A 54,020-nucleotide genomic window follows, 5' to 3' on the forward strand; every position below is an offset into this window, starting at 1 on the left:
CCACAATAGCAGGCGGCCGGCGGCGGTGTCGGCGAACGCGCCGGGGAACGGCCGGGTCAGCGCGCGCGCGAAATCGTGCAGCCGCTCGGCCGAGGCCAGCGAGTCGATGCGGCCGTCTTCCGGCTTGCGGCCGCCGAAGTAGCCGCCCAGGCTCAGGTCCTGTTGGACGTGCGGCGCGTCGCCGGCGATCAGGCCGGGCAGGCTGCGCCACAGCACCATTTCGGCGGCGACGGTCACCTTGGCGAACACCTCGTCGGCGGAGTCGTCCGGCAGGATGGGCACCGCCATTTGGTCGACGATCGGGCCGTTGTCCGGCTTGACGTTCATCTGGTGCAGCGTGGCGCCGGTTTCGGTCTCGCCGTGGATGACGGCCCAGTTGATCGGCACCCGGCCGCGGTACTTGGGCAGCAACGAGCCGTGCATATTGTACGCGCCGCGCCGCGCGGCTTCCAAGAGCGGAGCCTTCAGCATGTGGCGATAGTAGAAGGAGAACAGAAAATCGGCCTGGCACGACTGGACCTGCTCCACTACTTCCGGCGCGTTGGGATCGTCCGGCGTGATGACCGGGATGCCGTAGTCGCGCGCGACTTGGGACACGCTGGCGAACCAGATGTTTTCGTTCGGGTTGTCCTGGTGGGTGACCACCAGCGCGACCTCGACGCCGCGGCCGATCAGCGCCTTCAGGCAGCGCACGCCGACGTTGTGGTAGGCGAAGACGACGGCACGGCTCATGCCTGGCCTCCCTTTTGCTCCAGCACCGCCTGAATCACGTAGCGCGGGCGCGAGCGGACTTCCTGGTAGATGCGGCCGATGTATTCGCCCAAGAGTCCGATGCCGAACAGCGCGAGGCCGATCAGGAAGAAGGCGATGGCGAACAGCGTGAACACGCCGCCCACTTCCGGCCCCAGGATCAGCCGGCGCAGCAGCAGGTAGACCACCAACAGGCCGGAGCCGGCCGACACCGCCATGCCCATCAGCGAAAACCATTGCAGCGGGACGATGGAGAAGCCGGTCATCAGGTCGAAGTTCAGCCGGATCAGGCTGTACAGCGAGTACTTGGATTCGCCGGCGAAGCGCTCTTCATGGCCGACGACGACTTCGGTCGGATGCTGGGAGAACTGGTAGGCCAGCGCCGGAATGAAGGTGTGCAGCTCGTTGCACTGGTTGATGGTGTCGATGATGCGGCGGCTGTAGGCGCGCATCATGCAGCCCTGGTCGGTCATCTTGATCCGGGTGAGCTTCTCGCGCAGGCGGTTCATCGCCCGGCTGGCCAGGTGGCGCCACATGCTGTCGTTGCGCTGGCGGCGGATGGAGCCGACGTAGTCGTGGCCCTTGTCCATTTCGGCCAGCAGCAGTTGGATGTCTTCCGGAGGATTCTGCAGATCGGCGTCCAGCGTCACCACGCGCTCGCCGCGGCTGTGCTCGAAGCCAGCCAGGATCGCGCGGTGCTGGCCGAAGTTGCCGTTGAACAGCACCACGCGGGTGACGTCGGGCCGCAGGCCGAACTGGTCGGCCAGCATGGCCGCGCTCTTGTCGCGGCTGCCATCGTTGACGAACACGATCTCGTAACGCAGGTTCAGCGCGTCCAGTGCCGGGTACAGGCGGTCGAACAGCGCCTGCAGCACGTCCTGTTCGTTGTAGACCGGGATGACGACGGAAAGGTTGATGGCGGTATTCATGTCTCTCAGTGTAAAACGGCGCGCAGCGCGGCGCTGAAGGTTTGGCAGACGCGGAGCACGTCTTCGTCGCGCATCGCGGGGAACAGCGGCAGCGTGACGGTGCGCGCGCCGATGTCTTCGGCTACCGGATATTGCCCTGCGGCGTAGCCTTTGTAGCGGAACAGCGCGAACAGGTGCATCGCCGGATAGTGGACGCCGACGCCGATGTTCTCCGCCTTCATCCGGGCGATGAACTCGCCGCGGCCTATGCTCATCCGCTCCAGCGGCAGCAGCGGCTGGAACATGTGCCAGTTGCTGTTAACAAAGTCTTCCGGCGGCAGTTCGCAGCCGAGCGAGCGGTCGAAATGCTGGAAATACAGGCGCGCCAGTTCGCGGCGGCGGGCGTTGAAGCGGTCCAGCTGTTTCAGCTGGCCGAGGCCGATCGCCGCGGCGATGTCGGTCATATTGGCCTTGCCGCCCAGCACGTCCACGTCCATGGTGCCGTCCGGCAGCCGGGTGACACCCTGCAGCCGCAGCTTCTCGAACAACCGCGCTTCTTCCTCGTTGTTCAGCACCAGGCAGCCGCCTTCGCCGCTGGTCATGTTCTTGTTGGCGTGAAAGCTGAACGAGATCAGGTCGCCGCCGCGGCCGATGGCCTCGCCGTTCCAGCCGGCGCCCATCGACTGGGCAGCGTCTTCGACCACGCGCAGCTTGTGGCGGCCGGCGATGTCGTACAGCCGGTCGCGGTCCACCGGCAGGCCGGCCAGGTCCACCGGGATGATGGCGCGGGTGCGCGGCGTGATCGCGGCTTCGATTTTGGCCAGGTCGATGTTGCGGGTGGCGGGGTCGGCGTCGACGAACACCGGCGTCGCGCCCACCTTCATGATCACGTTGGCGGTGGCGATCCAGCTCAGCGGGCAGGTGATGACCTCGTCGCCGGGGCCGATGCCGGCGATTTGCAGCGCCATCTCGAGCGCGGCGGTGGCCGACGCCGCCAGCCGCACCGGGCGGCCGCCGCAGAAGGCCGACAGCTCGGCTTCCAGCTGCAGGCAGCGCGGGCCGGTGGTGATCCAGCCGGAGCGCAGCACGTCGCCGACGGCGGCGATGGTGTCCTCGTCTATCGAGGGACGGGTGAAGGGCAGGAATTCCATGTCGGACCTTTGCGAAAATCAGCTGCGGGCGACCAGCACCACGCCGACGATGATGACGGCGATGCCGACGAGCTTCTGCGCGGCCAGCGCCTCGCCGAACATCCAGTAAGCCAGGAGCGCGTTGACCACGTAGCCGATGGATAGCATCGGGTAGGCGACGCTGACTTCGACCCGCGACAGCGCCATGATCCATACCACCACGCTGATCGCGTAGCAGGACAGGCCGCCGATGATGGGCAGGTTGGTGGCCAGCGACCAGGCTGTCGGCCAGGCGTTGGCCAGCGAGAAGTCGAAGTGGCCGATCTGGCGCACGCCGGCTTTCAAGCACAGCTGCGCGGCGGCATTGAGCAGCACGCCGAACAGTATCAATCCGAATTCAATCAGTTTCATGCATTCATTTCCAAAAACAGACTCCCCCTATGGGAGGAATTAAGGCTTGGCCACCACCATCCGCCGCGGGTCCTGGTAGATCACCTTCATCGGCAGGCCCTGCTTTTGCAATTCCCGGTAAGTGTCGTCGCCCAGCATCGCCACCGCCTTGGGCGCGGCGCGCCAGCGTTCGGCGAATTGCTCGAGGCGCGGCAGCCAGTGTTGCGGCTCTTGCCCCTCGCCGAATTCGAACTCGTCGACGAAGTCCACCAGCGTCACCGGCCGGCCGACATAGTAGGGGAAGGTCTGATCGTAGTAGCGCACCGAGTAGATTTCGCTGTCCGGCGTCAGGTAGGGCTGGATCTGCACGACGATCTCCTTGCTGCCCTTCAGGCGGCCATAGCTGTCGTGGCCGCTGGCGGCCAGCGTCACCGCGATCAGGCTGCCGAAGGACAGCGCGGCGAGGGCGGCCAGCATCCGTTCCTTCCCCAGCGCGTGCCAGGAGAACACGGCCGCGATCAGGAACGCCGCCGCGCCGGCGGCGATGAAATGGGCGAAGGGCAGGATCACTTCCGGCGGCGAGTCGACGCTGGCGAAGCGGCCGGCGAACGGCCAGGCGGCCAGCAGCGCCAGCCACAGCAGCGCGGGCATGGCGATGTGCTTCTTCAGTTCGGCCGGCGCCATGCGCGACAGGCTGTGCGCCAGCATCAGCGCCAGCGCCGGGAACATCGGCAGGATGTAGGACGGCAGCTTGGAGCTGGACTTGCTGAAGAAGGCGAAAATGAACACGCACCAGATCAGCAGCAGGCGGCCGATGCGCAGACCGGCGGCGCGGTCAGCCCAGGCATCCCTGACCATGCGCGGCAGCAGCGTGGTCCACGGCAAGAGGCCCAGGATCAAATAGGGCACGAAGTACCACGGCGCGCCGGTGCGCTTGTGCTCGGTGGTGAGGAAGCGCTCGAAGTGCTCGCGGATGAAGAAGAAGTGGGCGAAGTCCGGATTGCGTTCAGAAACCAGCACAAACCACGGCGCGGTGAGCGCGAAAAACAGCGCCAGGCCGCTGAGCCAGTGCATCCGTTTCCAGAATGCCCATTGCCAGTTGACCAGGCTGTACAGCACCAGGGTGGCGCCGGGGATCAACAGGCCGATCAGGCCCTTGCTCAGCGTGGCGCCTGCCATCGCCGCCCAGGTCAGCCACATCGCCCAGCGGGTTTCCTCGCGGCTGGCCTCTTCGCGTTGCGCCAGCAGGAAGCCGCACAGCGCTACGGTCAGGAAGAAGCTGACGCCCATGTCCAGCGACAGGAAATGGCTGTTGGCGACGATCCAGGCCATGCCGCCGGCGGCCAGAGCCGCGTAGCGCTCGGCGTCGATGCCCCACATCCGCCGCGCGGTGAGCGACACCGCCGCCACGCTGAGGAAGCCGGTGAGTCCTGGCCAGAAGCGGGCGGCGAATTCATTGACGCCGAAGGCGGCGAAGCTCAGCGCCCCCATCCAGTATTGCAGGATGGGCTTCTCGAAATAGAGCAGGCCGTTGAGGCGGGGCGTGATCCAGTCGCCGCTGTGCAGCATGAACAGCGAGATCGTCGCGTAGCGGCCCTCGTCGGCATGGATCAGGCCGCGGTAGCCCAGGCTGCCGAACCAGATCAGCGCGAACAGCAGCCATAGCGCGATCTCCTGCGCGCGCGGCACGACGGTGGCCTTGGTGGTGTGCATCGGTATTCCGGAATCGTCGATCGAAATCGGTCAAAAAAGCGAACTGGCTAGGATAACCGATCCGCAAGTTTCTGTGCGTTGCCCGTTTGTAACCAGCGGCGGCTCACACCCAATCGCGCGGCGGCAGGAAATCGGTGTACAGCTCGGCTTCCGGGCTGCCCGGCTCTGGCTGGTAGCCGTATTCCCAGCGCACCAGCGGCGGCATCGACATCAGGATGGATTCGGTGCGGCCGCCCGACTGCAAGCCGAACAGCGTGCCGCGGTCCCAGACCAGGTTGAATTCGACGTAGCGTCCGCGGCGGTACAGCTGAAACTGGCGTTCGCGGTCTCCCCAGGCTTGTTCCTTGCGCCGGGTGACGATGGGCAGATAGGCGTCCAGATAGCCGTCGCCGACCGCGCGGGTGAAGGCGAAGCTCTTGTCGAAGCCCCATTCGTTGAGGTCGTCGAAGAACAGGCCGCCGATGCCGCGCGCCTCGTTGCGGTGCTTCAGGTGGAAGTATTCGTCGCACCATTTCTTGTAGCGCGGGTAGACCTCGCCGCCGAACGGCGCGCACAGGTCGCGCGCCACCGTATGCCAGTGCACGGCGTCTTCTTCTTGCGGGTAATACGGGGTTAGGTCGAAGCCGCCGCCGAACCACCACACCGGCGGCTCGCCGTCCTTTTCCGCGATGAAGAAGCGAACGTTGGCGTGGCTGGTGGGCACATGCGGATTGGACGGATGGATCACCAGCGACACGCCCATCGCTTCGAAGCAGCGGCCGGCCAGCTCCGGCCGGTGCGCGGTGGCGGAAGCGGGCAACGCATCGCCGTAGACGTGGGAAAAATTGACGCCGGCCTGCTCGAACACCCCGCCGCCGGCCAGCACCCGGCTGCGCCCGCCGCCGCCGGCCTCGCGGCTCCAGGCATCCTCGGCGAATTGGGCTTTGCCGTCGGCCTGTTCCAGCGCCGCGCAGATGCGGTCTTGCAGGTCCAGCAGGAAGGATTTGACGGCGTCGCTATGCGGGTGGCTCATGGTGGGATCTGTCTCGCAAGGAAGTTGGAGCAGATTGTAGCAGAGGCGACATCGCGAAGATGAGGCAGAGGGGCAATGAAAATTGCCCGCCGGGAGGCGGGCAATCGGCAAGGCTTTAGAACTGGTAGCTCAGGCCGGCTTTGAACAGATTGATGCCATTGGTTTTCAGGCCTGCATCGTCCCCTGCCTGGTAACGGGCGGCGATGTATTCGTATTCGCCGCGCACGGACAAGTTCTTGTTGACGGCGTAGCTGGCGCCGAAGCCTACGCCGGCTTTGACATTGCTTTTCTTCTCGGAGAAGGAGCCCGAAGGGCCCTGTAGCTTGGTGTTGGCATGAACATTGTTCAGACTGAGTTTGCCAAACACTTCCAGATTGTCCGCCACCGGCAAAATGCCGAGGACAGCCACGCGCTCGGCGCGCAGAGCAATCGACGGCGTGAGGGTGCCGCGAGGGGTGGCGATGTCGCCTTGCATCTTGCCGAAATCGGCGTAGGACAGTTCAGTCGCCAGGTAGGGGTTGATGCGGTAACCGGCGCCGATTTCCCAGCTGGCGCCGCCCGCTTTGTTGTTTTGCAGTTGCACGCCTCCGGTATCGCCGAACATTTTCATTTTGCTGGAGTTGTATCCCAGATTGCCGAACACGTAGGCGCCGTTGTCGGCGGCGTGGGCGGTCAGGGCGGACAGGCTCAACACGGATGCGATAATGATGTGTTTCATTTTAATCATTAGGTTTTATTAATAGAGTAAACATTCTCTAGGAAGAACGCGGCTGATTTGTCTGGCTTGTGATGGGGGTGAGAGTAGGTTCTGTAACTAAATGTAAAACAGGACTTACATGAACAATCTGTCATGAAGAGGTTGGCCGGGATTTGTCTCTAGTATCCGGGCGCAAACAAAACCGCCCGCGGACGGCGGGCGGTTTGATTGACGGGGAGGGGAGGCTTCAGGCCGCCGCGAATGCGGTCCAGCCGCAGGCCTGTTCGACCGGTTGCGTCGGCTTGGGCTGGCTGTTGAAGAACTTCAGGCTGCGCTGCAGCACTTCGGCGCGCTCGTTGTCCACCATCACCATATGATAGCTGTTGGACAGCGGCATGAAGTCCACCGGGCCGCCCAGGTATTGCATCAGGTGGTGGGCGGACCTCGGGCTGGTGATGTCGTCCTCGTCGGCGTGGACGATCAGCGTGGGACAGGTGATCTCGGCCAGGCGCGGCAGCAATTGGCGGCGCAGGCGGTCCACTTCGCGGATGCACATCAGCGGGATGTAGGCGTAGTGGAAACGGTCGCCGCGTTCGAAGCGCTGCTGGATCGCCTTGCGGATGCGGGCGTTCTTGATGCCGAATGGCGACACCTCGGGCACGCGCATTTTCTTGGCCAGCCGGGGAACGTGATACACGGCGTGGCGCAGCCAGGTCAGCTTGGGCAGGCTCCAGCCGTCCAGAAACACCGGAGGCGCGTACAGCGCCAGCTTGTCCTGATGCTTCTCGCGGCGCGCCACTTCCAGCGCTACCAGGCCGCCCAGGCAGACGCCGGCCAGGTGCACCACTTTGTGCTTGGCCTTCAGCGCGCGGTATTCGGCGCGAATGCTTTCCACCCAATCTTCCCAGCCTACGCCGAGCAGGTCTTCCGGCGAGCCGCCGTGACCGGGCAGCACCGGGGAGTGGGTAACGATGTCGGCGTCTTCCAAAGTGCGGCCCAGCGCGCCCAGATCATAGGCTGTGCCGCCGAGTCCATGCACCAGCAACGCCGCCGGTCGTGAGGAAACCATTCTGCATATTCCTGTCATTTCTAATGATGGGAATTATCGGCAAATGGCGGCAAGCGGTCTGTGGGCTTCCTGTCGATGCTTTGTGACAATGAGTGACTTATTGCCCGCTAGGGGCCGGCTGCGCAATGATCATGCGAAAACGCGCGCCGCCCAGCTCGCTGGAGCCGGCGCTGGCGTGGCCGTGGTGGTGTTCGGCGATCAGGCGCACGAAGGACAGGCCCAGACCGTGGCCGCCGGTGGCGCGGTCGCGGCTGCGGTCCAGCCGCAGAAAAGGCTCGAACACTTTGTCGCGGTCTTCCTCCGGGATGCCGCAGCCGTCGTCGTCCACTTCCATGATCAACTGAGAGCCCTGGTGGTAGACCCGCATCCTGACTTGAGATTGAGCGTACTTGAACGCGTTCAGCAGCAAATTGCGGGTGGCGATGTACATCAGCTTGCGGTCGAAGGCGCCGTCTTCGCGCGGGCATTCCAGCGACAGCGACAAGTGCGCCGGCTTCAGCGGCGTGACCAGATCGATCAGATCGTCGAACCAGTCGAACAGGTCCACGGTTTCCAGGTGCAGCGGCACCTCGCTGCGGCGCAGCTTGGCGAACTCCATGCTGGTGCTGATCAGCTCCTCCAACTCCAGCATGTCGCGTTCCATGCCGTCGCGGTAGCGCTTCCACTCCGTCGGGTCTTCTTCCTCTTCCAGCATGGTCAGGCCGAAACGCAGCCGGGCGATGGGCGTGCGGATTTCGTGGGCAATGGCGTGCGACAGCGCCTGACGGGTTTCCAGCTGGCGCTCCAGACGCGAGGCCATGCTGTTGAAGGCCAGCGGCAGCGGCGCGAACAGCCGGCTCTTGGCCGAGCGGGCGCGGGCGCTGAAATCGCCCTCGGCGAACACTTCGGCGGTGCGCCGCACTTCCAGCAAGTCGGTCCACAGCGGGCGCAGGATGAAGTAGAGCAGGGTGCCCAGCGTGGCGCCGGACAGCAGCATCCAGATCAGCAGCACCTCGATGTCCTCGCTGATCCAGTTGCTGTCGTTGGACTGCATGTCCAGCGGGCCCAGCGCCAGCAGCCCGGGGCGGGACGGCGCCGACGCGTACAGGATTTGACTGTCTGCGTCGAGGTAGGGCTGGCCGTGGCCCAGCACCGCCAGCGCCTTGTCGCCCAGCTCGGCAGGGGGCTGGTCCAGCAGTCGGATCGGGTAGCTGAAGCGGCTGGCGATGGAGGCCAGCTCCGCGTTCCAGCGCTGCGGCGGCTGGTCCCGCAGCCTGTCTTGGATCAGCGCCACCGTGCCGCGCATGAACAGGGTCTTGCCGGCCTGGTCGCTGTTCTCGTACAGCTTGGTCACCAGGAAGCCGAAGCCGATGATGATCAACAGCTGTATCAGCATGGTGATCAGGAAGTAGCGGGCGAACAGCGTACCCAGCGATGGGCGCAGCCAGCCGCGGAGGTTCTTGGACGGCATCGGCTATTCCCAGTCGCTGCGCGAGAACAGATAGCCCTTGCCGCGCACGGTCTTGATCCGCGCCGGCGCGTCCGGATTGTCGCCCAGCTTGCGGCGCAGCCGCGAGATGCGGGCGTCGATCGAGCGGTCGAGGCCGTCGAAGCCGATGCCGCGCAACTCGCTCATGATGTCGTCGCGCGACAGCACCTGGCCGGCATGGGTGGCCAGCAGCCACAACAGGTCGAACTCGGCGGTGGTCAGCTCGATCTGCTCGTCGCCCAGCAGCGCTTCGCGGGTGGCCTGGCTGATGCTGAACTGGCCGAAGGTGATGCCGTCGTTTTCGATGGCGACACCGCCGCTCTCCTGGCGGGCGCCGCCGCTGCGGCGCAGCAGCGCGCGGATGCGGGCCAGCAGCCGGCGCGGCTCCACCGGCTTGGCCAGATAGTCGTCGGCGCCCAGCTCCAGGCCCAGAATCTCGTCCACGTCCTCGTCGCGCGCGGTCATCATCAGGATGCGGCCGCCGTAGTGGGGGCGGACATCGCGGCAGACGTCGAAGCCTTCCTTGCCCGGCAGCATCACGTCCAGCACCACCAGGTCCGGACGGGTTTCCAGGATGAAGGCGGGCGCGGTGTCGCCGCGTCCGTGCAGGCTGACCTGGTAACCGTGCTTGGTCAGGTAGGCGGCGATCAGTTCGGCCAGTCTGGCGTCGTCTTCGACAATCAGAATGTGTTGTGGCATTGCGAGGTATCCCGATTTCCCAGCAAAAATAGTAACACGGGCGCATCGGGCTGGCAGGCTTGTGTTTCGGCTGCTATGCCGACAGAATCAAAGCAGCAGTACCCAAGCCGGACCGCGGCGGACAGATGGGCTGCCGCCGCAAGCGCCGGGAGAAATAGAGAGAACAGGGACATCCTTATGCAACAGGTCAAACAGTGCGTGGTCTGGCTGCTGGTGGCGCTGGCGGGGGCGACGGCCTTCGCCATGGTGGCGCTCAACCGCGGCGAGACGATCAACGCGGTGTGGCTGGTGGTGGCCGCCTTGTCGGTCTACGCGATCGCCTACCGCTTCTATGGCCGCTTCATCGCCGACAAGGTGCTGGAGCTCGACGCGCGCCGGCTGACGCCGGCTGAGAAATTCAACGACGGGCTCGATTACGTGCCCACCAACAAGTGGGTGGTGTTCGGCCACCACTTCGCCGCCATCGCCGGCGCCGGCCCGCTGGTGGGCCCGGTGCTGGCCGCGCAGATGGGCTACCTGCCGGGCACGCTGTGGATTCTGGTCGGGGTGATGCTGGCGGGGGCGGTGCAGGATTTTCTCACCCTGTTCCTGTCGATGCGCCGCGACGGCAAGTCGCTGGGCGAGATGATACGCCAGGAGATGGGCGACATCGCCGGCGTGATCGCCTCCATCGGCGTGCTGATGATCATGGTGATCCTGCTGGCGGTGCTGGCGCTGGTGGTGGTCAAGGCGCTGGCCGACAGCCCGTGGGGCACCTTCACCATCGCCTGCACCATTCCGATCGCGCTGTTCATGGGCGTGTACACCCGCTTCATCCGTCCGGGCAAGATCGGCGAGGTGTCGGTGATGGGCTTCATCCTGTTGATGCTGGCCATCGTCTACGGCGGCGACGTCGCCAAGAGCGCGACGCTGGCGCCGCTGTTCACGCTGAAGGGCACCACGCTGGCCTGGACACTGATCGGCTACGGCTTCATCGCCTCGGTGCTGCCGGTGTGGCTGCTGCTGGCGCCGCGGGACTACCTGTCCACCTTCCTCAAGATCGGCACCATCGTCGGTCTGGCCATCGGCATCCTGGTGGTGGCGCCGCCGCTGCACATGCCGTCGGTCACCAAGTTCATCGACGGCAGCGGCCCGGTGTTCGCCGGCAACCTGTTCCCCTTCCTGTTCATCACCATCGCCTGCGGCGCGGTGTCCGGCTTCCACTCGCTGGTGGCTTCCGGCACCACGCCTAAGCTGATCGAGAACGAATCCCACGCCCGCATGATCGGCTACGGCGCGATGCTGGTGGAAAGCTTCGTCGCCATCATGGCGCTGATCGCCGCCTGCGTGCTGGACCCGGGTGTCTATTTCGCGATGAACAGCCCGGCGGCCCTGATCGGCAAGACCGCGGCGGACGCCGCCCAGGTGATCTCCGGCTGGGGCTTCGTCATCACGCCGGACGCGCTTACCCAGTTGGCGGCCGACGTCGGCGAGCATACCGTGCTGTCGCGCGCCGGCGGCGCGCCGACGCTGGCGGTGGGCATGGCCCATATCCTGTCCGGCGTGATCGGCGGCAAGACCATGATGGCGTTCTGGTACCACTTCGCCATCCTGTTCGAAGCGCTGTTCATCCTCACCACCGTCGACGCCGGCACCCGCGTGCTGCGCTTCATGATCCAGGACCTGCTGGGCGTGTTCATCAAGCCGATGGCCAACACCGAGTCTTGGGCGGCCAACTTCGTCGCCACCGGCCTCGCCGTCGCCGCCTGGGGCTATTTCCTGTACCAGGGTGTGGTGGATCCGCTGGGCGGCATCAACACGCTGTGGCCGCTGTTCGGCATCGCCAACCAGATGCTGGCCGGCATCGCGCTGACGCTGGCCACTGTGGTGTTGGTGAAGATGCAGAAGACGCGCTACGTGTGGGTGACCGCGCTGCCCACTGTCTGGCTGCTGCTGGCCACGCTGACCGCCGGCTGGCAAAAGCTGTTCGCCACCAGCCCCAAGATCAGCTTCCTGGCCCACGCCGACAAGTTCTCCGCCGCCGCGGCCAAGGGCGAGCTGCTGGCGCCGGCCAAGAACATGGCGCAAATGCAGCAGATCATCTTCAATGATTATGTGGACGCCACGCTGACCGCGCTGTTCATGGCGGTGGTGCTGGCGATGCTGGTGTTCGGCATCCATGTGATCCGCAAGTCGCTGGCGGTGAAGTGGGTGACGGCCAAGGAAGTGCCGGCGGTATACCGGCAGGAGGGCGCCAATGGCTGAGTTATGGAGGGCGGTGGTGCGCACCGCCCGGCTGATGGTGGGCCAGCGCGACTACGATGTCTATGTCAGCCGTCGCCGTCGTTTCGATCCCGAGGCCCAGGTGATGAGCCGCGAAGCGTTCTTCCGCTATTGCCAGGAGCAGCGCTACGGCGGCAAGGGCGTGAGGAAGTGTCCGTGCTGAGCCCTCTCGGCTCGGCATAGAAAACGCCCGGCTTGGCCGGGCGTTTTTCATTCATCTTCCCTTGGCGTGGGGTCAATGCAGCAGCGTCGCGACGCCGGCGTTGATCAGGCCGCCGCCGACGATCAGCCAGCCGAACAGCGCGCTGGCCAACAGCAGCGGCTTGGCGCCGGCCTGGCGGATGGCCGAGATGTGGGTGGTCAGGCCCAGCGCGCCCATCGCGGCCGCCAGCAGCAGGTTGTCCAGCGAGATGATTTGTTGCAGCAGCGCGCGCGGCAGCAGGTCGAAGGAGTTGAAGCCGGCCACTATGAGGAAGGCGACGGCGAACCAGGGGATGGAGATCGGTTGCTTCTGCGTTTTGCTTCCGCTGTGCTTGGCCGCAAGCCAGGCGGACAGGGCGATCAGGAACGGCGCCAGCATCATCACGCGGATCATCTTGGTGATCACCGCGGTGTTCATCGCCGCGTCGCTGACCGATTTGCCGGCGGCGACGGCCTGCGCCACTTCGTGGATGGTGGAGCCGGCGAACAGGCCGTAGCTGAATTCCGAGATGCCCAGATGGCGCACCGCGTCGTACATCAGCGGCCACAGGAACATCGCCGCGGTGCCGAACACCACCACGGTGGCCACCGCGACGGCCACTTTCTCCGCATGGGCCTTGATCACCGGCTCTGTGGCCAGCACCGCGGCCGCGCCGCAGATCGAGCTGCCGGCGCCGATCAGGATCACGCTCTGCTCATCCAGGCCCAGTTTTTTGCGGCCCAGCCAGAAAGCCAGCAAGAAGGTGGAGGTCAGCACCAGCGCGTCGATCAGCACGCCGGAGAAACCGACGGCGGCGATGTCCTGGAACGTCAGCTTGAAGCCGAACAGAATGATGCCGGCGCGCAGCAGCTTCTGCTTGGAGAAGGTCACGCCGTGGTGGCTGGGCTCGGCAATGAAACGGTAGACGGTGTTGCCGACGATCATGCCGCCGACGATGGCGAGGGTGAGGGCCGACAGGCCCAGGCTTTTCATCGCCGGAAGCTCCGCGGCCCAGATGGCCGCGCCGGCCAGGCCCAGCGACAACGCCAGGCCGGGAATCAGGTTGCGATAATTGGTCATATGTTAATGCCTCTTTGGTATATGCCCAAGATACGCCACTGTTGATAAGTAAAAAAACGGATAAAATTAATAGATATCATTAATAAAACTGCTTAGGAGCCGGCATGAGCCTGCGCATCAGCCTGCGGGAGCTGGAGGTGTTCGTCGCGGTGGCGGAACTGGACACGGTGACGCGCGCGGCCGAGCGGGTGGCGCTGACGCAGTCTGCCGCCAGCCAGGCGCTGGATAAGCTGGAGCAAGGGCTGGGCGCCAAGCTGTTCGATCGCGTCGGGCGGCGGCTGCTGATCAACGAGCACGGCCGCCTGCTGTTGCCGCGCGCCCGCGCGCTGCTGGATGCCGCAGGCGATGTACAGGGCCTGTTCGACGGCGGCGGGCTGGCCTTGCGCATCGGCGCCAGCACCACCATCGCCAACTACCTGCTGCCGCCGTTGCTGGCCGCTTTCCGCCGGGATTGGCCGCAGGCGCGGCTGGAGCTGGAGGTGGCCAATACCCGCGACATCGTCGAGGCGGTGGCGGCGTTCCGCGTCGATTTCGGCCTGATCGAGGGTCCGTGCCACCATCCGGAACTGTTGGCCAGCCCCTGGCGGCAGGATGAGTTGCTGGTGTTCGCCGCCGTATCTCATCCGCTGGCCGGCCGCAAGGTGGCGGCGGCAGAGCTGGCCGAGGCGGAATGGATACTGCGCGAGGCCGGCTCCGGCACCCGCGAGGAAGTGGAGCGGGTGCTGCTGCCGCATCTGATGCGGCTATCGATCAGCATGGAACTGGGCCACTCGGAGGCGATCAAGCACGCGGTGGCGGCGGGGCTCGGCGTCAGTTGCCTGTCGCGGCACGTGGTGGCCGATCTGCTGGCGACCGGCAGCGTGGTGGAGGTGGATGCCGACCTGCCGTTGCTGACTCGGACGCTGTACCGCGTCCAGCACCGCGACAAGGCGATCGGCCGTGGGATGGCGGCTTTTGATCGCCACCTGAAATGAAAACGGGCAAGACCGTGAGGTCTTGCCCGTTTTGCAGCCCGCGAGGCAACGCGGCATCTGGGATTTTCTTGGTCTGTCCTAGTGCGCGCCGCTGTCGCCGCCGGATGCAGTGAACGGCGGCTTGGCGAACCATACCAGGCCGATCAGCAGGACGAACAGGATGCCGCAGAACCAGAAGATCTCGTTGGCCGCCATGATGTAGCCCTGCTTGGTGATCTGCAGCTGGGTCAGCGCCTGCTGTTGGCTGGGTCCCAGGCCGAGCTTGCCCATGGTATCGAACCACGACACCGAAGCCGGATCGTACTGCGTCACATGCTCGGTCAGCTTGGAGTGGTGCTGCGCCTCGCGGCGATCCCACATCGTCGTCGTGATCGAGGTGCCGATGCTGCCGGCCAGAATCCGCAGGAAGTTGGACAGGCTGGACGCGCTGGCGATCCGCGACGGATGCAGGCCGGACAGCGTGATCGTCGTCAGCGGCATGAAGAAGCAAGCCACGCCTATGCCTTGCACCACCTGTGGCCACACCACGTAGGAGAAGTCCATGTCGGTGTTGAAGGTGCTGCGCCAGAAGAAGCAGATGGCATACACGCTGAAGCTTACGGTGACGATCCAGCGCATGTCCCAACGGTGGGCGTTCTTGCCGATGATGGGCGACAGCACTACCGGGATCAGGCCGATCGGCGCGGCGGCGAGGCCGGCCCAGGTGGCGGTGTAGCCCAGCTGGGTTTGCAGCATCAGTGGCAGCAGCACCACGGCGCCGAAGTACAGCATGAAGCCCAGGCTGATGGCGACGGTGCCGACGGTGAAGTTGCGCTGGCTGAACAGCGACAGGTCGACGATGGGGTGTTCCTCGCCCAGTTCCCAGATCACTAGGTAGGTCAGCGCCAGGAAGGCGATCACGGCCAGGGTGAGAATTTCGGCGGAGTTGAACCAGTCCAGCTCCTTGCCGCGGTCCAGCACCATCTGCAGCGAACCGACTCCGATTACCAGCAAGGCCAGGCCGAGCTTGTCGATGGGCAGCTCGAAGGTGTCGGTTTCGCGGCTCTTCAGGATGCGCCAGGAGATGAAGGCGGCGGCGAGCCCCACCGGCACGTTGATGAAGAAAATCCAGCCCCAGTGCCAGTTGTCGCTGATCACGCCGCCCAGAATCGGGCCGAACACCGGCGCGACGATCACTGTCATCGCCCATAGCGCCAGCGCCATGCTCTTCTTGGCTGGTGGGTAGCATGACATCAGCAAGCTCTGCGACAGTGGAATCATCGGACCGGCCACCGCGCCTTGCAGCACGCGGAAGAAAATCAGCATTTCCAGGCTGCCTGACATGCCGCACAGCCAGGAGGTCAGCACGAACAGCAGCGTGGACGCGGTGAACAGCTTCACCTCGCCGAAGCGTTTTGCCAGCCAGCCGGTCAGCGGCACGGCGATGGCGTTGGCGACGCCGAACGAGGTGATCACCCAGGTGCCCTGGCTGGTCGCGGCGCCGAGGTTGCCCGAGATGGTGGGCAGCGCCACGTTGGCGATGGTGGTGTCCAGCACTTGCATGAACACAGACATCGACAGCGCCAGCGTGATCCAAACCAGTTTCGAGCCGCTCAGTGGCGGATGGTTCATGGGTGGGCGTCCTTACTTGCCGGCGTTGGCGGCCAGGATTTCGGCGACCAGCTTGTCGGCCTGTTTCAGGTCCGGCAGGGTGCCGTTGTGCTCGCTGACCACGGTCGCCGGGGCGGCTTCGGCCAGCGACTTGCCGTCCTGGTTGCTAGTGTCCACCACCGCGTCGATAGACAGGCCGACGCGCAGCGGGTGCTCCTGCAGATCCTTGGGGTCGAGCGCGATGCGAACCGGCACGCGTTGCACCACCTTGATCCAGTTGCCGGTGGCGTTTTGCGCCGGCAGCAACGAGAAGGCGCTGCCGGTGCCGGCGGACAGGCCCTGCACTTTGCCGTGGTAGACCACCTTGCCGCCGTACAGGTCTGACTTCAGTTCCACCGGCTGGCCGATGCGGATTTTGGCCAGCTGGCCTTCCTTGAAGTTGGCGTCCACCCACAGGTGCTCCAGCGGCACCACGGCCATCATCGGCGTGCCGGCGGCGACGCGCTGGCCCACCTGCACGTTGCGGCGGGCGACGGTGCCGTTCACCGGAGACTTGATCTCGGTGCGCTGCAGCGCGAGCCAGGCTTCCTTCAGGCGGCTGGCGGCGGCTTTGACCGCCGGCTGGTGCGCGAGCTCGTCCTTGCCTACCAGCGCCAGGCCGGCCTTGGCCTGCTCCTGGGCCGCGGCTAGCGCGGCCTGGGCGGCGGCGGCGGCGTCGCTTGCGTGCCCCAGTTCCTCCGCGGACATCGCCTCGCTGCCGGCCAGCTGCTTGCGGCGCTTCAGGTCGGATTCGGCGCGGGACAGCTCGGCTTGGCGCAGCGCCACCTGGGCGTCAAGCTGCTGGCTGTTGGCCATCAGTTGGCGGGTCTGGCGCACGGTTTGGGCGAATTCGTTGCGGGCGCGTTCGAAAGCCAGTTGGGCATCGCTGTTGTCGTAGCTGACCAGCACCTGGCCGGCCTTCACCGCCACGGTATCGTCAACCAGGATCTTGGCGACGGTGCCGCCCACTTCCGGGGTGACCTGCACCAGGTGGCCGCCGACATAGGCGTCGTCGGTGTCTTCCTGGTGGCTCAGCACCAACGACCAGTAAGCGCCGTAGCCGATGGCGATGGCGGCGAACAGGGTGGTGGCCACCAGCAGGTTGCGTTTGCGGCTCTTCGCGGTTTCCAGTTTCTGATCCATTTGATGTGTGTCCTTAGCGGGTGGCGGTCTGGTTGTCGAAACCGCCGCCCAATGCGGTGTTCAGGGTGGCCCAGGCCAGGCGGCTGGCGGCCTTGGCGTCGATGTTGGAGGATTGCTGGCTCAGCAGCGCATCCTGGGAGTCCAGCAGCGACAGTTTGTTGATCAGGCCGGCGCGCAGGCGGGAGGCCATCGATTCATTGGCTTTGCGGCTGCTTTGCAGCGCGCGTTCGGTCTGCCGCAGCTGGCGCTGGCTGTTCTGCCAGCCGGACACCGCGTCGGCGGCGTCGCGGAGCGCGTCGAACACCGCCTGGTTGTATTGCTGCACCGCCATGTCGTATCCCGCCTGTTGTTTGGACAGGTTGGACTGCAGCTGGCCGGAGTGGAAGATCGGCAGGCTGATGGCCGGCATGAAGCCCCACAGCGACGATTCGCTCTTCCACAGCTGGTCCATTTGCAGCGAGCTCTGGCCGGCGAACACGGTCAGCTTGACGTTGGGGTAGAACTCGGCGCGCGCTTCCTTGACCGAAGCGGACATCGATTCGACGCGGGCGCGCTGGGCGGCGATGTCGGGACGGCGGCCCAGCAGGTTGGCGTCCAGCTTGTCCAGCGCCGGTTCCGGCGCGGCGTCCAGCAGGCCGGGATTCAGGCCGTCCTGCTGTTGCGGCGCCTGGCCGGTCAGCGCGGCCAGCGCGTGGCGGCTGCGGGCGATGTCGTTGTCCAGCGCGCTCTGCTGCTGCTGCAGGCGCTCGATCGACACTTCGTTGCCGCGCTGGTTGTCGCCTGGCAGCAGGCCGGCGTTGATGCGGGCCTGGGTCAGCTTCTGGCGGCTCTGGGCGATGGCCAGGCGCTGGGACAGCAGCTTGGATTGGGCCAGGCCGCGTTGCAGCTGGGTGTATTGGGCGACGACGGCCTGGGTCAGCAGCAGTCGGGTCTGCTGGCCTTCGTAGGCGATGGCCTGCTGTTGGCCGAGCGCGGCGCTGACGGCGGAGTGGTTCTTGCCCCAGAAGTCGAATTCCCAGCTGCCCATCAGCGCCGCGGTGTAGGCGTTGATGTAGTCCTTGTCATTGTGCGGGATGGCCTTGAGCGGGTCGGCGTGGATCTGCACGGCGTTGGCCAGCGCGTCCAGCTGCGGGCCGTCCTTGCTTTCCACGATGCCGACGGCGGCGCGCGCCTGGCGCAGGCGCGCGTCGGCCAGCTTCAGCGACGGCGAATCTTTCAGCGTCGCCTCCACCAGGCGGTCGAGCTCGGAGTCGTTCAATTGGCGCCACCAATCGGCGCGGATGTTCTGCTGGCCGGCGACGGCCAGCTTGAGCTGGTCGGCGCCCACCATCTGGTCGGGGGCGGCGTCTGGGCCGAAGCTGGCGCAGCCGCTCAGCACGGCGCTGATCAGCAACACCCCGGCGGCTTGTGGCCAGGATTTCTTGTTCACCTTGTCGGTCTCCATCAATGATGCGTGTCGGTCCGGGGCTGATTAATCCAGTAGATAATCACCCAAGTTATTATGTGAGCGAAAAAGCGCGGGCTCAGCCGCCGAGCTTGCTCAGCAGCTTGCGCATCAGCCGTTCCAGTTCGGCTTTCTCATCGGCGTCGAAGTCCGTCCACAGCGAGCGATGGATTTCGCGCGAGTAGGGCAGCAGGCCTTCCACCAGCGCCACGCCGGCGGGGGTCAGCTCCAGGACGATCTTGCGTCTGTCCTCGGCGCTGGCCGAGCGGGCGGCCCAGCCGTTCTTCACCAGCTCGTCCGCGATGCGGGTGGCGTTGGTGCGCGAGGAATCCAGCGTTTCGCTGATATCCGATGGATTCAGCATCTGGTTCGGACAGGCGTACAAGGCCAGCAGCGCCATCCACACCGTCTCGTTCAGGCCATGTTGCCTCAGGGACTCGCATAGATGGGAGGTCAGCCGCGGCACGATGTGGAAGATCAGACGGGTCAGGATCACTTCCTGGCGGGGCACGCCGGGGAAGCGAGCCTCGACGCGGTTGATCGCTTGCTCCAACTGGGAAAAGGACTTGTTTGGACTCATGCGGCTATTTTAGTAACGCACGGTATTATTTTTCAAGTAATAATAACCTTGTTAATGAATTGGAAGAGTGAAGTGTGGTGAAATGACAATGAGCTTGATGGGGGGCGGGGCGGAACGACGAGGGGAAAAGGCGAGCGGCGGCGATCGGGAGCGCCGCCGTGGTTTGGACTGCGGATTTACTCGCTTAGCAGCTTAAGGACTTGCTCCGGCGGGCGGCCGATCACGGCGCGGCTGCCGGCGATTGCGATGGGGCGCTCGATCAGGTTGGGATTGTCCACCATCGCGGCGATCAGGTGCTTGCGCTCCAGCGTGATGTCGTCCAGATAGAGGTCGGCGTATTCTTCCTCTTTCTGGCGCATCAGTTCGCGAGGCTCCAGGCCCAGCATGCCCAACAGCTGGTCTAACTCTTCATAGCTGGGGGGATGCTTAAGATATTCGACGACTTCGATCTGAGCGCCGGCTTCCTCCAGCAAGCTGAGGGCGGCGCGGGATTTCGAGCACTTGGGATTGTGATAGAGACGGATCATGTGGCTTCTCCCTTATCGTTGATCCGGGCTGCTGCGGCATGATGGGCAGCATAACCCGCTGCAGGTGGGTTGGGAAGGGGGCGCGCATCGTGGCATGAAAGCGCCAGCCTGCCAAGTTTCCCGACTGGGTTTGGCAAGTGCGGCATCAACCGTTAACATTCGAACATTATCCGAGATTCTTACGTCATGTCCCGCACTTCCCGCACTCACTTCGGCTTGGCCGTGCTGCTGGCTGGCTTGTCCACCCTGGGCCCGTTTTCCATCGACACCTTCCTGCCGGCCATGCGGGCCATCGGTTCTTCGCTGTCCGCGTCGCCGCTGGAGATGCAGCAGGCGCTGACGGTCTATCTGTTCTGCTACGCGTTGATGATGCTGTGGCATGGCTCGATTTCCGACGCGGTTGGCCGTCGGCCGGTGATCCTGGCGACCACGCTGTTGTTCGGCCTGGCTTCGGTCGGCTGCGCGATGTCGGATACCCTGGGCTCGTTGTTGCTGTTCCGCGCGCTGCAGGGGCTGTGCGGCGGCGCCGGCCTGGTGGTCGGTCGAGCCATCATCCGCGACCGGCTGGAGGGCGCGGCGGCACAGCGGCTGATGTCGCAGGTGACCATGCTGTTTTCCTTGTCCCCGGCGATCGCGCCGGTGGTGGGCGGTTGGCTGTTCGGCGCTTTCGGCTGGCATTCCATTTTCGCGTTCATGGCGCTGATCGGCTTCGCGCTGTTCGCGCTGTGCTGGTTCGGCCTGCCGGAGACCCATCCGAAGGCGGCGCGGCAGCCCTTGCATCCGCGCCCGCTGCTAGCCAGTTATTGGAGAGTGGGGCGCACGATCAATTTCCAGTTGCTGACCGCGGCGGTGTCGTTCAATTTCGCCGGTTTTTTCCTGTACGTGCCTTCGGCGCCGGTGTTCCTGATGCAGCATTTGCATCTGGGGCCGTCTGAGTTCCTGTGGCTGTTCGGGCCCGCGGTGTCGGGGATCATGTTCGGCGCTTACCTGTCGGGGCGTATGGCCGGGCATTTCTCGTCGCGGGAGGTGGTGACGCGCGCCTACTGGCTGATGTTTGCCGCGGCGCTGGCCAATCTAGGGTACAACCTGCTGGCTCCCGAACAGACGCTGCCGTGGGCGGTGCTGCCGCTGGCGTTGTACACCACGGGCATGTCGCTGGCCGCGCCATCGATCACGCTGAACCTGATGGATCAGTTTCCGGAGTTACGCGGGACCGCATCGTCGCTGCAGGGCTTCTGCCAGACCATGGTATCCAGCTTAGTGGCCGGCGTGGTCGCGCCGCTAGCCTGGGCCAGCCCCTTGAGGCTGGCCCTGGTGATGAATCTGTTGCTGGTATTGGGCTTCATCTGCCGGATGGGATACCGGCGGCGGATTCAGGCCGCGGAGAGGGCGTGAGCCGACAGGAAAGATTGGTTGCGCTTCTCAGTGCTCGTTGCGCAGGGCGAGAGAAGGGGTTGGTTCCAGTCTTTTGAGCGCTTGTTTATCGAAGAGCTTGGCGTGCAGCAAGGAGCTCAAGGCGCCGAACAGAAAGCCTAGCAGAAGCCCTGCGACCATGATCAGGCTGCGGCTGGGCTTGCTTTTCAGTTCCGGGGGGACGGCGCTATCCAATACCTGGATCAGTGACGAATCCTTGGCTTCGTCTATCTTGGCTAGTTCGTATTGCTTGGCCAAGAGTTCGAAAATGGTTTCCTGATATTTAACTTCTCTCAGGCTGCGCAGGTACTCCAGGCCGCTTTGCGCGACTTTGCCGGTGGGGACCATCAGGTCACCGCGGCCTTCTCTTCCGGTTTCCAGTTTTGTCAGTTGCTCACGCAGCCCGCTTAACTCCTGCTCCGTGCGGATATATAGCGGATTTTGCTGCGTGGCGTAGCTGCGCATCGCCTCCAGTTGAACCTCCTTGGCGGCGATGCTGGCGCGCAGCTGAGTCACTGAGCCGACAATGGCGGGCAGCTGGCCTTCCGGTTGGATCAGGCCGGTTTTTTCCTGGGTTTGGCGCAAGGCGGTTTCCGCGTTGGTCAATTGCTCTTTGGTTTGCTTCAATTGTTGCTCGAAAAATAGCCGCCGTTTGGCTGCATCCGTCATGGCTAGAACCTGATTAAGTTGTTTCAATTCGTCGATGTAGGCATTGGCGAGTTGGGCTGCGAAGTTTGTATCAGTATCATCGACATTGATGTTGATCAGTCCATCTTTGCCGTTGATGATCACTGTTCGGCTTTTTAGGACTCTACGGGTCCCATCCAGAGTTTCCTGCTGATAACGCTCCTTCAATTGAAAGCGTCTGATCAGGCGATCGGCAACGGTGCGGCTTTGCAGCATGCCAATGTAGAGGTCATTGGGGTTTTTTAAACTGCTGATTCCTCCGACTCCGGCCATGCCCGCCAGTCCGCCCAATTGTCCCAGCAGGGCGTTCATGCCATTGTTTTGCTGCTGAGGAGGCATGATGGAGCTAGTGGCGGTAAAGATGGGTTTGGTTAGCAAGCAGTAGGCTAATGCGGCGCTGCCGAACAGTACGGTGCTGATGGCGATCCAACGCTTGTATTTCTGCAGCGTTGACAGCAGTGCCAGCAGGTCGATTTCATCACTGGCCTGGGGGGTATTAGTCTGGCTCGTCATTTTCATTCCCTCATGCTGGATATTTGAACTTATTTCAATACCTTTAAGCCGGCAGCGCCAAGGCCAAACTGGTACAGAATGCTTGTCCACTCCTTCAGGGATTGGGTCCAACTACCGGTGTTGAGCTCTTCTGGAACCACGATGGTGTCGCCCGGATTGACACGTTTGCCGCTGACGCCGGAGAACCAGCCCCCGCTGTCGCTGCTGGCGACAGTTCCGTCGGCGCGCAATACATAAGTGGACGATTTATCGCCGGAGTTTGTCACGCCTCCTGCGAGCGATAGGTAATCGCCGACCGATCGCTGTGAGCGGTAGATGAAGGCATTATTCTGGTAGACGGCGCCCAGCACGTAGACGGTACCCGGGCGACGGGGGATTTCGATTTGGTCGCCATCCTGCAGTTCCAGATCGGGTAGGTCTTTGGTTTGTGCGTCTGCGTCTTTCAATTCCAGCACCACGCGGCCTTCCGATTTGATCGCGCGCATTTTTTTCGCAATTTGGCGTTGGCCTTCGACTTCGGCATTGACGGCGGCGATGGTGTCCTTGTCAGTGAGCTTGGCGAGTTTCATTGATGCGTTTTGTTCCAGCTCTCTTTCAAATCGCGTGGCAACCTCATCCAGCTTTTGTTGCTGCATTTGGCGTATGCTTTCCCGTTTGAGAATGGTCGCGAAGGTATAGCCGTCTTCATCCACACCGCCCAATCGCATGATCAGCTGGCGCAGCGTTTCGCCACGGCGGATCTGGAAGGTTCCGGTTTGTTTGACCTCCCCGCCGACAGTGACGAACTCATCCCCTCTCAGCACGCCAACTGCTTGTGCCCCCGGGACATGTAGGCGGAAGATGTCTCCCGCGCTGAGGGCGATGGCGCTCAGGCTTTGGGTGGAGTTCTGGTTGCGAACCAAATTGACGAAGCGGTTGTTTACGCTTTTTTCCAGCAGCAACTCTTTGCCTTCGGCAGCGGACTCCAGGCCACCGGCCCAATGCAGCAGGTCGCCGGCGGTCTCCCCGGGGCGAAATTCGTAGATGGCCGGTGTCTTGACGTCGCCCAACAGCGCGACGCGCGGACCGGCGGAGGGAATCTGGATCACGTCGCCGTCGCGCAAGGTCTGATCGGTGGACTTGTCGCCGTTCACTAGGATGCCGTACAGGTCGACTTTGGACACTGCGCGGCCGCCGCGCAGCAGCGTCACGTTGCGCAGGCTGCCGCTGTCGTCTGGCCCTCCCGCCTTCAGTACGGCGTTGAATAGGGTGCTCATCGCATTCAGCGTATAGCTGCCTGGCTGGCGCGCATGGCCGACGACATAGACTTGAACCGCCCGACTTTGCAGCAGGCTGACGCTGAGGTCGAAATTATTGAAGACGCGGCTGACGCTCTTTTTCAACGTCGCCTGAAGATCCTGGTAGCGCAAGCCCGCCACGGCAACGCTGCCTACCCGCGGGAGGTAAATCGCGCCGTTGCGATCGACCGTCACGGTTAGATCGATATCCACCATGCCCCAGCCTTTGACCTGCAATTGGTCGCCGCTGCCGATCACATAGTCCGGATTGACCTGCACGCCGTCCGGCGCTTCGAAGGCGTTGGCCGGATTGCGGAACAAACGGCTGCCGAATAGCGGCAGTGTCTGTTCCGTGGCTTTCCGAACATAATCAGTGAACGGAGGAAGCTTGGGTTTGCCGTCGAGAGGGTTGATCACATAGTCATTTTGGTCTAGCAGACGCCAGGATTGGCCGTTCTGTTGAGGATAGCTGGCTTGCCCATAGCCAGATAGGGATGGTGGGCGGTTGTCGCCGGTTTTCCTATCAGCTGCCTGGTTTGAGCTGGGGAGGCTGTTTATGGATGGCAGGCTGTTTATGGACGGCAGGCCGTTGGCGTTGTCTGTCTCGTAGTTGGGCATGCTGGGGTTCGGATAGTTGACCGTACCGGATCCGGCCGCATGGAGGTTGACGCTGCCGCTCAGCAAGCAGAGAGCCAACAGGGTTTTGCCACTCGATTTTAGGAGACGCGCAGTCATGGTCGAGATTCCTATTGTTCAGACTTATCGGAGGGGAACATCTATTTGCATGCCCAGTTGTTTGGGCGTGGCTATCAGGCTGCTGCGGTATCGGCTGTCATTGCGCTGGGCTTGCCACAGCCAACTGCCCATCGCGTAGCCAAGCAGGCCGCCTGCCGTGACATCGGACAGCCAGTGATCGCGGCTGGCCATGCGGCCGGCTGCGCCTAGCGCGGCCACGCCGTATAGCCAAGGCTGATCGTATTCTTTGGCGAAAGGCGTGACGGATGCGAACAGTACGGCTGAGTGGTTGGAGGTGAAGCTGCTTTGTAGTCTCGACTGTCCTGTGTCCTGAGAGCGCCATGTGCTGTCGCCGCCGCTGCCCGGGCGGGCGCGGTTGACCGCCAATTTCAGCATCGAATTGCCGGCAACCGCCGCGATGCTGGACTCCAGCGCGATCAAACCGGTGTTGCTCAGCCTGTCGTCGCCCAGCGCGAAGGCCGCTCCTGACAGGGCTGCCGCGGCGATTGGCAAATCCTTGCCCAGCGTGCCCCAATTGCGTATCAGTCGGTTGCTCTGGTGCCTGTCGAAGAATCGATCCGCTGGTCGATCCAATCCCGTTGCTGCCAGGGTGGCGACGGACGCGGCCATCAGCGCCGCCGCTTTGTCATCCAGCTCCAGCCAGCGGTTGCCGCTGTCTTCAAGGCGCAGGCGTATCATCGGCCAGGGATGATAGCTAGGCAGCGGCGGCGTGACCTGAGGCAGGCTTTGCTCGTCGGGCCGTTCCGCGAAGTTTCCAAGTCCGTCGTAGTTGTCGATGTCGCGCTTGGGATCGTTGAGGATTTCGTAAAGGTCACCCGGCGTCATGACCATTTGGCCGACGTCCCGCGTCCATGGCGACAGGGAGAAATCGCCCGTGGTGCGGCTGTCGAAAGTCAGCAGGCTGTTGAGTGGAATCGACAGGAACATGCCCTTGTCGTTGTAGGGCTTGGCCGGACTGCCGGGGTTGGTGATGTCATTGCCATTGGTTTTGGTGTACCAGAACCCGGCTTCGATGCCGGAGCGGAATCGGCGCTTGAGTTCCAGTCGCACGCCATCGTCTTTAGCCAGGAAACGGCCGGCGCGCATGGTCGCCGTGACGCCCATCGGTAGTTTGTAATGGAGCGAGGCCAATGCGGTGACGGTCTGGTAGTCGCGTTTGCCAAACCAGCCTTTGACATCGCGTTGCTGCAGCGCATCCACCGACAGGTCTACCGCCCAGTTTTTATTGAAGCCAGGGTAATACAGAACCTGGCCGCCTGCGCCGCGAAACATTTCTTCATAAAAACCGGCAGATAGGCGGGCGTATGTGTCCGGTGACAGGGTCAAGTATTGGTTCAGCAACAGTCGGTTGAGTTTGGGGGATTTGACGCGCTTGTAATCTGCGATGTCTGAGCGGACGTGCGGCAGCAGGCTATTGGAAGACTGCCTTACTTCGGTGATGGTGTTGTACAAATCGGCGCTCAGGGCGCTGTCCAAGTACAGCCCCTTGCCCAGGCGGCGTTTGTACGTGGCCTCGGCCATGATGTCGTAGTGGAACGCGCCGCTGGGGTCATTGAAGTAGACGCCCATTTTGGGGGCGAAATGGAAGCGGTTGTCCTCGGTGTCGTCGCTGGTGACCTGTATCAGATCGCCTTCCTGATTGGTCAGCAGGTTGACGTTTATGCCTTCGCGAAGTGTTAGCGCCAGAGTCCTGCTGTCCAGAGGCTTCACTTCCTCATCTCGTCCGGATTTGATGTTGACGGTTTGCAGGAAGCGATCGCGGCTGGCCTTGCCCAGCAGATAGTCATTGAGTGTCGACAGGTCGTAGAAGCTGTAAGTGGCGACCGGCTGTTCCAGCTCGGTGTAGACCACTTTGATTTCCCGCGTTTCCAGCGGAGCGAAATACAGCGCGGTGCGCACGGCCCGGCCGACTGCTCTGCCGACGTTGGAAATGCGGCTGTTGCCCAGTTCCATGACCAGGTTGTCGCGTTGCATCGCGATGCGGATGTTTTTGAACTCCTGCTTGCCGAGCGCAGTGGCCAGGGCCCTGGCCCTATCCGGATCGTTTTGCCATTGGCTAAGCGTCGGCCTGCTTGGAAGATCCGGCGCGCCGGTGTAATAGGCGGGTTCCTGTATTTTGGGAACAAATTCCTTTAGGTTCAGTGGAATATCTATCTTGGCATTGATGCTGGAGTGGGTCTTTTGCCGTGCTACTTGAAGCCCAAGCCAACCCCATTGGTATTCCACTCCAATCGCAGGTCCTTTGTCTCTTTGCGCGGTGAATGTTTGTCCGGCGAATGGATCGGCTCGATAGTCGTTGGCGTCATATTCCGCAACCAGCGACCAATTAGGCAGGATGGACGGTGTGAAACGGATGCCGCCAAAGGCACCTTGAATGCGACCTGTACCCATGCCCAATGAGGCTTCTAGTCCTGGCAACACGTTTTTGCTTGCTACCAGGTAGTGTCCTTTCCAGAGCCGGTTTCCCTGGACGTCTGTCGTGCCAAAAGAAATTTCCGGCAGGAAAGATGACTCTTCCAGCAGTCGGAATTTCAAATCGATGGCCTTATCCTTGTAGCGGCCATAGCCGCTGCCATATTGCGGGTCGGAAAAGCCTGACACGCCGGCAATGGATGTGTAGCGGCCTGACACCTCAAGCCAGGGCAGAACTGTGGTCGAGGTCCAGAGAATGCCGTAAGGCTTGTCATAGCCATAGCCAAGACTGAACGTACCGTCCTCGCCAACTCTGGCTGATGGCATGTTGATATAGCCTATTTGCCCTGTTAGCGATGGCTGGGCAAGCGCGTTGCAGGCGAGGAAAAACGGCAGTCCTCCCCAAAAAGCCCCCGTAACCAGATAAAACCTGGATTTATTATGCATTTACCGCAGCCCAAACTCGGGTGTAGCTGATGCCGCCGCTACACTTAATCTGTATGCACGCCGACAGGCGCCCCCTGATGCAATCAAAGCTGTAGGTGTAGGTTTTAAGTTATTGAGTTGCGAATAGCTCAAAAAGTTATTTTGCCTTTATTTTTAATGCGTTTGTCATTATTTGTGGCAAAATATCACTGCGTATGTAAAGCGTCGAAAGCTAGCTATAGCAACAGCCAAGCCAAGTGATTCGACTTTGCTCAAGTCGTTTCACTTGGCCTGTAGCAAAGTGCAGCTGCTTAGTTTTAGTGGTGGGTTGCTGCCGAGTGGGACGAAGAAGAATTGCTGTTGCTCGACACAGCGACAGCTGCGGCGACAGCTGCGCCGATGGCCGCGATGGTGCCTACGCTCAGGCCGGCGATGCCGGCAGTGGTACCGGCAGCGCCTGCGGCGGCGGCGCTGGTAGTGCCTGCAGCCGACGAGCCTGCAGCGGAAGTCGCGGCAGCTTCCTCAGCGGCGAAGGCCGAGGTGGCCAGCATGGAGGCGAGGGCAAAAATGGCGATTTTTTTCAGCAGCATGGGTGAATCCTTTGCTCAAGTTGAACCACGGGAATCAGAAACAAGCTACTACTCGTCTTTGATGATATGTGAATTCTCACAATTTTCAAGATAAGCCTGATGACATTATCGTGAATCCCTGGCCCGACTCGCACAACACGGCCTTCGGACAGTGTTAATCCAACCAGAAGTCCTGCCTGCGGCGGTGGTCCAGCAACAGGTTCTGGAACACGGCCGGATCCTTGGTGTAGGTGAGCTCGCCGCTCGCCGGCTGATAGAGGTCTTGCAGGCGGGATACCCAGAAGCGCAGCGCGGCTGCTCTCAGCATGACAGGCCAGCAATCGCGTTCGGCAGCTTCAAGCGGCCTTTCCGATTGATAGCCTGCGAGAAAGGCTTTCGCTAGTCCGCCATCGAGCTCGCCGTCGTCTAGCCTCGCCCAGTCGTTGATCGCGATGGCAACGTCGTACAGCAGGATGTCGTTGCAGGCGTAATAAAAGTCGATGAAACCGCTGATGTGGCTTCCATCCAACAAAACATTATCGCGGAACAGGTCGGCGTGGATCACGCCGCTGGGCAGGTGGTCGAAGCGATGTCCATCCTGGAACTGGATTTCTTCGCTCAGCAGCGCGGCTTGCTCGGCTGGCAGCTGCGAGTACAGCTGCTGGGCAGTCCGGCTCCACCAGCGCGGGCCGCGTGGATTCTTCATTTGCAGCGGGAAGGTGGCTCCGGCCTTATGCATCTGGGCCAGCATCTCGCCCACCGCGCGGCATTGATCTGGGGTGGGATGGCTGACGTCTTTTCCTGACAGACAACTGACCAGGCAGGCTGGTTTGCCGGCCAGCGTCGACGCGAAGCGGTCGGTGTGATCGGCGACAGGCGCAGGGCAGGCGACGCCGTGCTTGGCCAGATGGCTCATCAGCGTCAGGTAGTAGGGCAGCTCGTCCAGATGCAGCGTTTCGAACAGCGTCAACACGTAGCGGCCATGTGTGGTGGTGACGAAATAATTGGTGTTGGTGATGCCCGCCGCGATGCCTTGAAGCTCCTGCAATTGCCCCAGCGCGTAGCCTTGCAGCCAGTGTTGCAGCGACTCTCGGCTGACTGTTGTATAGACCGACATGCCGCCTCCGTCAGAATCGAACCAGAACCCAGCGCGGGATCACGATGCGGGTGGCGGGGTCGATCTGTCGCATGTTGCCGGAGCCATTGTCGTCTATCAGGTAATAGGGCACGCCGTGGGCCGGCGTGACTTTGACCATGTACAGCTGGCCGTTCAGGCGGTACTCCTCGATCTTTTCATCGCCCTTTTGGATCAGGCGCACTTCTGGTTCCGGTTCGGCCGCATTGGACGGGCTGATCGCAGGCGGCGGGGGCACCACGGCCTTGGGCGGAGTCGTGGGCGTTTCTGCGGCCAGGGCGGGGGCCAATGGCAGAAGGAGCAGCAGGGCGGTGAGGCGGCGCATGGTTTATCCTTTTCATATGCGATTCTTGGCGTTTGTTTACGGTCTTTGTCGCCAGCGATGCAGCCCAGCCGTCGGGTTTTGATGGCTGGGCTGCGGTTGTTTGCCGGCAGGTGGCTCCGTCAGAGGCCTATGATACTGCGGGTGGGCGTTTTAGAACCCCGCGTTGGGCGGAAAACGGCCTTTGCCGGAAAAAGACCGCAAGCAGGCTACAGGTTGAGCAGTTGTTCGCGTTCTTCGGGCAGCGCGTCGAAGCCGCGGGTTTCGTAGTGTTTGAAAATAGTGTCGACGATCTGCTGCGGGTCGTCGATCAGTTGGATCAGGTTGAGGTCGTCCGGATTGATCATGCCTTCGCTGACCAGACGGTCCTTCACCCAGTCCAGCAGGCCGGTCCAGAACTCGCTGCAGCACAGGATGATGGGAATTTTGCGGCTCTTGCCGGTCTGGATCAGCGTCAGCGCCTCGAACATTTCGTCCAGCGTGCCGAAGCCGCCGGGCATCACCACATAGGCGATGGCGTGCTTGACGAACATCACCTTGCGGCTGAAGAAGTGGTTGAATTTGACCGACAGGTCCTGGTAGTCGTTCGGTTTTTGTTCGTGCGGCAGCACGATGTTGAGCGCCACTGACGGACTTCTGCCGTAAAATGCCCCCTTGTTGGCGGCTTCCATGATGCCGGGGCCGCCGCCGGATATCACCGAGAAGCCGGAGTCGGACAGACGCCGCGCCACGTCCTCGGTCAATTTGTAGTATTTGTGATCGCGCGGCGTGCGCGCGCTGCCGAATATGCTCACCGCCGGGGTAATGCCTTGCAGTTCCTCGGCCGACTCGACAAACTCCGACAATATCTTCATCACGTGCCAGGCCTCGCGGGAACGGAAGCGCTGCATCATGGCGTGACGGTCACTGGTCTGCGGCAACTTATCGGACAAGCTCATACTTCTGCCTCTTTATGAAAACATTGTTATTGATCGACGGCTCTTCTTATTTGTACCGCGCCTTTCACGCGATGCCCGATTTGCGTTCCCCGGATGGCCGCCCGGTGGGGGCTGTCTATGGCATGGTGAACATGCTCAGGCGGCTGGAGAAAGAAGTTGAATTCGATTATAGCGCCTGCGTCTTCGACGCGAAGGGCAAGACCTTCCGCGATGACCTGTACCCCGAATACAAGGCCAATCGCCCGTCGATGCCCGAGGAGCTTGCTTCCCAGATTACGGCGGTCCACGACGTGGTGCAAGCATCCGGCTGGCCGATGCTGGTGGTGCCGGGAGTGGAGGCCGACGATGTGATCGGCACGCTGGCGCGGCTGGGGGCGGCGGCCGGCATGAAGGTGATCGTCTCCACCGGCGACAAGGACATGGCGCAGCTGGTGACGCCGGACGTCACCCTGGTCAACACCATGACCAACGAGCTGCTGGACGAGGCCGGGGTAAAGGAGAAGTTCGGCGTGCCGCCGAACCGGATCATCGATTACCTGACCCTGATCGGCGACAAGGTCGACAATGTGCCCGGAGTCGACAAATGCGGGCCGAAGACCGCGGTCAAGTGGCTGGAGGAATACGGCAGCCTGGACGCCATCGTCGCCCAGGCTGATAGCGTCGGCGGCAAGGTGGGCGAGAATCTGCGCGCCGCGTTGGACTGGCTGCCGATGGGCAAACGGCTGATCACCATCGATTGCGAGGTTAACCTGGCGACCGATCTGCCGCATGGCCTGCCGGGCCTGCAGCATGGCCGGAAGGATAAGCCGCGCCTGGCCGAGCTGTTCCAGAACCTGGGCTTCCGCACCTTCTACCGTGAGGTGACCGAGGGTTCTGAGATGCCGGCTGTCGCCCAGCGCGGCGAGGACGCGCCCGCCGCGCCGCGCGGCGATCAGGCCCAGGGCGACATGTTCGCCGAACCGGCGGCCGCGCCGTCGGACAAGGCAGCGCCGGCAGAAGGCGCGCTGGCGCGCCATTACGAAACCATTCTCACCGCCGCGCAGCTGGACGCCTGGCTGGCCAAGCTGGCGGCGGCCCAGGTGGTGTCGTTCGATACCGAAACCACCAGCCTGGATCCGATGCAGGCGCGCATCGTCGGCGTCAGCTTCTCGGTGGAGGCCGGCCATGCCGCCTATCTGCCGCTGGACCATCACTACGCCGGCGCGCCGGAGCAGTTGCCGCTGGACGCGGCTTTGGCCAAGCTCAAGCCGTGGCTGGAGGACGCAAGCCAGAAGAAGTGCGGTCAGAACCTGAAATACGATTGCCATGTGCTGGCCAACCACGGCATCGCCCTGCGCGGCATCGCCGATGATTCGATGCTGGCTTCCTACGTGCTGGAGAGCCACCAGCGGCACAATATGGACGACCTGGCGCGCCGGCACCTGGGCGAGAACACCGTCAGCTACGAGGACATCTGCGGCAAGGGCGCCAAGCAGATCGGTTTCGGCGAGGTGGACGTCGACATCGCCGCCAACTATTCGGCCGAGGATGCCGACATCACGTTGCGGTTGAACCAGTACTTCGCCGGCGAACTGTCCGGCGATCTGGAAAAGGTCTACCGCGACATCGAGCTGCCGGTGGCCGAAGTGCTGTTCAAGATGGAGCGCCACGGCGTGCTGATCGACCGGGACAAGCTGATCGCGCAAAGCCACCAGCTGGGCAGCCAGATGCTGGAGCTGGAGCAGCGGGCCTATGAGCTTGCCAGTCAGCCGTTCAACCTGAATTCGCCGAAGCAGTTGCAGGAAATTCTGTTCGGCAAGCTGGCGATCCCGACCAAGGGCGTCAAGAAAACGCCGAGCGGCGGTTATTCCACCGACGAGTCGGTGCTGGAACAGCTGGCGCTGGATCACCCGCTGCCGAAGTGCATCCTGGAGTACCGCGGCCTGGCCAAGCTGAAGTCCACGTATACCGACAAGCTGCCGACGCTGATTTATCCACAGACCGGTCGAGTGCACACGACTTATGCACAGGCGGTGGCGATCACCGGCCGCCTGGCCAGCAACGATCCCAATCTGCAAAACATTCCGGTGCGCACCGCCGAGGGCCGCCGCGTGCGCGAAGCCTTCATCGCGCCGGCCGGCTGGCAGATCGTGTCGGCCGACTATTCGCAGATCGAGCTGCGAATCATGGCCCACCTGTCCGACGACGAAGGCATGCTGAAGGCGTTCGCCAGCGGCGAGGACATCCACCGCGCCACCGCGGCCGAGGTGTTCGGCGTCGATCTCGGCGCGGTCACGTCGGACCAGCGCCGCGCCGCCAAGGCGATCAACTTCGGCTTGATCTACGGCATGAGCGCGTTTGGTTTGGCCGCTCAGCTGGACATCGAGCGCAGCGCCGCCCAGCAGTACATCGATCGCTACTTCATGCGCTACCCGGGCGTGGCCGAGTATATGCAGACCACGCGCGAGAAGGCGCGCGAGCAGGGCTATGTCGAAACCGTGTTCGGCCGCCGGCTGTACCTGCCGGATATCAAGCTGTCCAATCCGGGTCGGCGCGCCGGCGCCGAGCGCGCGGCGATCAACGCGCCGATGCAGGGCACGGCAGCGGATCTGATCAAGCTGGCGATGATCGCGGTGCAGGCTTGGCTGGAACGCGACGGTTTGCAGAGCAAGCTGATCATGCAGGTGCACGACGAACTGGTGCTGGAAGTGCCGCAGGCCGAGCTGGAGCTGGTCAAGCGCCGTCTGCCGGAAATCATGGCCGGCGCGGCTGAACTGAAGGTGCCGCTGTTGGCCGAGGTGGGATCCGGCGACAGCTGGGAAGCCGCGCACTGACGCATCCATCGCATCCGTCCGGAACGGCGCCATTCGGCGCCGTTTTGTTTTTGCGTCAGCGCCGACCTGCACTTTCGGATATGAGCGCCGCGCGGCGGCTCCGGCTTTGGTACAGGCGGCGCTGAGCATTGGCGTAGGCGCTCTCAGACTGGAGACTTCCCATATCGGAACGGGGCGCGCGATGGACAAGCCGCGTCAGGCTGGACTGAGCTTGCTGGAAATGATGGTCGCGCTGGCGATCGCCGCCATCGGCGCATGCCTGGCCCTGCCCGCGCTGGGACAGGCGGTGGAGCGGCAACGGCTGCGCGGCCAGGCGATGGCGTTGATGGGTTGCCTGGAGCATGCGCGCGCGGAGGCCTTGCGGCTTAACCGGCCGGTGTATCTGTGCGCGGCCAATCTGAAAGTGAACCGCGAGTTGCAGGGCTGCCTGCCGCCGGAAGGCGGCAGCGGACAATCCTGGCCCGAGGGCGTGCTGGTGTATGCGGATCAGGGCGCGGCCAACGGCTATTACGACAGCGGCGAGCGCCTGCGCCTGGCGATGTTCGATGGCGACCGGGTGGCGGTGCGCGCGGATGCCAGGCAACTGGCGCTGACGGCCGAGGGACGGCTGCAGGCATCGAAGGCGATGCATTTCTATCTGAATGGCCGCAGCCAATGCCTGACGCTGACTGTGGCGGCCAATGGCCGCGCCCGGCTGGGGGAGGTGGGCGATGCCTGCGCCTGAGCGGGGATTCAGCCTGGTCGAGGCGCTGGTCGCATTGCTGATCTGGATGGTGGCGGTGCTGGCGTTGAGCGGAGTCCAGGCGCGGGCCTTGCTGCATGCGCGGGAAACCGAGCTGAGCAGCCGCATCGGCGACGCGGCCGCCAATCTCTCCAGCGCCATCCTGGCCAGTCCGGAAAGCCTGTGGCCGCTGTATCTGGAACAGGGCTACGACGACCATCGCGCCGGCGGCGCCTGCGCGGCCAGTTGCTCGGCGCAGCAGCTCGCCGACGCTAATCTTGCCCGCTTCAAGCGCGAGTTGGGCCAGGCAGGCCGGAGCGAGCAGGCGCGCGGTGTCGTGTGCCGCGGCGACAGCCGGGTGCGGCCGACGCTGGGCAAGCCGGGCTGCGACGGCAAAGGAGAGCTGGCGATACGGGTGGCATGGCGTACCCGGCTGGACGGCGGCTGGCGGGAGCACGCGGGTGTCTGGCCGCTGCGGCCCTGAGCGGCAACGCGGCGCCCTGCTGCTGAGCGTGTTGCTGGCGGCGGCGCTGACGTCGCTGGTGCTGGTGTTGTCGCTGACGGCGCTGGCCGCGGTGCAACGCGGAGCGAGCGTGGCCGAGCAAAGGTTGAGCCGGAGCCAGGATGCGCGCTGGGTCTTGCGGCAACTGGCGAGGGATCTCGCCGGCCATGGGCGTTCGGGTTGCCGATCGCTGCCATGGCGGGCCGGGGATTTCGCCGCCGGAGAATGGCGGCTGCAATTGCCGGGGCGGGAGCTGGAGATCATCCGTGTCAGCCGGTCCGGAGACGACTTGGCCGGCGTGAGCTTGGCGCCGCAGCCGCCAGAGGTCTGGCGGCCGTGGTCCAGCGTCTGGCTGGGCAGTTGCGGCGGCGGCTATGCGCTGCAGGGGAGTCGCGCGCACTGGCGAGGCGGAGCCGGCGCGCCGGAACTGGCGCTGACGCCGCCGTTGCCGGTGTCGCCGCGGGCGGAGGGCGTACACCTGTCCTCGCTGCAGCTGTGGCTGCCGAGGGAGCGGCGCTACCGTCTGGAGGCAGCCGCGCGCGGCCATCGGTTGCTGGCGCGCGACGTCGAAGGCGGATTGGCCGATGGCGGGGAGAGGGTTTTGCTGGAAGGCGTGCAAAGCCTGGGCTTGCGGCTGCTGGCGCGGGACGGTTGCGGCGAGTCCGCCCGCTGGAGCTGGCGGGAAGCGTCGCAGTGGCCTTCCGGGCTATCGCCGCAGGCGGCCCGTGTGAGTTTGGCATGGTATCCCGACGACAAGGAGAACGAGGTGAGTGTGTTGAGTCTGGATCTGGCGTTGGAGCCGGTTCCGTCTTGCGGGGTGTCGCCGTGAACGCGCGGCGCCTGGGCGGCGGCGCGCTGCCGCTGGTGATGTCGCTGCTGGCGGTGCTGGGCTTGCTGGTGCTGAGCTCGTCGCGCCAGCTGACCGGCGCGGGCCGGCTGGCGGCCAACGCCCAGGACAGGCAGCGGGCCGAGATGCAGGCCCGCCAGGCCTTGTCGGGGGCGGAGCAGTGGGTGTGGCGGATGGACCGCCGCCTGGGGCTGGATGCCGCCGATCCGGCGAAGCTATATGGGGAGGGCAGGCTGTTCCCGCCCAGTTGCGAGGGGACCGAAGGCAAGGGCCTGTGCGAGCCGATGGCTCCGCCTCACCGGCGCCGCGTCGGCGGCCAGCCGCTGCTGCATCCCTGCGGCAACAGCCGCGAATACGCGCTGGAACCGGGATTGCCGCAGACCGGCTGCCCGCAGCGGGTGCGCGGCGGCGCGCTCAGCTGGGCCAATCCGCGCTATGTGGTGGAACTGGTCGACCCGCGTTTCGGCGACGCGGCCAAGGACAGGCTGTACCGGATCACGGTGCGCGCCTGGGGCCATCATCCGCTCAGCGTGGTGACGCTGCAAAGCTGGTATCGGGTGGGCCAGGATGCGGACGAAGGGCGGCGGCTGGACTGGCGCGAGGTGGCGGAGTGAAGCGGGGACTGGGGCAGGGATTCAGCCTGATGGAGCTGGCGGGCTGTATGGCCATTCTGGCCATCCTGCTGGCGCTGGCGGTGCCGAGTTATCGGCAGTACCTGCAGCGGGCGCGGATGGAAGAGGCCAGGGCGGCCCTGATGGAAAACGGCCACTTCATGCAGCGCTGGTACCAACTGCGCGGCGTCTACCACCAGGAAGGACCGCTATCCTGGCCGCCGCTGCCGGTGCTGGAAACCGGCGCCTTCGTGATCGGCTTCAGCAGCGCCGGACCGTCCTCGGACAATATCGATCAAGCCAGCTTCATCATCGAGGCCAGGGCCAAAACCGGATCGGGCCTGGAGGAGTGGCTGCTGAAGCTGGATCAGGACGGCAACATCCGCCAGTGCCGGCAGGAGGATGGCGTCGAGAATTGCCGGCTCTAGCTCAGCGGCTCAGGTTTTCTGCGGTTCGGGGTCGTCGCCCCACGGCGCCACTTTGACCAGCAGCATCATCCCGGGCAGCGCCAGCGCCGTGCACAGGAAGAAGAACGAGGTCCAGCCCACCGAGTCGACGATGTAGCCGGTGGCGGCGTTGGCCAGCGTGCGGGGCACCGCCGCCAGGCTGGTGAACAGCGCGAACTGGGTGGCGGTGTAGGCCGGGTGGGTGCTGCGGGCGATGAAGGCGACGAAGGCCGCGGTGCCGAGGCCGACGCCCAGCGCCTCAAAGGCGATCACCACCGCGAGCATGGACAGCTCCGTCGCGCCGACGCTGCCGAAGCGTCCGTAGCTGGACAGCCAGGCGAAGCCCAGAATCGATACCACCTGCACCACGCCGAAGGCCCACAGCGCGCGGTTGATGCCCAGCTTGATCATCCACAGGCCGCCCAGCAGGCCGCCTATCACCGCCGGCCATAGCGCCGCGTGCTTGGCCACCAGGCCGATCTGCGACTTGGCGTAACCCATGTCGAGATAGAATGGCGTCGCCAGCGAGGTGGCCATGCTGTCGCCCAGCTTGTACAGGAAGATGAAGCCCAGTATCCACAGCGCGCCCTGCCAGCCCTGGCGGGTGAGGAATTCGTGGAAGGGCTCCACCACCGCTTCGCGCAGCGTTTTCGGGCTGCCAGGAGCCTGGGCGGGCTCTTTCACCATCAGCGTCATCAGCGCGCCGGGCAGCATGAACAGCGCGGTGACCACGAACACGCTGCCCCAGTCCAGGTGGTCGGCCAGGATCAGCGACAGCGAGCCAGGCACCAGGCCGGCCAACCGGTAGGCGTTGATGTGCACAGTGTTGCCCAGACCCAGCTGGACGTCGCTGAGGATCTCGCGGCGGAAGGCGTCCAGCACGATGTCCTGGCTGGCGGAGAAGAAAGCTACCGCTAGCGCCAGCCCGGCGATGCTCCAGATGTCCTGCCTTGGATCGAACAGTCCCAGCAGCGCCAGGCTGCCCAGCAGCGCCAGCTGGGTGGCCAGCATCCAGCCGCGGCGGCGACCCAACAGCGGCAGCGCGTAGCGGTCCAGCAGCGGCGACCACAGGAATTTCCAGGTGTAGGGCAGGCCGATCAGCGCGAACAGGCCGATGGATTTGAGATCGACGCCTTCGCTGCGCAGCCAGGCCGGCAACAGGTTGATCAGGGTGTATAGCGGCAGGCCGGAGGCGAAGCCGGTGAACACGCAGACGAGCATGGTGCGCGAGAACACGTCGCGCCGCCAGTTGATGGTGGCCAGGGTCATGTGCTTGTTGTCGTGGTGGTGGACGGGCCGCCCGCGCGAGTGGCGCGGGCGGATGTCGGCGGAGGCGGACGCGGGGTCCGCCGGGGCGGGGTCAGCGCCGCAGCGCCTGCTCTATCTTTTGGTCGGTCTTGTACTGGCTGAGCGCGTACACCGACCACAGCGCGGCCGGCAGCCAGCCGATCAGCGTCAGTTGCAGGATCAGGCAGATCACGCCGGCGAAAGGCCGGCCTATGGTGAAAAACTGCAGCCAGGGCAGGAAAATGGCCAACAACAGGCGCATGCGTCTCTCCTTGTGCGAGGCGGAATCAGTCGCGGGCCACCCGGTAAAACGCCAGGCTGCCGCGCAGGTTAGGCAGCAAGGATACCCGCTTGCCCTTGTCCATGACCACCCTCTGCACCACTCGGATGCCGTTCTTGGCGCAGAGTTCCTCGAAGTCGCCCAGCATGCACCAGTGGATGTTGGGGGTGTCGTACCACTGGTAGGGGATGGTGTCGGACACCGGCATGTGGCCCTTCAGGATCTGCAGCCGGTTCTGCCAGTAGCCGAAATTGGGGAAGGTGACGATGGCTTCGCGGCCGACGCGCAGCATCTCGTTGAGGATGGCCTCGGTGTGGCGCATCGCCTGGATGGTCTGCGACAGCACCACGTGGTCGAAGCGTTGGTCGCCGAACTCGCACAGGCCGGTTTCCAGGTCGCCCTGCACCGCGTTGACGCCGGCTGCGACGCAGCGCACCACGTTGGCGACGTCGAAGTCCACGCCGTAGCCTTGCACCTGTTTGCCATCTTGCAGCGCCGCCAATAGTTCGCCCTGGCCGCAGCCCAGGTCCAGCACCCGGCTGCTGGGCGATATCCAGTCGTAGATCATCCGCAGGTCGGGACGGAGAGTCAGTGGTTTCATGCGTTCACCTCCTTGGCCACGCGGTCCAGGTAGGCGCGCATCAGGTCCACATACGGTTGGTCGGTCATCAGGAAGGCGTCGTGCCCATGCGTCGATTCGATCTCGGCGTAGCTGACGCGCTTGCCGGCGGCGATCAGCGCCTTTACCGTCTCGCGCGAGCGCTCCGGCGAGAAGCGCCAGTCGCTGGTGAAGCTGGCCACCATGAATTGCGCCTGGGCCGGCTTCAATGCCGCAGCCAGATCGCCGCCGCAGTCCTTGGCCGGGTCGAAGTAATCGAGCGCCTTGGTCATCAGCAGATAAGTGTTGGCGTCGAAGTAGTCGGAAAACTTGTCGCCCTGGTAGCGCAGATAGCTCTCGATCTCGAATTCCACGTCGTAGCCGAAGCGGTATTCGCCGGAGCGCAGCATGCGGCCGAATTTCTCGCCCATGCCGTCGTCGGACAGATAGGTGATGTGGCCTAGCATCCGCGCCAGCCGGAGGCCGCGGCGGGGGATGGCGTTTTGCTGGTAGAAATCGCCGCCATGGAATTCCGGATCGGTGAGAATGGCTTGGCGCGCCACGTCGTTGAAGGCGATGTTCTGCGCCGACAGCTTGGGAGCGGAGGCGATCACCAGCGCGTGGGCGACGCGCTGCGGGTAGGCGATGCTCCAGTGCAGCGCCTGCATGCCGCCCAGCGAGCCGCCGATCACCGCCGCCCAGCGGTCTATGCCCAGCCGGTCGGCCAGCCGCGCCTGCGACGTCACCCAGTCCGGCACCGTCACCACCGGGAAGGCCGAGCCCCATGGCTGGCCGGTGGCCGGATTGACGCTGGAAGGGCCAGTGCTGCCGTGGCAGCCGCCCAGGTTGTTGACGCCGACCACGAAAAAACGTCGGGTGTCTATCGGCTTGCCGGGGCCTATCATATTGTCCCACCAGCCTAGCGCCTTGTCGTCGTCGCGGTAGCGTCCGGCGACGTGGTGGTGGCCGGACAGCGCGTGGCAGATCAGGATGGCGTTACTCTTGTCGGCGTTGAGTTCGCCATAGGTTTCGAAGCGCAGCTGATAGCCGGGCAGCGCGGCGCCGCTGGCGAGCGGCAGGGGGGCATCGAATGCGGCATCCTGGGCCGCGACGATGCCTACCGAACAGTTGGTGTCGGTCATTAGGGCCTCTTCTATTTGTCCGCGTCCGCCGCCCTCTGCCGGGGCTGGTCTGGATGCGGTCTCCTGCGGCTACCGGTCGATTATATCCATAACATAAGCTTGCGCGGGAGTATGGCGCGCCGGGATAATCGGCCGGGTTTCCGCCACGGTCCCCATCATGTTCGGACGTCTGTTCAAATTCTTCGCGCTGTGCCTGCTGGCCTGGGCGGTCGCCCGCTGGTTTCTCAAGCCCAGCCAGCGGCGCAACCTGCATGAGCTCATTTCCGCGCTGGCCATCGCGCTGTTGATCAGCGCCGGCCTGTTCTGCGTGCTGTACTGGCTGGGCTGGCGCAATATCTGAATCAACCAGTCCTTGATCGCGCGCATTCAGCCGCCGCCGGCTCGGCGCTAGACTGCGGCCTTTTGTCTGCAGCGCGATGGATCTCACCCGCCATATCCACACTTTCGGCCATTATCTGAAACGCCGCTTCGGCGAGACTGTGCACAAACTGTCGCTGGCCGGCGATTTCACCTGTCCCAACCGCGACGGCACGCTGGGGCGTGGCGGCTGCACCTTCTGCAATGTGCGCAGCTTCGGACGCGAGGCCGCCAGCCTGTCCATCGCCGCGCAGATCGCGCGGGAAAAGACCAAGACCGGCCGCGCCCGGCGTTATCTCGCCTATTTTCAGGCTTATACCAGCACCTATGCCGAGGTGGAGACGCTGCGCGCGCTGTACGACGAGGCGATGGCGGCGGCCGATGTGGCGGGCCTGTGCGTCGGCACCCGGCCAGATTGCGTGCCGGACGCCGCGCTGGACTTGCTGGCCTCGTACCAGGATGGCGGCGCCGAGGTATGGCTGGAGCTGGGGTTGCAGACCGCGCATGACCGCACCCAGACCTTGATCCGCCGCGGCCATGGGCTGGCCGACTATCGCGACGCCGTCGCCCGCGCCCATGCGCGCGGCCTCAAGGTGTGCGCGCATCTGATCGCCGGCCTGCCCGGAGAGAGCGCCGATGATGCGCATGAGACCCTGCGGACGGTGCTGGACATCGGCGTGGAGGGGGTGAAGCTGCACCCGCTGATGATAGTCCGCGGCAGCCGGATGGCGGCGCAATACCGGCGCGGCGAGATCGCGCCGATGAATCTGGACGCCTACGCCGAACTCGCCGCCGATCTGATCCGCCATACGCCGCCGGAGGTGGTTTATCACCGGATTTCCGCCACCGCCCAGGCGCCGACGCTGATCGCGCCGGATTGGTGCGGCCCGCGCTGGGCGGCCTTGCAGGCGATAGGCGAGCGATTGGCGCGGAACGGCGGGCAGGGGGGCGCGCTTGGCCGCGAATGGCGGCCTTAGCATCGCGCGCGTCTGGCGCCGGCAGGCCTTGGCTCAGGTATTTTGCGAGGTTTTGTTAGCGCGGCTTGGCCGGACAAAACTGTTTACATGCGCTACTGTCAGAATCCGGAGGATTGTTCGACCAAATGGAAACGACAGGAGAGCCGCCATGCTGATCAGGAAACCCGCCGACCATTTGCCGTCGGACATCACCAGCGAATCGGTGTATTTCAATCGCCGCCAATTCATGGCCGGCGCCGCCGGCCTGCTGCTGTCGGCGGAGACATTGGCCGGCCTGGCCGCCAAGAAGAGCCCGCTGTCTCAGCTGGCCGGCAACGACAAGCTCAACAGCCTGAAAGACATCACCAGCTACAACAATTTCTACGAGTTCGGCACCGACAAGTCCGATCCGGCGGAGAACGCGCACACGTTGCGCACCCGGCCGTGGAGCGTGCTGGTGGACGGCGAGGTGGCCAAGCCGCGCCGCTTCTCCATCGAGGAGTTGCTGAAGTTTCCGCTGGAAGAGCGCGTCTACCGGCTGCGCTGCGTCGAAGGCTGGAGCATGGTCATTCCCTGGGTGGGCTTTCCGCTCGCCAGCCTGATCAAGCAGATGAATCCCACCTCGCGCGCCAAGTACGTGTCGTTCGAGACGCTGCAGCGGCCGAGCGAGATGCCGGGCCAGCGCCAGGCGGTGCTGGACTGGCCGTACCGCGAGGGCTTGCGCATCGACGAGGCGATGCATCCGCTGGCCATCCTCGCCGTCGGCCTGTACGGCAATGCGCTGCCCAATCAGAACGGCGCGCCGATCCGGCTGGTGGTGCCGTGGAAATATGGCTTCAAGAGCATCAAGTCCGTCGTGCGCATCCGGCTGCAGGAAACGATGCCGGCCACCAGCTGGAATATGGCCAACGCCCATGAGTACGGCTTCTATTCCAATGTGAATCCGGATGTCGACCACCCGCGCTGGAGCCAGGCTTCCGAGCGCCGCATCGGCGAATTCTTCAAGCGCAAAACATTGCCTTTCAACGGCTACGCCGAGCAGGTGGCCGGCCTGTACCGCGGCATGGATCTGAGGAAGAACTTTTGATGACGACGCTGCGCATGAAACTGCCCGCCTCCGCGGCCGACCGCCGCCTCGCCGCCGGCAAGGTCCTGCTGTTCATCGCCTGCCTGTTGCCGCTCATGCGTGCGGCGTGGATCGTGCTGATGGGGGAGGCGGTGAATCCGGTGGAGTTCATCACCCGCTCCACCGGCACCTGGACGCTGGTGTGGCTGCTGGCCACGCTGGCGATGACGCCGCTGCGCCGCCTCACCGGCCAGGCCTGGCCGCTGAAATGCCGGCGCATGCTGGGCCTGTTCGCCTTTTTCTACGCCAGCCTGCATTTCACCACCTATGTTTGGCTGGACCAGTTCTTCGACTGGCATCACATCCTGAAGGACATCGCCAAGCGGCCGTTCATCACCGTCGGCTTCGCCGCCATCGTGCTGATGTCGCCGCTGGCGCTGACTTCCACCCAGGGCTGGATGCGGCGCCTGAAGCGCAACTGGGGCAAGCTGCACCGGCTGGTCTACCCGGTGGCCATCCTGGCGGTCACTCATTACTGGTGGCTGGTGAAGAAGGACATCACCCAGCCGCTGATCTACGCCGCCGCGCTGGCCGTGCTGTTGGGGCTGCGGTTGTGGTGGCGCGCGCGCAAGGCTTGATCCCGCCGCTTGGCAAGGGGGCGGCTGGGTTTTAAAGTGTGGCGTTTCGCATCGGAAAGAACGTCATGTCCAGCAAGGCCCCCGTCACCCAGGCCGTCCGCGTGCTGCGCGAGCACAAGGTCGATTACACCGAACACCTGTACAAGTACGAGGACAAGGGCGGCACCACGGTGTCGGCGCGCGAGCTGGGCGTCGACGAGCACTGCGTGGTGAAGACGCTGATCATGGAGGATGAGAACAAGCGTCCGCTGATCGTGCTGATGCACGGCGACTGCGAGGTGGGAACCGGCATGCTGGCCAAGCAGATCGGCGCCAAGAAGATCCATCCCTGCGATCCCAAGACCGCCGACAAGCACAGCGGTTACCAGGTGGGCGGCACCAGCCCCTTCGGCACCCGCCACCCGATGCCGGTGTATATGGAGGCAGGCATCGCCGAACTCGATACCATCTACATCAACGGCGGCAAGCGCGGCTTCCTGATCGGCGTCAGCCCGCGCGACGTGATCCGCGTGCTGAACCCTACCCTGGTCAACGCGGCGGCGTAGCCTCGGGGAAGTGGCGCTGGTAGATCGCCTTCAGGCTGCCGTCCTTCTCCATCTGCGCCAGCGCCCGACCGAAGTCCTCGCGTATTTTCGCCGCCTGCGGATAGCTGCGGGAGAACATCAGCGCCAGCGCCGTTTCTTTGTCCAGTGGGGTTGATATGTAGCTAAACTCTTTCTCGCGCCCCGGGAAAACGTGGTGGATCTGGTAGAGTCCGCGCTCCAGCACCATGGGCACCAAGTCGAGATGCCCCAGGTAGAGCTGCCGCAGCGCGTTGGTCTCGTCGCTGGTCATCAGCGTGTTGAGTCGGTGCCGCTGGAACAGCGGCAGATACCAGTAGCCCAGTTGTATGGCGATGCGATAGCTTCGCAACTCATCCAGCGACTGGAACTGTTGCGGTGGGTTCGGCAGGTGGGGTTTGTGATAGAACAGGTAGCTGGTGGAGTGCATCAGCGGAACGGAAAAGTCGAAGTCCTTTTCCCGCTCGGGCGTCGGGCGGTAGGGGAAGGCGGCGGCGGCCTTGCCGGATTTGGTCAGCAGCTCTGTTTGCGGCCAGCTCTGGAAGGACATGCGGGCCTGGTAGCCGGCGCGGCGGAAGGCCTCGCGGACGATCTCGGCGAACACGCCCTGTTCCGGGAGTTGCTGGGATACGTAGGGCGGCCACTCCCCGGTGGCCAGGTCCACTGTTTGCTCGGCAGCTTGGGCGCGGCAGGCTAAGGACAAGGCGATAGCGGATAGCAGCAGACGCCACATGGCTTTTCCTAGCGGGGGGACACTGTAGTTATCGCACAGTGTCATCCCCCTACCAAGGTTTTACCACCACCAGAACATGAAGCCCCAGGCGCAGTCCACCAACGCCAGCGCGCCGCAGAACGGCAGTAGCGCGGTCCAGCGGCGCAGGCCGCCATTCCAGCGCGACAGGATGCCGAACGCCAGGCGCAGCGCCCACAGATTAGCCCCCGCCAGCAGGGCCAGGCGCGCGTCGTTGACCCAGTGCATGCCGAAGCCTTCGGTTTTCAGCAGCGTCACCGTCAGCGCCGACAGGCCGAGGAACACGCCGCAGCCGGCCAGCGGGATCAGCGCCTGCGCCAGGTGGTGCAGTCGTTGGGTTCGCCAGCGGCCGGACGCGATCACCGCCAGCGCCAGCGAGATTAGGATGCCGGTGCCGAGCACCAGCGCGGTGGCGGCGACGTAGGCGATCAGCGACGCGCCGTCCAGCCAGGAGAACACGTCGTTGTGCTGCGGGTAATGGGTGAGCAGCCACCACGGCGCCTCGGTGTCCAGCGGCCACATGATGTCGCGGTCCACCAGCCATTCCGCCGCGGCCTGTTTCAGCGCGACGAACCAGGGGCTCATGGTCCAGTGGAAGGCACCCATCGCCACGCCGAGCAGGCCGTAGACGATCAGCGCGGTCTGCCAGCCGTCGGCTTCCTTCTCCGCCACGCGCACCACCTCGTCGCTGGACGAGCGCAGGCTCAGTTCGATCGCGCCGCGGTGGTCGCTGCAGCGGCCGCACATATGGCAGCCGCTGCCGCCCTGCATATGCCGCAGCGGCTGCAGCGGCGCGCAGTCGACGGCCGGCGTTCGTTCATGCGAGGCTTTCCAGGCGGCCTCGTCGACGCGGTAGTACAGCGGCGCCAGCTTGGACAAGAGGCCGAACACGCCGTTGACCGGGCACAGGTGGCGGCACCAGGCGCGCTTGCCGCGGGTGTAGATGAAACCGACGGCGATGGCGGCCACGGTGGAGCCGCCCAGCACCAAGAGCGCGGCTTTCGGGTATTGGTAGACGCTGACCAGCTGGCCGTAGACAGTGGTGAGGACGAAGGCGACGAAAGGCCAGCCGCCCCAGCGCATCCAGCGTGGAATCGGCTTGCCCATGCCCTTGCGCGCCGCCCATTCAGACAAGGCGCCCTCCGGGCACAGCACGCCGCACCACAGCCGGCCGAACAGCACCATCGACAGCAGCACGAACGGCCACCAGATGCCCCAAAACACGAACTGGGCGAAGATGGTCAGGTTGTCCCACATCCGCGCGGTGTCTTCAGGTAAGGACAGGCAGGCGGGGATGATCAGCAGGAAAGCGTAGACCAGCACCACCGCCCATTGCAGCTTGCGCAGCAGGGCGGCGTGGTCGCGCAGCCAGGCGCCCGCGAGCGCCAGCATGCCGCGCGGCTGCCGCTCAGGGCTACAGGAGCCGCCGCCTGACGGGGCGGCGACGATGGGAATCACCCGTTGCGGCGGGCGCTGGGCGCGGCCGGATTTCATGCGGCGACGGCCTGGCGGCGGTTGCGCCACTGGAACAGCGACCAGATCGCCGCCCAGAACAGCGCGTAGGCGATCAGGCTGGTCAGCGCCGGGTGCGAGCGGTAGCCGGTCAGCGCGGCCACCACGCCGCCGAAGGGGCTCATGTCGTCAAGCAGCGCCGAGCTGTCCCACAGCGGGTCCACCAGCGCCGGCAGCACGTCCATCGAGATCAGCTTCTCCACGCCGGACAGGAACAGCGAGGCACCCAACAGCAGCAGCATGATCTCGGTGACGCGGAAGAACAGCCGCCAGGACAGCACCTTGCCGCCTAGTTGCAGCAGGTAGAAGGTGAGGAAGGCCAGCAGCAGGCCGATCAGGCCGGCGACGCCCATCTTGGCGAGCTCCATGCCCTGGGCCTCGGCCAGCATGCCATACAGGAAGACTACGGCTTCGCTGCCTTCGCGGGCGATGGCCAGCGCGGCCAGCACGGTCACGCCCCACCAGTTGTTGCTGGCGGCTTTTTCAGACAAGCCGCTTTCCAGCTCTTTCTTTAGCGTGCGGCCGTGCTCGCGCATCCACAGCACCATCTGCACGATCAGCGCGGCGGCGATGAACACCATGCCGGTCTGGAAGTAGTCCTGGGCGCCGGCCATCAGGCTGCCGGCGGTGAACAGCGCCACGGCCAAAGCCACGGCCATCGCCAGGCCCAGCGCCACGCCGCCCCACAGATAGGGCTTGCCGGCGCGGCCGGCCGGGTTGTGGTTCATCCAGGCATTGAGGATGCCGACCACCAGCAGCGCCTCGACGCTTTCGCGCCAGACGATGAAGAGTACCTGTCCCATTCGCGTTTACCTTCTTGTGTTACTTGGCGACGATCACGCCCTGGCCGGTTTTCATGTGGAATTCGTCGAAGAACTTGTATTCGCCCGGCGCCAGCGGCTGGAACACCAGGAAGGATTCGGCGCCGGGGCCCAATACCTTTTCCTTGCGCAGCGGGGTACTTTCGAACTCGGCAGGGGTTTTGCCGATATTCATCACTTCGATCTTGAATTTCTTGTTGGCCGGCACCACCAGGCGGGCCGGAATCAACTGGCCGTCCTTCATTTGCAGCTTGAATACCGGCATGTCTTCGGCGAAGGCCGGGGAAGAGAGCAGGCCGGCCAGCAGGGCGGCGGCCATCAGGCGCAGAACAGTCATCGTTTCGGAGTCCCGGAATGAGAAACAGCGCGGCAGGCCCGCGCCGTCTCCAATTGTATCGCAGTCAAGAATGCTTTGCGTTCACATTCTCACTATGCGGATCAGTAGCCGCCCTTCTTGCCGATGCCGGCGAAGGTGAACTCGTAGTTGAGGTCGAACGGCTTGAACCAGGCGGCGACGCCGGTTTCCTTGTCGACGTGGCGGCCGAAGTGGGCGTGCTCGTTGGCGGTCGGCGGCATGATGGTGTACTTCAGCTTGTACTTGCCCGGGCCCTGCAGCTTGATGTTGTCACCGTAGTGCGGGCCGTCGTTGGCCACCATCGGCATCAGTTCGCCCTTCTGGGTCTTGCCGCCGACCTTGGTCAGTTCGTACTTGACCACCAGGTATGGCATCCAGGCGCCTTCTTCGAAGCCGTTCGGGTTGTTCTTGGTGGCGTGGATGTCGGCTTCCAGATGCACGTCGGACGCTTCCGGCTTCAGCATCATGCCTTCAGGCTCCATCTTGGTCGGCTGCAGGTAGACGGCACCGATTTCCATGCCGTTTTTCAGGGCAGGCTTGCCGATTGGGTATTCCTTGGCCATGGCAGCGAAGGAGGCGGACAGGGCGATGCTGGCGATAGCCAGCTGGCAGACAAAGCGACGCATCATGTTTTCCTTATTAAGTAGGGCGGCAGTACCGGCCGCTGAACTGCATGATAATGCTAGTAATTATCGTTTGCAAACCTCGGTCGGCTGGAAATGACTTGAAAAATCATGAATATATATGAATTCGTCAATTTATTTCACGAATGGCATCTCAGATGTCTTGCCGACTGCTGCGGCGGCCGGATTTGGCGCCGCCGGGAGGAGGGGCGCTGATCAGCGCAGGGTTAGGCGCAGCTGCCGCAGCTGGGCCAGACTCTGGTCCAGGATCAGCAGTTGCAGCATCTGCTCGGCCAGATGGCCAGCGCCGTCGCGATAGGCTTGGGCGAAGGCGTCCACCGCCGCGGCGTCCAACTGCCCCTCGGTGGCCGCGGCCAGCCGCGCGCCCAGGTCGTCGAAGCGCGGGGCCAGGCTTGTTTGCAGCCAGCCGGACAAGGGCGGGTTGAAGCCGCGCTTCTTGCGCTGGAAGAAGTCGGCCGGCAGCGCCGGGTGGATTGCGCGGCGGAAAATCAGCTTGGCCGGCTTGGTGTAGCGTTCGGCGGCGGAGGTCGCCAGCAGACGTTGGTAGAAGCGGTGGTCCAGCAGCGGGGCGCGGCCTTCGAGGCCGTGGGCCATCGTGCACAGGTCGGACTTTTGCAGGATGTAGTCGGGCAGATAGTTGGCGAAGTCCAGCTCCAGCAGCTGGTGCAGGCCGGGCGCGCCGTCTTTGGGCGCCGGGCCGATGTCGTCGGGCGCGCGCCAATGGCACAGCTTTTCCAGTTTGCGGCCGCCTTGCAGGAAGCTGCGCTGTCCCGGCGTGAAGCCGGAGAAACGCAGCGAATAGGCGTTTTTCCAGTCCATCGCCAGTTCGGTGGCCAGCTTGCCGCGCTTGCTGTCCAGCTGCGGCTTGATCGGCAGCGGCAGACGGATGTTTTGCCGCCAGCGGGTACGCAGATGCTTGCCCATGCGCTTGTAGCCGGCCAGCATTTCATCGCCGCCGTCGCCCACCAGCACCACCTTGACGTGCCGGGTGACTTCCCGCGCCAGATACCAGGTGGGGAAGCTGGACGGATCGGCGAAAGGCTGGTCCAGGTCGGCGACGATGCGATCGAAATCGGCGGCCAGGTTTTCCGGCATCTCCACTCGCACATTGGGCAGGCCCATCCGCTGGGCGGAATCCGCGGCGTCGCCGGACTCGTCCATGCCCGAGCCGGGAAAGGCGGCGGTGAAGCTGGAGAATTGCGTCAGCTGCTGGGTGGCCAGTCGGCTGGCGATCACGGTGGAGTCGATGCCGCCTGACAGCAGCACGCCCAGCGGCCGGTCGGCCACGGTGCGCATCGCCACCGCGCGGTCCAGCTCCGGCAGCCAGTCGCCGGATTCCGCCTTCGGCTGCCAGTAGCGTTGCTTGCTCAACTGGCGGCTGTTCAGGTCGAATTCCAGCCGGTATCCGTTTTCCAGCCGCTGGATGTGGCTGAACACGGTGGCCGGCGACGGGATGTAGCGGTGGGCGAGGTAGGCGTCGATGGCCTCGGCGCTGAAGCCGCGCTGCTCGGCCGGCAGGAAGGGCAGCACCGCCCGCACCAGCGAGCCATAGGCGAAATTACCGTCCAGCAGCGAGTACAGCAGCGGCTTCTCGCCCATGCGGTCGCGCGCCAGGTGAACCTTGCCGCTGCGCGAATCCAGGATGGCGAAGGCGAACATGCCGCGCAGCCGCGCGAGCAGGCCTTCGATGCCCCAGGCCTGATAGCCGCGCAGGATGAATTCAGTGTCGGCATGGGTGCGGAAGACGGCGCCGCCGGCTTCCAGTTCGGCCTTGCCGGCTTCCCAGTCGTAGACCTCGCCGTTGTAGCAGATCCAGACCTGGCCGTCGTCGCTGGCCATCGGCTGGTTGGCCACCGGACGCGGGTCGATGATGGCGAGGCGGGCGTGCAGCATCGCGTTGTGGATGGCGTCGTCGCCGGCCGGGTTCAGCGCCGCGTCCAGCAGCAGCCGGCTGGCGTCATCCGGGCCGCGGCGGCGCAACTCGTCCAGCATCGCTTGCGGGACGGCGGGGTTGACGGGGCGGCGCGAGAAAAATCCGGCGATTCCACACATGATGACTGCGTTTCCGAACGCGCGGGGCGGCAAGGCGCCCCGCTTGGGTTTTCAATGCCGCGCAGTATCCGGCGCGCCGCCGGACGGTGTCAAACCCTGGCCTTGCGATGCAGGTCCGGCAGCGCCACCGCCGCGATGCCTAGCAAGGGGAGGAAGGCGCACAGCTGGTAGACGAACTCGATGCCTTTGAGGTCGGCCAGCTCGCCCAGCACCGCGGCGCCGATGCCGCCGATGCCGAAGGCGAAGCCGAAGAACATGCCGGATACCATGCCTACCTTGCCTGGCAGCAGCTCCTGCGCGTAGATCAGGATGGCCGGGAAGGCCGAAGCCAGAATGAAGCCGATGGGCAGCGACAGCGCGGCGGTCCAGAACAGATTGGCGTGCGGCAGCGCCAGCGCCAGCGGCGCCACGCCCAGGATGGAGAAGCCTATCACCCGCTTGCGGCCGATGGCGTCGCCGATCGGACCGCCCAGCACGGTGCCGGCGGCCACTGCGAACAGGAACAGGAACAGATACAGCTGCGCCGACTGCATGCCCACCTGGAAATGGTGGATCAGGTAGAAGGTGTAGTAGCTGGTGATGCTGGCGAGGTAAAAGTGCTTGGAGAATACCAGCAGCAGCAATAGCAGCAGCGTCAGCTTGACCCGGGCGGAGGACAGGTCGGGCGGGGCGACGACGCTGGCTTTCTTGGCCTGGCGCTGCTGATGCGCGTACCACTGGCCGACGCGGAACAGCACGTACATCGCCAGCAGCGCGGCCAGGCCGAACCAGGCCACGCTGCGCTGGCCCAGCGGAATCACGATCAGAGCCGCCAGCAAGGGTCCGGTGGCGCTGCCGGCGTTGCCGCCCACCTGGAAGATGGATTGGGCGAGGCCGGGGCGGCCGCCGGACGCCATCCGCGCCACCCGCGACGACTCCGGGTGGAAGATGGACGAGCCGGTGCCCACCAGCGCGGCGGCCAGCAGCAGCAGCGGGAAGCTGGAGGCGCTGGACAGCAACAGCAGGCCGATCAGCGTCGAACTCATGCCGAATACCAGCGAGTAGGGCTGGGGACGCTTGTCGGTATAAATGCCCACCAGCGGCTGCAGCAGCGAGGCGGTGCACTGGTAGGTGAAGGTCATCAGGCCGATCTCGGCGAAGCTGAGGTGGTAGTTGCCCTTCAGCAGCGGATATAGCGCCACCAGCAGCGACTGCAGCATGTCATTGAGAAAATGGGAAAAACTGATCGCGCCGAGCACGCGGAAGCGGGGGTCCTGCGCGGCGGCGAGTGTGGGACTGCTGGTAGTCATCGTGCGATACTCATTCTGGGTGGTAGGACCATGCTAGCAAGCACGTTTCCGCCAGTCCTGCGAAAATGAGGCAATCATCTTATCGAAAGAGGCAGAGTGGACAGCCTGGAACCACGAGACGAGTTCGACCTGGGCCTGGAGCCGGTGGTGGGCAAGCCGCGCGACTACCCGGCCGGCAAGGAAACCGAACGCCATCGCCATCCCACCGCCCAGCTCTTGTACGCGGTGGAGGGCCTGATGCTGGTCGGCACAGAGCGCGGCCAGTGGGTGGTGCCGCCGACGCGCGCCATCTGGCTGCCGATCGGCACCTGGCACCAGGTGAGCATGGTCAGCCCGGTGCGGATGCGCAGCATTTACGTGCGCGGCGACCGGCTGGAGGGCCTGCCCGCCGACTGCTGCGTGCTGGAGGTGTCGCCGCTGCTGCGCGAGCTGATCGTCGCCGCGGTGGCGGTGGGGCGCGTTTGCCAGTCCGGTTCGCGCGACGAGAAGGTGATGGATCTGCTGCTGGCGGAAATCGGCCGCGCGCCGGTGTTGCCGCTGTCGCTGCCGCAACCTGCGTCCGCCGCGCTGCGCCAGCTGTGCGACGTCTGGCTCGCGCATCCAGACGACGCGCGGGGCGCGGCCGAGTGGGCGCGCGAGCTGGCGCTGGACCCGCGCACGCTGCAGCGCCGCTTCCGCCGCGAAACCGGCCTCAGCTTCGGCCAGTGGCGGCGCCAGGCGCGGCTGATGCGGGCGCTGCAGCGGCTGGCCTGCGGCGACAGCGTATTGAAGGTGGCGCTGGACCTGGGCTACGCCAGCCCCAGCGCCTTCGCCACCATGTTCAAGCGCGAGCTGGGCGCACCGCCGAGCAGCTTCTTCGCCGCCTCGTAGGGTGCGTCACCCCGTAGGGGCGACGCACCGTGTTGTTCCCGCTTTGCGGAGAATGTTTTTCATGGCGGGGCTGACCGCCGAGTAGGCAGGTCGTGTTGGCTAGGGGGATGCGCAGCAACGCGCGATGTTGTGTCCGCTGCGCGGACGATGTGTTAGGTGCGGGTTCCGCCCAGGGACGGGCCTGGGGCTGTGCGGCTAGAGTCTTGGCGATCCCAGGCCGCCCCGACAGCGCTGCGAAACCCCGTCTCCAAAGCCATTCTCAAGGCGCCGCCGGAACTAGCCGCGCGCTAATGTCGCGGGGCGTCGAACAGCCGGCGGCTTAAAACCTTGGACATGGCTTCGGAGCCGGCGTGCGCTGAATGGGGGAAATGGCGCGCCGACTCGACTCAAATCATTATCGATTGCGTTTTGCCCCATCGGGTTCCGGATAACGTCGTTGCTGGCAGTTCCATTCATCCCGCTGCCAGCTTCACCGCCAGTTCCGCCAATCGCTTGCCTTGCGCCAAGGCCAGCGCCTTCTCATGCTCGCTGATCGGCCGGTCGCTCTGCGGCCCGGCCAGATGGCTGACGCCGTACGGCGTGCCGCCGGTCTGGGTGGCGAGCAGCGCGGCTTCGGAATAGGGCAGGCCCGCGATCACCATGCCGTGGTGCAGCAGCGGCACCATCATCGTCAGCAGCGTGGCTTCCTGGCCGCCGTGCAGCGACGAGGTGCTGGTGAACACGCAGGCCGGCTTGCCGGCGAGCGCGCCCTGCATCCATTCGCCGCTGGTGCCGTCGAGAAAGTATTTCATCGCTGACGCCATATTGCCGAAGCGGGTGGGGCTGCCCAGCGCCAGGCCAGCGCAATCGATCAGGTCCTGTCGTTCGACATAGGGCGCGCCGCCGTCGGGGATGGCCGGCTCGACCGCCTCGCATACGGCGGAGACCTTGGGCACGGTGCGCAGCCGCGCCTGGCAGCCGGGCACGCCGTCCACGCCGCGGGCGATCAGGCGGGCCAGTTCGCGGGTGGCGCCGTGCTGGCTGTAATACAGCACCAGGATGTCTAGCATGATGACCTCTATATTGCGTTCGATCGCCGCATGATAGGGCAAAGCGGCCCGTCTTGCCTCCCTTGCTTCGCGGCGGCTTTGGCATTACCTTTGCCGCCATGCAAGTCCAACGCCTAGAACCCTATTTCGGCTTCGCCCGCTTCATCGCGCGCCGCATGAGCTGCCTGCGCATGCTGCAGATATCAGGCAGCCTGACTTTCACCACGCTGCTGGCGCTGGTGCCGCTGTTCACCATCGCGCTGACGGTGCTGTCGGCGTTCCCGGTGTTTTCCGATTACAGCGCCCGCTTCAAGATCATGCTGCTGTCGACGCTGGTGCCGGAATTCGCCGGCAAGGTGATCACCGTCTACATGCGCCAGTTCGCCGACAACGCGGAAAAGCTCACCGCCGCCGGCATCGTGATGCTGGGCGTCACCGCGCTGATGCTGATGTCCACCATCGAGCGCACCTTCAACGCGATCTGGGGCGTGCGCCGCGGGCGGCCGTGGCTGCAGCAGAGCATGGTGTACTGGACGGTGCTGACGCTGGGGCCGCTGGTGTTGGGCGGCAGCCTGCTGTCCTGGCGCTGGCTGTTCAAGGCCACCCGGCTGGAGAAGAACCTGCCGCTGCTGGCCAGCCTGCTGGAGGCCGGCGGCACCATCGTGCTGACCGCGCTGGTGCTGGTGCTGCTGTACCGCATCGTGCCCAACCGCTTCGTGCCGTTCCGCCACGCGGTGTGGGGCGCGCTGGTCACCGCGGTGCTGCTGGAACTGACCAAGATGGGCTTCGGCTTCTACATCGGCCAGGTGGCCAGCTATCAGCTGGTGTACGGGGCCTTCGCCAGCGTGCCGATCTTCCTGCTGTGGGTGTATTGCCTGTGGCTGGTGGTGCTGGCCGGCGCGGTGTTCACTTCGGCGCTGTCTTATTGGGAGGGCGGCGCCTGGCGCCGCCGCAACGAGCCGCACCGACGCTTTCAGGACGCGCTGGAACTGTTGCTGCTGCTGGACGCCGCCCATGAGCGCGGCGAGGCGCTGACGCCGCGCCAGCTGCGGGAGCAGGTGAAGGTGGGGTATGACGAACTGGGCCTGGTGCTGGACCGGCTGGCGTTGCGCGGCTATGTGCAGAAGGGCCACGGCGACGCCTGGGTGCTGATGCGGCGCGCGTCGGCCATCAATCTGTCGGATCTGTTCCAGCTCTTCGTCTACCGCCGAGACGCCAGCGGCGGCGATGCGCTGGACCAGACCCTGGCCGAGTTGCTGGGGCCGCTGACCGACCAGCTTCAGGCCGTGACGGTGGCCGACTTGGCGCGGCGGGTCGGCCGGAAGTAGTCGGCATTGTCGTAGAAGGCCGGATCTTCGTTGTCCGGCCACCAGCCCGGAATGCCCAGGAGCGGCAGCGGGCACAAGGCGCGCGGGCTGGCGAGAAAGCCGTCGTCGTCCAGCCGTGCGGCCAGTTCCGCGTCCAGCAGGGCGGTCTGTCCGTCGCCGTCCAGTCCGAAGAAATCCTCCCCCACTTCCACGATCAGTGCCTTGCCGCACCAGCCCAGGTGTGGCGCTAGCCCGGTCTCCATCAGCGCGTGGCCCAGCGTGCGGGCGGCGATGCGCCGTCCCCAGTCGTCACGGCTCTCGATGAACAGCTCGCGCCAGCGCATATCGTCCAGCAATTGGCCCAGTCGCGGATCGGCGACGGCCACGATGACGCCGCATTCGTCGAGCAGGGTGGCGGCGTCGCGCAGCGGGCCGCGCTTGGCCTCGCCGCGCGCGATCGCGC

General features: G+C 64.4%; 53 protein-coding genes. 17 read left to right on the plus strand and 36 right to left on the minus strand.

Annotated elements, in window-relative coordinates; translation table 11 throughout:
- The 10 genes from LQR33_RS07190 to LQR33_RS07235 all read right to left on the minus strand — a co-directional run.
- On the minus strand, positions 1–732 hold a 732-nt coding region (locus LQR33_RS07190), incomplete at its 3' end, for a formyltransferase (RefSeq protein ID WP_231468178.1).
- Positions 729–1,679 (minus strand): glycosyltransferase, encoded by a 951-nt coding sequence (locus tag LQR33_RS07195; RefSeq protein ID WP_221663994.1) that lies wholly within the window; start codon positions 1,677–1,679, stop codon positions 729–731. The genes LQR33_RS07195 and LQR33_RS07190, both read right to left, overlap by 4 nt.
- A 5-nt stretch (positions 1,680–1,684) precedes the next feature.
- A complete protein-coding gene (locus LQR33_RS07200; RefSeq protein WP_231468180.1) occupies positions 1,685–2,809 on the minus strand; it encodes a DegT/DnrJ/EryC1/StrS family aminotransferase in 1,125 nt (374 codons plus the stop codon).
- Between the two features lie 18 nt (positions 2,810–2,827).
- Entirely contained in the window at positions 2,828–3,199 is a 372-nt protein-coding gene (locus LQR33_RS07205) for an SMR family transporter (protein WP_021476900.1), read from the minus strand.
- A 39-nt stretch (positions 3,200–3,238) separates the two neighbouring features.
- On the minus strand, positions 3,239–4,891 hold the full coding sequence (locus LQR33_RS07210) for an ArnT family glycosyltransferase (RefSeq protein WP_231468183.1): 1,653 nt from the start codon (positions 4,889–4,891) through the stop codon (positions 3,239–3,241).
- A gap of 103 nt (positions 4,892–4,994) precedes the next feature.
- Positions 4,995–5,903 carry an oxygen-dependent coproporphyrinogen oxidase gene (gene hemF, locus LQR33_RS07215; RefSeq protein ID WP_231468185.1) on the minus strand — a complete coding sequence of 303 codons (909 nt, stop codon included), beginning with the start codon at positions 5,901–5,903 and terminating at the stop codon, positions 4,995–4,997.
- A gap of 115 nt (positions 5,904–6,018) precedes the next feature.
- Positions 6,019–6,621: an outer membrane beta-barrel protein gene (locus tag LQR33_RS07220; RefSeq protein WP_221667623.1), complete on the minus strand. Its 603-nt coding sequence runs from the start codon at positions 6,619–6,621 to the stop codon at positions 6,019–6,021.
- A gap of 226 nt (positions 6,622–6,847) precedes the next feature.
- Entirely contained in the window at positions 6,848–7,669 is an 822-nt protein-coding gene (locus tag LQR33_RS07225) for an alpha/beta hydrolase (protein ID WP_046156140.1), read from the minus strand.
- Between the two features lie 97 nt (positions 7,670–7,766).
- Positions 7,767–9,119 carry an ATP-binding protein gene (locus LQR33_RS07230; RefSeq protein WP_221663987.1) on the minus strand — a complete coding sequence of 451 codons (1,353 nt, stop codon included), beginning with the start codon at positions 9,117–9,119 and terminating at the stop codon, positions 7,767–7,769.
- Positions 9,120–9,122: 3 nt separating this feature from the next.
- On the minus strand, positions 9,123–9,836 hold the full coding sequence (locus LQR33_RS07235) for a winged helix-turn-helix domain-containing protein (protein WP_021476894.1): 714 nt from the start codon (positions 9,834–9,836) through the stop codon (positions 9,123–9,125).
- Between the two features lie 177 nt (positions 9,837–10,013).
- Between LQR33_RS07235 and LQR33_RS07240 the strand changes: the two genes are divergently transcribed.
- Both LQR33_RS07240 and LQR33_RS07245 read left to right on the plus strand, forming a co-directional pair.
- Positions 10,014–12,080 carry a carbon starvation CstA family protein gene (locus LQR33_RS07240; protein ID WP_166439430.1) on the plus strand — a complete coding sequence of 689 codons (2,067 nt, stop codon included), beginning with the start codon at positions 10,014–10,016 and terminating at the stop codon, positions 12,078–12,080.
- Positions 12,073–12,261, plus strand: coding sequence for a YbdD/YjiX family protein (locus tag LQR33_RS07245; RefSeq protein ID WP_166439429.1), 189 nt, complete (start codon positions 12,073–12,075; stop codon positions 12,259–12,261). The genes LQR33_RS07240 and LQR33_RS07245 overlap by 8 nt, the downstream gene beginning before the upstream one ends.
- A 72-nt stretch (positions 12,262–12,333) precedes the next feature.
- Here LQR33_RS07245 and LQR33_RS07250 read toward each other — a convergent pair whose 3' ends face one another.
- On the minus strand, positions 12,334–13,359 hold the full coding sequence (locus tag LQR33_RS07250) for a YeiH family protein (protein WP_231468187.1): 1,026 nt from the start codon (positions 13,357–13,359) through the stop codon (positions 12,334–12,336).
- Positions 13,360–13,463: 104 nt separating this feature from the next.
- On the opposite strand from LQR33_RS07250, the gene LQR33_RS07255 reads away from it, so the two are divergent.
- A complete protein-coding gene (locus LQR33_RS07255; RefSeq protein WP_166439427.1) occupies positions 13,464–14,333 on the plus strand; it encodes a LysR family transcriptional regulator in 870 nt (289 codons plus the stop codon).
- Between the two features lie 78 nt (positions 14,334–14,411).
- Here LQR33_RS07255 and LQR33_RS07260 read toward each other — a convergent pair whose 3' ends face one another.
- The 5 genes from LQR33_RS07260 to arsC all read right to left on the minus strand — a co-directional run bounded on the left by LQR33_RS07260 (position 14,412) and on the right by arsC (position 19,656).
- Positions 14,412–15,944: a DHA2 family efflux MFS transporter permease subunit gene (locus LQR33_RS07260; RefSeq protein ID WP_166439426.1), complete on the minus strand. Its 1,533-nt coding sequence runs from the start codon at positions 15,942–15,944 to the stop codon at positions 14,412–14,414.
- 12 nt (positions 15,945–15,956) lie between these two features.
- Positions 15,957–17,105: an EmrA/EmrK family multidrug efflux transporter periplasmic adaptor subunit gene (locus LQR33_RS07265; protein ID WP_166439425.1), complete on the minus strand. Its 1,149-nt coding sequence runs from the start codon at positions 17,103–17,105 to the stop codon at positions 15,957–15,959.
- 13 nt (positions 17,106–17,118) lie between these two features.
- Positions 17,119–18,534 (minus strand): efflux transporter outer membrane subunit, encoded by a 1,416-nt coding sequence (locus LQR33_RS07270; protein WP_231468189.1) that lies wholly within the window; start codon positions 18,532–18,534, stop codon positions 17,119–17,121.
- A 94-nt stretch (positions 18,535–18,628) separates the two neighbouring features.
- Positions 18,629–19,129: a MarR family transcriptional regulator gene (locus tag LQR33_RS07275; protein WP_166439424.1), complete on the minus strand. Its 501-nt coding sequence runs from the start codon at positions 19,127–19,129 to the stop codon at positions 18,629–18,631.
- A 176-nt stretch (positions 19,130–19,305) separates the two neighbouring features.
- On the minus strand, positions 19,306–19,656 hold the full coding sequence (gene arsC / locus LQR33_RS07280) for an arsenate reductase (glutaredoxin) (RefSeq protein WP_166439423.1): 351 nt from the start codon (positions 19,654–19,656) through the stop codon (positions 19,306–19,308).
- Positions 19,657–19,842: 186 nt separating this feature from the next.
- Here arsC and LQR33_RS07285 point away from each other — a divergent pair, with 186 nt between their 5' ends.
- On the plus strand, positions 19,843–21,051 hold the full coding sequence (locus LQR33_RS07285; protein ID WP_166439422.1) for a multidrug effflux MFS transporter: 1,209 nt from the start codon (positions 19,843–19,845) through the stop codon (positions 21,049–21,051).
- Positions 21,052–21,078: 27 nt separating this feature from the next.
- Here LQR33_RS07285 and LQR33_RS07290 read toward each other — a convergent pair whose 3' ends face one another.
- The 7 genes from LQR33_RS07290 to LQR33_RS07320 all read right to left on the minus strand — a co-directional run bounded on the left by LQR33_RS07290 (position 21,079) and on the right by LQR33_RS07320 (position 30,104).
- Complete coding sequence (locus tag LQR33_RS07290; RefSeq protein WP_231468190.1) at positions 21,079–22,275, minus strand: GumC family protein; 1,197 nt, start codon at positions 22,273–22,275, stop codon at positions 21,079–21,081.
- Between the two features lie 23 nt (positions 22,276–22,298).
- Complete coding sequence (locus LQR33_RS07295) at positions 22,299–24,281, minus strand: SLBB domain-containing protein (RefSeq protein ID WP_221663981.1); 1,983 nt, start codon at positions 24,279–24,281, stop codon at positions 22,299–22,301.
- A gap of 24 nt (positions 24,282–24,305) precedes the next feature.
- Complete coding sequence (locus LQR33_RS07300) at positions 24,306–27,161, minus strand: YjbH domain-containing protein (protein ID WP_231176922.1); 2,856 nt, start codon at positions 27,159–27,161, stop codon at positions 24,306–24,308.
- Positions 27,162–27,457: 296 nt separating this feature from the next.
- The gene (locus LQR33_RS07305; protein WP_205692480.1) at positions 27,458–27,730 is read right to left on the minus strand and encodes a hypothetical protein; all 273 of its coding nucleotides are present in this window, start codon (positions 27,728–27,730) and stop codon (positions 27,458–27,460) included.
- 154 nt (positions 27,731–27,884) lie between these two features.
- Positions 27,885–28,826 carry a homoserine kinase gene (locus tag LQR33_RS07310; RefSeq protein ID WP_166439419.1) on the minus strand — a complete coding sequence of 314 codons (942 nt, stop codon included), beginning with the start codon at positions 28,824–28,826 and terminating at the stop codon, positions 27,885–27,887.
- A gap of 10 nt (positions 28,827–28,836) precedes the next feature.
- Positions 28,837–29,169, minus strand: coding sequence for a DUF2782 domain-containing protein (locus tag LQR33_RS07315; protein WP_221667618.1), 333 nt, complete (start codon positions 29,167–29,169; stop codon positions 28,837–28,839).
- Positions 29,170–29,375: 206 nt separating this feature from the next.
- Positions 29,376–30,104, minus strand: a complete 729-nt coding sequence (locus LQR33_RS07320; protein ID WP_021476877.1) for an LOG family protein — start codon at positions 30,102–30,104, stop codon at positions 29,376–29,378.
- A gap of 14 nt (positions 30,105–30,118) precedes the next feature.
- Between LQR33_RS07320 and polA the strand changes: the two genes are divergently transcribed.
- The 6 genes from polA to LQR33_RS07350 all read left to right on the plus strand — a co-directional run bounded on the left by polA (position 30,119) and on the right by LQR33_RS07350 (position 36,026).
- On the plus strand, positions 30,119–32,917 hold the full coding sequence (gene polA / locus LQR33_RS07325) for a DNA polymerase I (protein WP_231468192.1): 2,799 nt from the start codon (positions 30,119–30,121) through the stop codon (positions 32,915–32,917).
- A gap of 181 nt (positions 32,918–33,098) precedes the next feature.
- Positions 33,099–33,641: a GspH/FimT family pseudopilin gene (locus tag LQR33_RS07330; protein WP_166439468.1), complete on the plus strand. Its 543-nt coding sequence runs from the start codon at positions 33,099–33,101 to the stop codon at positions 33,639–33,641.
- The gene (locus LQR33_RS07335) at positions 33,628–34,122 is read left to right on the plus strand and encodes a PilV family protein (RefSeq protein WP_231468194.1); all 495 of its coding nucleotides are present in this window, start codon (positions 33,628–33,630) and stop codon (positions 34,120–34,122) included. The genes LQR33_RS07330 and LQR33_RS07335 overlap by 14 nt, the downstream gene beginning before the upstream one ends.
- Positions 34,100–34,969, plus strand: a complete 870-nt coding sequence (locus LQR33_RS07340) for a hypothetical protein (RefSeq protein ID WP_166439415.1) — start codon at positions 34,100–34,102, stop codon at positions 34,967–34,969. The genes LQR33_RS07335 and LQR33_RS07340 overlap by 23 nt, the downstream gene beginning before the upstream one ends.
- On the plus strand, positions 34,966–35,601 hold the full coding sequence (locus LQR33_RS24310) for a pilus assembly PilX family protein (RefSeq protein WP_166439414.1): 636 nt from the start codon (positions 34,966–34,968) through the stop codon (positions 35,599–35,601). The genes LQR33_RS07340 and LQR33_RS24310 overlap by 4 nt, the downstream gene beginning before the upstream one ends.
- Positions 35,598–36,026 (plus strand): type IV pilin protein, encoded by a 429-nt coding sequence (locus LQR33_RS07350; RefSeq protein WP_158677403.1) that lies wholly within the window; start codon positions 35,598–35,600, stop codon positions 36,024–36,026. The genes LQR33_RS24310 and LQR33_RS07350 overlap by 4 nt, the downstream gene beginning before the upstream one ends.
- A 9-nt stretch (positions 36,027–36,035) precedes the next feature.
- Here the strand turns inward: LQR33_RS07350 and LQR33_RS07355 are convergent, their stop codons facing one another.
- The 4 genes from LQR33_RS07355 to metX all read right to left on the minus strand — a co-directional run bounded on the left by LQR33_RS07355 (position 36,036) and on the right by metX (position 39,351).
- On the minus strand, positions 36,036–37,313 hold the full coding sequence (locus tag LQR33_RS07355) for an AmpG family muropeptide MFS transporter (protein WP_166439413.1): 1,278 nt from the start codon (positions 37,311–37,313) through the stop codon (positions 36,036–36,038).
- A gap of 91 nt (positions 37,314–37,404) precedes the next feature.
- Positions 37,405–37,593, minus strand: coding sequence for a YqaE/Pmp3 family membrane protein (locus LQR33_RS07360; RefSeq protein WP_046156161.1), 189 nt, complete (start codon positions 37,591–37,593; stop codon positions 37,405–37,407).
- Positions 37,594–37,618: 25 nt separating this feature from the next.
- Positions 37,619–38,212 carry a methionine biosynthesis protein MetW gene (gene metW / locus LQR33_RS07365; RefSeq protein ID WP_021476868.1) on the minus strand — a complete coding sequence of 198 codons (594 nt, stop codon included), beginning with the start codon at positions 38,210–38,212 and terminating at the stop codon, positions 37,619–37,621.
- Positions 38,209–39,351, minus strand: coding sequence for a homoserine O-succinyltransferase MetX (gene metX / locus LQR33_RS07370; protein WP_166439412.1), 1,143 nt, complete (start codon positions 39,349–39,351; stop codon positions 38,209–38,211). The genes metW and metX overlap by 4 nt, the downstream gene beginning before the upstream one ends.
- Before the next feature lie 157 nt (positions 39,352–39,508).
- On the opposite strand from metX, the gene LQR33_RS07375 reads away from it, so the two are divergent.
- The 5 genes from LQR33_RS07375 to ybaK all read left to right on the plus strand — a co-directional run bounded on the left by LQR33_RS07375 (position 39,509) and on the right by ybaK (position 42,913).
- Positions 39,509–39,691, plus strand: a complete 183-nt coding sequence (locus LQR33_RS07375; RefSeq protein WP_221667614.1) for a protein MIGRI — start codon at positions 39,509–39,511, stop codon at positions 39,689–39,691.
- 76 nt (positions 39,692–39,767) lie between these two features.
- Positions 39,768–40,685 carry a tRNA modification radical SAM protein MnmL/YtqA gene (mnmL, locus tag LQR33_RS07380; protein WP_231468195.1) on the plus strand — a complete coding sequence of 306 codons (918 nt, stop codon included), beginning with the start codon at positions 39,768–39,770 and terminating at the stop codon, positions 40,683–40,685.
- A gap of 148 nt (positions 40,686–40,833) precedes the next feature.
- The gene (msrP, locus tag LQR33_RS07385; RefSeq protein WP_221667612.1) at positions 40,834–41,751 is read left to right on the plus strand and encodes a protein-methionine-sulfoxide reductase catalytic subunit MsrP; all 918 of its coding nucleotides are present in this window, start codon (positions 40,834–40,836) and stop codon (positions 41,749–41,751) included.
- Positions 41,751–42,368 (plus strand): protein-methionine-sulfoxide reductase heme-binding subunit MsrQ, encoded by a 618-nt coding sequence (locus LQR33_RS07390; protein WP_205692479.1) that lies wholly within the window; start codon positions 41,751–41,753, stop codon positions 42,366–42,368. The genes msrP and LQR33_RS07390 overlap by 1 nt, the downstream gene beginning before the upstream one ends.
- Positions 42,369–42,433: 65 nt before the next feature.
- On the plus strand, positions 42,434–42,913 hold the full coding sequence (gene ybaK, locus LQR33_RS07395; RefSeq protein ID WP_166439408.1) for a Cys-tRNA(Pro) deacylase: 480 nt from the start codon (positions 42,434–42,436) through the stop codon (positions 42,911–42,913).
- On the opposite strand, the gene LQR33_RS07400 is transcribed toward ybaK, so the two are convergent.
- From LQR33_RS07400 to LQR33_RS07430, 7 genes are all read right to left on the minus strand, one after another.
- Positions 42,897–43,661, minus strand: a complete 765-nt coding sequence (locus tag LQR33_RS07400) for a substrate-binding periplasmic protein (protein ID WP_166439407.1) — start codon at positions 43,659–43,661, stop codon at positions 42,897–42,899. The genes ybaK and LQR33_RS07400 overlap by 17 nt on opposite strands.
- 60 nt (positions 43,662–43,721) lie before the next feature.
- Positions 43,722–45,173, minus strand: a complete 1,452-nt coding sequence (locus LQR33_RS07405; RefSeq protein ID WP_221667611.1) for a 4Fe-4S binding protein — start codon at positions 45,171–45,173, stop codon at positions 43,722–43,724.
- Positions 45,170–45,994 (minus strand): FTR1 family iron permease, encoded by an 825-nt coding sequence (locus tag LQR33_RS07410; protein WP_166439406.1) that lies wholly within the window; start codon positions 45,992–45,994, stop codon positions 45,170–45,172. The genes LQR33_RS07405 and LQR33_RS07410 overlap by 4 nt, the downstream gene beginning before the upstream one ends.
- A 19-nt stretch (positions 45,995–46,013) precedes the next feature.
- Positions 46,014–46,349, minus strand: a complete 336-nt coding sequence (locus LQR33_RS07415; RefSeq protein WP_021476859.1) for a cupredoxin domain-containing protein — start codon at positions 46,347–46,349, stop codon at positions 46,014–46,016.
- A gap of 101 nt (positions 46,350–46,450) precedes the next feature.
- On the minus strand, positions 46,451–46,996 hold the full coding sequence (locus LQR33_RS07420; protein WP_166439405.1) for an iron transporter: 546 nt from the start codon (positions 46,994–46,996) through the stop codon (positions 46,451–46,453).
- A 210-nt stretch (positions 46,997–47,206) separates the two neighbouring features.
- Positions 47,207–49,063, minus strand: coding sequence for an asparagine synthase (glutamine-hydrolyzing) (asnB, locus tag LQR33_RS07425; protein WP_231468197.1), 1,857 nt, complete (start codon positions 49,061–49,063; stop codon positions 47,207–47,209).
- 89 nt (positions 49,064–49,152) lie between these two features.
- Positions 49,153–50,352 carry an MFS transporter gene (locus LQR33_RS07430; RefSeq protein WP_166439403.1) on the minus strand — a complete coding sequence of 400 codons (1,200 nt, stop codon included), beginning with the start codon at positions 50,350–50,352 and terminating at the stop codon, positions 49,153–49,155.
- Positions 50,353–50,448: 96 nt separating this feature from the next.
- Here LQR33_RS07430 and LQR33_RS07435 point away from each other — a divergent pair, with 96 nt between their 5' ends.
- Positions 50,449–51,222 carry an AraC family transcriptional regulator gene (locus tag LQR33_RS07435; protein ID WP_221667609.1) on the plus strand — a complete coding sequence of 258 codons (774 nt, stop codon included), beginning with the start codon at positions 50,449–50,451 and terminating at the stop codon, positions 51,220–51,222.
- Positions 51,223–51,674: 452 nt separating this feature from the next.
- Here LQR33_RS07435 and wrbA read toward each other — a convergent pair whose 3' ends face one another.
- Positions 51,675–52,271: an NAD(P)H:quinone oxidoreductase gene (gene wrbA / locus LQR33_RS07440; RefSeq protein WP_231468199.1), complete on the minus strand. Its 597-nt coding sequence runs from the start codon at positions 52,269–52,271 to the stop codon at positions 51,675–51,677.
- 98 nt (positions 52,272–52,369) lie between these two features.
- On the opposite strand from wrbA, the gene LQR33_RS07445 reads away from it, so the two are divergent.
- On the plus strand, positions 52,370–53,578 hold the full coding sequence (locus LQR33_RS07445; RefSeq protein WP_231468201.1) for a YihY family inner membrane protein: 1,209 nt from the start codon (positions 52,370–52,372) through the stop codon (positions 53,576–53,578).
- On the opposite strand, the gene LQR33_RS07450 is transcribed toward LQR33_RS07445, so the two are convergent.
- The coding region (locus LQR33_RS07450; RefSeq protein ID WP_231468203.1) for a DUF3025 domain-containing protein at positions 53,530–54,020 on the minus strand (491 nt) is incomplete at its 5' end. The genes LQR33_RS07445 and LQR33_RS07450 overlap by 49 nt on opposite strands.

It is taken from the genome of Chromobacterium piscinae (assembly GCF_021129175.1).
GTDB lineage: Bacteria > Pseudomonadota > Gammaproteobacteria > Burkholderiales > Chromobacteriaceae > Chromobacterium > Chromobacterium piscinae.

Coding starts and splice junctions, on each gene's coding strand:
- LQR33_RS07240 (WP_166439430.1), top strand. CDS start 10,014: ATGCAACAGGTCAAACAGTGCGTGGTCTGGCTGCTGGTGGCGCTGGCG.
- LQR33_RS07445 (WP_231468201.1), top strand. CDS start 52,370: ATGCAAGTCCAACGCCTAGAACCCTATTTCGGCTTCGCCCGCTTCATC.
- LQR33_RS07410 (WP_166439406.1), bottom strand. CDS start 45,994: ATGGGACAGGTACTCTTCATCGTCTGGCGCGAAAGCGTCGAGGCGCTG.
- LQR33_RS07285 (WP_166439422.1), top strand. CDS start 19,843: ATGTCCCGCACTTCCCGCACTCACTTCGGCTTGGCCGTGCTGCTGGCT.
- LQR33_RS07310 (WP_166439419.1), bottom strand. CDS start 28,826: ATGTCGGTCTATACAACAGTCAGCCGAGAGTCGCTGCAACACTGGCTG.
- LQR33_RS07235 (WP_021476894.1), bottom strand. CDS start 9,836: ATGCCACAACACATTCTGATTGTCGAAGACGACGCCAGACTGGCCGAA.
- mnmL (WP_231468195.1), top strand. CDS start 39,768: ATGGATCTCACCCGCCATATCCACACTTTCGGCCATTATCTGAAACGC.
- LQR33_RS07200 (WP_231468180.1), bottom strand. CDS start 2,809: ATGGAATTCCTGCCCTTCACCCGTCCCTCGATAGACGAGGACACCATC.
- metX (WP_166439412.1), bottom strand. CDS start 39,351: ATGACCGACACCAACTGTTCGGTAGGCATCGTCGCGGCCCAGGATGCC.
- LQR33_RS07210 (WP_231468183.1), bottom strand. CDS start 4,891: ATGCACACCACCAAGGCCACCGTCGTGCCGCGCGCGCAGGAGATCGCG.
- LQR33_RS07305 (WP_205692480.1), bottom strand. CDS start 27,730: ATGCTGCTGAAAAAAATCGCCATTTTTGCCCTCGCCTCCATGCTGGCC.
- LQR33_RS07295 (WP_221663981.1), bottom strand. CDS start 24,281: ATGACTGCGCGTCTCCTAAAATCGAGTGGCAAAACCCTGTTGGCTCTC.
- wrbA (WP_231468199.1), bottom strand. CDS start 52,271: ATGCTAGACATCCTGGTGCTGTATTACAGCCAGCACGGCGCCACCCGC.
- LQR33_RS07415 (WP_021476859.1), bottom strand. CDS start 46,349: ATGACTGTTCTGCGCCTGATGGCCGCCGCCCTGCTGGCCGGCCTGCTC.
- LQR33_RS07300 (WP_231176922.1), bottom strand. CDS start 27,161: ATGCATAATAAATCCAGGTTTTATCTGGTTACGGGGGCTTTTTGGGGA.
- asnB (WP_231468197.1), bottom strand. CDS start 49,063: ATGTGTGGAATCGCCGGATTTTTCTCGCGCCGCCCCGTCAACCCCGCC.
- hemF (WP_231468185.1), bottom strand. CDS start 5,903: ATGAGCCACCCGCATAGCGACGCCGTCAAATCCTTCCTGCTGGACCTG.
- LQR33_RS07265 (WP_166439425.1), bottom strand. CDS start 17,105: ATGGATCAGAAACTGGAAACCGCGAAGAGCCGCAAACGCAACCTGCTG.
- polA (WP_231468192.1), top strand. CDS start 30,119: ATGAAAACATTGTTATTGATCGACGGCTCTTCTTATTTGTACCGCGCC.
- LQR33_RS07420 (WP_166439405.1), bottom strand. CDS start 46,996: ATGATGCGTCGCTTTGTCTGCCAGCTGGCTATCGCCAGCATCGCCCTG.
- LQR33_RS07315 (WP_221667618.1), bottom strand. CDS start 29,169: ATGCGCCGCCTCACCGCCCTGCTGCTCCTTCTGCCATTGGCCCCCGCC.
- LQR33_RS07245 (WP_166439429.1), top strand. CDS start 12,073: ATGGCTGAGTTATGGAGGGCGGTGGTGCGCACCGCCCGGCTGATGGTG.
- LQR33_RS07230 (WP_221663987.1), bottom strand. CDS start 9,119: ATGCCGTCCAAGAACCTCCGCGGCTGGCTGCGCCCATCGCTGGGTACG.
- LQR33_RS07400 (WP_166439407.1), bottom strand. CDS start 43,661: ATGTGGCGTCTGCTGCTATCCGCTATCGCCTTGTCCTTAGCCTGCCGC.
- LQR33_RS07260 (WP_166439426.1), bottom strand. CDS start 15,944: ATGAACCATCCGCCACTGAGCGGCTCGAAACTGGTTTGGATCACGCTG.
- msrP (WP_221667612.1), top strand. CDS start 40,834: ATGCTGATCAGGAAACCCGCCGACCATTTGCCGTCGGACATCACCAGC.
- ybaK (WP_166439408.1), top strand. CDS start 42,434: ATGTCCAGCAAGGCCCCCGTCACCCAGGCCGTCCGCGTGCTGCGCGAG.
- LQR33_RS07390 (WP_205692479.1), top strand. CDS start 41,751: ATGACGACGCTGCGCATGAAACTGCCCGCCTCCGCGGCCGACCGCCGC.
- LQR33_RS07250 (WP_231468187.1), bottom strand. CDS start 13,359: ATGACCAATTATCGCAACCTGATTCCCGGCCTGGCGTTGTCGCTGGGC.
- LQR33_RS07220 (WP_221667623.1), bottom strand. CDS start 6,621: ATGAAACACATCATTATCGCATCCGTGTTGAGCCTGTCCGCCCTGACC.
- arsC (WP_166439423.1), bottom strand. CDS start 19,656: ATGATCCGTCTCTATCACAATCCCAAGTGCTCGAAATCCCGCGCCGCC.
- LQR33_RS07255 (WP_166439427.1), top strand. CDS start 13,464: ATGAGCCTGCGCATCAGCCTGCGGGAGCTGGAGGTGTTCGTCGCGGTG.
- LQR33_RS07335 (WP_231468194.1), top strand. CDS start 33,628: ATGCCTGCGCCTGAGCGGGGATTCAGCCTGGTCGAGGCGCTGGTCGCA.
- LQR33_RS07405 (WP_221667611.1), bottom strand. CDS start 45,173: ATGAAATCCGGCCGCGCCCAGCGCCCGCCGCAACGGGTGATTCCCATC.
- LQR33_RS07360 (WP_046156161.1), bottom strand. CDS start 37,593: ATGCGCCTGTTGTTGGCCATTTTCCTGCCCTGGCTGCAGTTTTTCACC.
- metW (WP_021476868.1), bottom strand. CDS start 38,212: ATGAAACCACTGACTCTCCGTCCCGACCTGCGGATGATCTACGACTGG.
- LQR33_RS07375 (WP_221667614.1), top strand. CDS start 39,509: ATGTTCGGACGTCTGTTCAAATTCTTCGCGCTGTGCCTGCTGGCCTGG.
- LQR33_RS07330 (WP_166439468.1), top strand. CDS start 33,099: ATGGACAAGCCGCGTCAGGCTGGACTGAGCTTGCTGGAAATGATGGTC.
- LQR33_RS07290 (WP_231468190.1), bottom strand. CDS start 22,275: ATGAAAATGACGAGCCAGACTAATACCCCCCAGGCCAGTGATGAAATC.
- LQR33_RS07320 (WP_021476877.1), bottom strand. CDS start 30,104: ATGAGCTTGTCCGATAAGTTGCCGCAGACCAGTGACCGTCACGCCATG.
- LQR33_RS07355 (WP_166439413.1), bottom strand. CDS start 37,313: ATGACCCTGGCCACCATCAACTGGCGGCGCGACGTGTTCTCGCGCACC.
- LQR33_RS07225 (WP_046156140.1), bottom strand. CDS start 7,669: ATGGTTTCCTCACGACCGGCGGCGTTGCTGGTGCATGGACTCGGCGGC.
- LQR33_RS07430 (WP_166439403.1), bottom strand. CDS start 50,352: ATGACTACCAGCAGTCCCACACTCGCCGCCGCGCAGGACCCCCGCTTC.
- LQR33_RS07275 (WP_166439424.1), bottom strand. CDS start 19,129: ATGAGTCCAAACAAGTCCTTTTCCCAGTTGGAGCAAGCGATCAACCGC.
- LQR33_RS07205 (WP_021476900.1), bottom strand. CDS start 3,199: ATGAAACTGATTGAATTCGGATTGATACTGTTCGGCGTGCTGCTCAAT.
- LQR33_RS07195 (WP_221663994.1), bottom strand. CDS start 1,679: ATGAATACCGCCATCAACCTTTCCGTCGTCATCCCGGTCTACAACGAA.